General features: G+C 60.5%; 63 protein-coding genes and 1 tRNA gene (2 of these 64 cut by a window edge). 36 read left to right on the forward strand and 28 right to left on the reverse strand.

Annotated features, from left to right (window positions below; all coding sequences use genetic code 11):
• Positions 1-32, forward strand: the 3' end of a protein-coding gene (locus RAE19_RS12310) for a lysophospholipid acyltransferase family protein (RefSeq protein ID WP_313875159.1). It extends 703 nt beyond the left edge of the window; only the last 32 of its 735 coding nucleotides appear in the window; its start codon lies beyond the left edge, outside the window; the stop codon is at positions 30-32.
• Positions 33-1,178: 1,146 nt separating this feature from the next.
• Here the strand turns inward: RAE19_RS12310 and RAE19_RS12315 are convergent.
• From RAE19_RS12315 to RAE19_RS12335, 5 genes are all read right to left on the reverse strand, one after another.
• Positions 1,179-1,253, reverse strand: a tRNA-Arg gene (locus RAE19_RS12315).
• A 55-nt stretch (positions 1,254-1,308) separates the two neighbouring features.
• Positions 1,309-2,523 carry a vWA domain-containing protein gene (locus RAE19_RS12320; RefSeq protein WP_313875160.1) on the reverse strand — a complete coding sequence of 405 codons (1,215 nt, stop codon included), beginning with the start codon at positions 2,521-2,523 and terminating at the stop codon, positions 1,309-1,311.
• 10 nt (positions 2,524-2,533) lie between these two features.
• Complete coding sequence (locus RAE19_RS12325; protein WP_313875161.1) at positions 2,534-3,130, reverse strand: GNAT family N-acetyltransferase; 597 nt, start codon at positions 3,128-3,130, stop codon at positions 2,534-2,536.
• A gap of 4 nt (positions 3,131-3,134) precedes the next feature.
• Positions 3,135-3,356, reverse strand: a complete 222-nt coding sequence (locus tag RAE19_RS12330; RefSeq protein ID WP_313875162.1) for a hypothetical protein — start codon at positions 3,354-3,356, stop codon at positions 3,135-3,137.
• 10 nt (positions 3,357-3,366) lie between these two features.
• Positions 3,367-4,221 (reverse strand): AAA family ATPase, encoded by an 855-nt coding sequence (locus tag RAE19_RS12335; protein WP_313875163.1) that lies wholly within the window; start codon positions 4,219-4,221, stop codon positions 3,367-3,369.
• A 120-nt stretch (positions 4,222-4,341) separates the two neighbouring features.
• Between RAE19_RS12335 and RAE19_RS12340 the strand changes: the two genes are divergently transcribed.
• The gene (locus RAE19_RS12340; RefSeq protein WP_313875164.1) at positions 4,342-5,007 is read left to right on the forward strand and encodes a c-type cytochrome; all 666 of its coding nucleotides are present in this window, start codon (positions 4,342-4,344) and stop codon (positions 5,005-5,007) included.
• A 60-nt stretch (positions 5,008-5,067) separates the two neighbouring features.
• On the opposite strand, the gene RAE19_RS12345 is transcribed toward RAE19_RS12340, so the two are convergent.
• Positions 5,068-5,538 carry a hypothetical protein gene (locus RAE19_RS12345; protein WP_313875165.1) on the reverse strand — a complete coding sequence of 157 codons (471 nt, stop codon included), beginning with the start codon at positions 5,536-5,538 and terminating at the stop codon, positions 5,068-5,070.
• A 138-nt stretch (positions 5,539-5,676) separates the two neighbouring features.
• Between RAE19_RS12345 and lplT the strand changes: the two genes are divergently transcribed.
• Both lplT and RAE19_RS12355 read left to right on the forward strand, forming a co-directional pair.
• Positions 5,677-6,909, forward strand: coding sequence for a lysophospholipid transporter LplT (lplT, locus tag RAE19_RS12350; RefSeq protein ID WP_313875166.1), 1,233 nt, complete (start codon positions 5,677-5,679; stop codon positions 6,907-6,909).
• Between the two features lie 63 nt (positions 6,910-6,972).
• Entirely contained in the window at positions 6,973-8,256 is a 1,284-nt protein-coding gene (locus RAE19_RS12355) for a glycosyltransferase family 4 protein (protein WP_313875167.1), read from the forward strand.
• Here the strand turns inward: RAE19_RS12355 and asd are convergent.
• On the reverse strand, positions 8,200-9,081 hold the full coding sequence (asd, locus tag RAE19_RS12360; protein WP_313875168.1) for an archaetidylserine decarboxylase: 882 nt from the start codon (positions 9,079-9,081) through the stop codon (positions 8,200-8,202). The two genes, RAE19_RS12355 and asd, sit on opposite strands and share 57 nt — an antisense overlap.
• Before the next feature lie 41 nt (positions 9,082-9,122).
• Here asd and RAE19_RS12365 point away from each other — a divergent pair, with 41 nt between their 5' ends.
• Complete coding sequence (locus tag RAE19_RS12365; RefSeq protein WP_313875169.1) at positions 9,123-10,787, forward strand: aminotransferase class III-fold pyridoxal phosphate-dependent enzyme; 1,665 nt, start codon at positions 9,123-9,125, stop codon at positions 10,785-10,787.
• 35 nt (positions 10,788-10,822) lie between these two features.
• Here RAE19_RS12365 and RAE19_RS12370 read toward each other — a convergent pair whose 3' ends face one another.
• The 4 genes from RAE19_RS12370 to RAE19_RS12385 form a co-directional block, all read right to left on the reverse strand.
• The gene (locus RAE19_RS12370) at positions 10,823-11,437 is read right to left on the reverse strand and encodes a hypothetical protein (RefSeq protein WP_313875170.1); all 615 of its coding nucleotides are present in this window, start codon (positions 11,435-11,437) and stop codon (positions 10,823-10,825) included.
• 93 nt (positions 11,438-11,530) lie between these two features.
• Positions 11,531-11,965, reverse strand: coding sequence for a DUF1841 family protein (locus RAE19_RS12375; RefSeq protein WP_313875171.1), 435 nt, complete (start codon positions 11,963-11,965; stop codon positions 11,531-11,533).
• Positions 11,966-11,990: 25 nt separating this feature from the next.
• The gene (gene kefC / locus RAE19_RS12380) at positions 11,991-13,817 is read right to left on the reverse strand and encodes a glutathione-regulated potassium-efflux system protein KefC (RefSeq protein WP_313875172.1); all 1,827 of its coding nucleotides are present in this window, start codon (positions 13,815-13,817) and stop codon (positions 11,991-11,993) included.
• Position 13,818: 1 nt separating this feature from the next.
• On the reverse strand, positions 13,819-14,442 hold the full coding sequence (locus RAE19_RS12385; RefSeq protein WP_313875173.1) for an NAD(P)H-dependent oxidoreductase: 624 nt from the start codon (positions 14,440-14,442) through the stop codon (positions 13,819-13,821).
• Positions 14,443-14,482: 40 nt separating this feature from the next.
• On the opposite strand from RAE19_RS12385, the gene RAE19_RS12390 reads away from it, so the two are divergent.
• Complete coding sequence (locus RAE19_RS12390) at positions 14,483-15,100, forward strand: ParA family protein (RefSeq protein WP_313875174.1); 618 nt, start codon at positions 14,483-14,485, stop codon at positions 15,098-15,100.
• A 54-nt stretch (positions 15,101-15,154) separates the two neighbouring features.
• On the forward strand, positions 15,155-15,610 hold the full coding sequence (locus RAE19_RS12395) for a MaoC family dehydratase (protein ID WP_313875175.1): 456 nt from the start codon (positions 15,155-15,157) through the stop codon (positions 15,608-15,610).
• Positions 15,611-15,638: 28 nt separating this feature from the next.
• Here the strand turns inward: RAE19_RS12395 and trmL are convergent, their stop codons facing one another.
• Positions 15,639-16,103, reverse strand: coding sequence for a tRNA (uridine(34)/cytosine(34)/5-carboxymethylaminomethyluridine(34)-2'-O)-methyltransferase TrmL (gene trmL, locus RAE19_RS12400; RefSeq protein WP_313875176.1), 465 nt, complete (start codon positions 16,101-16,103; stop codon positions 15,639-15,641).
• A gap of 11 nt (positions 16,104-16,114) precedes the next feature.
• Positions 16,115-16,609 (reverse strand): ComF family protein, encoded by a 495-nt coding sequence (locus RAE19_RS12405; RefSeq protein WP_313875177.1) that lies wholly within the window; start codon positions 16,607-16,609, stop codon positions 16,115-16,117.
• A gap of 257 nt (positions 16,610-16,866) precedes the next feature.
• Here RAE19_RS12405 and RAE19_RS12410 point away from each other — a divergent pair, with 257 nt between their 5' ends.
• From RAE19_RS12410 to RAE19_RS12445, 8 genes are all read left to right on the forward strand, one after another.
• Positions 16,867-17,745: a biotin synthase gene (locus tag RAE19_RS12410; protein WP_313875178.1), complete on the forward strand. Its 879-nt coding sequence runs from the start codon at positions 16,867-16,869 to the stop codon at positions 17,743-17,745.
• Between the two features lie 152 nt (positions 17,746-17,897).
• Positions 17,898-18,374 (forward strand): DUF2244 domain-containing protein, encoded by a 477-nt coding sequence (locus RAE19_RS12415; protein ID WP_313875179.1) that lies wholly within the window; start codon positions 17,898-17,900, stop codon positions 18,372-18,374.
• Positions 18,375-18,430: 56 nt separating this feature from the next.
• Positions 18,431-19,615, forward strand: a complete 1,185-nt coding sequence (gene coxB, locus RAE19_RS12420) for a cytochrome c oxidase subunit II (RefSeq protein WP_313875180.1) — start codon at positions 18,431-18,433, stop codon at positions 19,613-19,615.
• A 41-nt stretch (positions 19,616-19,656) separates the two neighbouring features.
• Positions 19,657-21,273 carry a cytochrome c oxidase subunit I gene (ctaD, locus tag RAE19_RS12425; RefSeq protein ID WP_313875181.1) on the forward strand — a complete coding sequence of 539 codons (1,617 nt, stop codon included), beginning with the start codon at positions 19,657-19,659 and terminating at the stop codon, positions 21,271-21,273.
• A complete protein-coding gene (locus RAE19_RS12430) occupies positions 21,273-21,389 on the forward strand; it encodes a cytochrome oxidase small assembly protein (protein WP_313875182.1) in 117 nt (38 codons plus the stop codon). Before ctaD ends, RAE19_RS12430 begins: the two co-directional genes overlap by 1 nt.
• Before the next feature lies 1 nt (position 21,390).
• On the forward strand, positions 21,391-21,987 hold the full coding sequence (locus RAE19_RS12435) for a cytochrome c oxidase assembly protein (RefSeq protein WP_313875183.1): 597 nt from the start codon (positions 21,391-21,393) through the stop codon (positions 21,985-21,987).
• A complete protein-coding gene (locus RAE19_RS12440; RefSeq protein ID WP_313875184.1) occupies positions 21,987-22,196 on the forward strand; it encodes a DUF2970 domain-containing protein in 210 nt (69 codons plus the stop codon). Before RAE19_RS12435 ends, RAE19_RS12440 begins: the two co-directional genes overlap by 1 nt.
• Positions 22,197-22,248: 52 nt before the next feature.
• On the forward strand, positions 22,249-23,130 hold the full coding sequence (locus RAE19_RS12445) for a cytochrome c oxidase subunit 3 (protein WP_313875185.1): 882 nt from the start codon (positions 22,249-22,251) through the stop codon (positions 23,128-23,130).
• A 55-nt stretch (positions 23,131-23,185) separates the two neighbouring features.
• On the opposite strand, the gene RAE19_RS12450 is transcribed toward RAE19_RS12445, so the two are convergent.
• Complete coding sequence (locus RAE19_RS12450; protein ID WP_313875186.1) at positions 23,186-23,407, reverse strand: twin transmembrane helix small protein; 222 nt, start codon at positions 23,405-23,407, stop codon at positions 23,186-23,188.
• 42 nt (positions 23,408-23,449) lie between these two features.
• Between RAE19_RS12450 and RAE19_RS12455 the strand changes: the two genes are divergently transcribed.
• The 6 genes from RAE19_RS12455 to RAE19_RS12480 are packed head-to-tail and all read left to right on the forward strand — an operon-like array spanning position 23,450 to position 27,500.
• Positions 23,450-23,689 carry an SURF1 family cytochrome oxidase biogenesis protein gene (locus RAE19_RS12455; protein ID WP_313876231.1) on the forward strand — a complete coding sequence of 80 codons (240 nt, stop codon included), beginning with the start codon at positions 23,450-23,452 and terminating at the stop codon, positions 23,687-23,689.
• Positions 23,617-24,159 carry an SURF1 family protein gene (locus tag RAE19_RS12460; RefSeq protein ID WP_313875187.1) on the forward strand — a complete coding sequence of 181 codons (543 nt, stop codon included), beginning with the start codon at positions 23,617-23,619 and terminating at the stop codon, positions 24,157-24,159. Before RAE19_RS12455 ends, RAE19_RS12460 begins: the two co-directional genes overlap by 73 nt.
• Positions 24,152-24,844 carry an SCO family protein gene (locus RAE19_RS12465; RefSeq protein ID WP_313875188.1) on the forward strand — a complete coding sequence of 231 codons (693 nt, stop codon included), beginning with the start codon at positions 24,152-24,154 and terminating at the stop codon, positions 24,842-24,844. Before RAE19_RS12460 ends, RAE19_RS12465 begins: the two co-directional genes overlap by 8 nt.
• 8 nt (positions 24,845-24,852) lie before the next feature.
• The gene (locus tag RAE19_RS12470; protein ID WP_313875189.1) at positions 24,853-25,977 is read left to right on the forward strand and encodes a COX15/CtaA family protein; all 1,125 of its coding nucleotides are present in this window, start codon (positions 24,853-24,855) and stop codon (positions 25,975-25,977) included.
• Positions 25,978-26,001: 24 nt separating this feature from the next.
• Positions 26,002-26,898, forward strand: coding sequence for a heme o synthase (gene cyoE / locus RAE19_RS12475; RefSeq protein ID WP_313875190.1), 897 nt, complete (start codon positions 26,002-26,004; stop codon positions 26,896-26,898).
• Positions 26,895-27,500: an SCO family protein gene (locus RAE19_RS12480; RefSeq protein WP_313875191.1), complete on the forward strand. Its 606-nt coding sequence runs from the start codon at positions 26,895-26,897 to the stop codon at positions 27,498-27,500. Before cyoE ends, RAE19_RS12480 begins: the two co-directional genes overlap by 4 nt.
• 65 nt (positions 27,501-27,565) lie before the next feature.
• On the opposite strand, the gene RAE19_RS12485 is transcribed toward RAE19_RS12480, so the two are convergent.
• Positions 27,566-28,528, reverse strand: coding sequence for a Bug family tripartite tricarboxylate transporter substrate binding protein (locus RAE19_RS12485; RefSeq protein WP_313875192.1), 963 nt, complete (start codon positions 28,526-28,528; stop codon positions 27,566-27,568).
• 119 nt (positions 28,529-28,647) lie between these two features.
• Entirely contained in the window at positions 28,648-29,589 is a 942-nt protein-coding gene (gene rpoH / locus RAE19_RS12490) for an RNA polymerase sigma factor RpoH (protein ID WP_313875193.1), read from the reverse strand.
• A gap of 204 nt (positions 29,590-29,793) precedes the next feature.
• Here rpoH and RAE19_RS12495 point away from each other — a divergent pair, with 204 nt between their 5' ends.
• A complete protein-coding gene (locus RAE19_RS12495) occupies positions 29,794-30,762 on the forward strand; it encodes an MBL fold metallo-hydrolase (RefSeq protein ID WP_313875194.1) in 969 nt (322 codons plus the stop codon).
• 67 nt (positions 30,763-30,829) lie between these two features.
• Here the strand turns inward: RAE19_RS12495 and RAE19_RS12500 are convergent, their stop codons facing one another.
• Positions 30,830-32,512 carry an AMP-binding protein gene (locus RAE19_RS12500; protein WP_313875195.1) on the reverse strand — a complete coding sequence of 561 codons (1,683 nt, stop codon included), beginning with the start codon at positions 32,510-32,512 and terminating at the stop codon, positions 30,830-30,832.
• A 228-nt stretch (positions 32,513-32,740) separates the two neighbouring features.
• Here RAE19_RS12500 and RAE19_RS12505 point away from each other — a divergent pair, with 228 nt between their 5' ends.
• The 5 genes from RAE19_RS12505 to RAE19_RS12525 all read left to right on the forward strand — a co-directional run bounded on the left by RAE19_RS12505 (position 32,741) and on the right by RAE19_RS12525 (position 36,357).
• A complete protein-coding gene (locus RAE19_RS12505) occupies positions 32,741-33,313 on the forward strand; it encodes an isochorismatase family protein (protein WP_313875196.1) in 573 nt (190 codons plus the stop codon).
• Positions 33,314-33,339: 26 nt separating this feature from the next.
• Positions 33,340-33,606 carry a DUF1272 domain-containing protein gene (locus RAE19_RS12510; RefSeq protein WP_313875197.1) on the forward strand — a complete coding sequence of 89 codons (267 nt, stop codon included), beginning with the start codon at positions 33,340-33,342 and terminating at the stop codon, positions 33,604-33,606.
• A 14-nt stretch (positions 33,607-33,620) separates the two neighbouring features.
• Entirely contained in the window at positions 33,621-34,544 is a 924-nt protein-coding gene (locus RAE19_RS12515) for an EamA family transporter (RefSeq protein WP_313876232.1), read from the forward strand.
• Positions 34,545-34,554: 10 nt separating this feature from the next.
• Positions 34,555-35,514 (forward strand): GlxA family transcriptional regulator, encoded by a 960-nt coding sequence (locus RAE19_RS12520; protein ID WP_313875198.1) that lies wholly within the window; start codon positions 34,555-34,557, stop codon positions 35,512-35,514.
• A gap of 93 nt (positions 35,515-35,607) precedes the next feature.
• The gene (locus RAE19_RS12525) at positions 35,608-36,357 is read left to right on the forward strand and encodes an SDR family NAD(P)-dependent oxidoreductase (RefSeq protein WP_313875199.1); all 750 of its coding nucleotides are present in this window, start codon (positions 35,608-35,610) and stop codon (positions 36,355-36,357) included.
• A 4-nt stretch (positions 36,358-36,361) separates the two neighbouring features.
• Here RAE19_RS12525 and RAE19_RS12530 read toward each other — a convergent pair whose 3' ends face one another.
• A complete protein-coding gene (locus RAE19_RS12530) occupies positions 36,362-37,144 on the reverse strand; it encodes a substrate-binding periplasmic protein (RefSeq protein ID WP_313875200.1) in 783 nt (260 codons plus the stop codon).
• 137 nt (positions 37,145-37,281) lie between these two features.
• Here RAE19_RS12530 and RAE19_RS12535 point away from each other — a divergent pair, with 137 nt between their 5' ends.
• Both RAE19_RS12535 and RAE19_RS12540 read left to right on the forward strand, forming a co-directional pair.
• A complete protein-coding gene (locus tag RAE19_RS12535) occupies positions 37,282-38,514 on the forward strand; it encodes a multidrug effflux MFS transporter (RefSeq protein WP_313875201.1) in 1,233 nt (410 codons plus the stop codon).
• Positions 38,514-39,005, forward strand: a complete 492-nt coding sequence (locus tag RAE19_RS12540) for a C40 family peptidase (RefSeq protein WP_313875202.1) — start codon at positions 38,514-38,516, stop codon at positions 39,003-39,005. Before RAE19_RS12535 ends, RAE19_RS12540 begins: the two co-directional genes overlap by 1 nt.
• 9 nt (positions 39,006-39,014) lie before the next feature.
• Here RAE19_RS12540 and RAE19_RS12545 read toward each other — a convergent pair whose 3' ends face one another.
• From RAE19_RS12545 to RAE19_RS12555, 3 genes are all read right to left on the reverse strand, one after another.
• Entirely contained in the window at positions 39,015-39,308 is a 294-nt protein-coding gene (locus tag RAE19_RS12545) for a hypothetical protein (protein ID WP_313875203.1), read from the reverse strand.
• Positions 39,309-39,837: 529 nt separating this feature from the next.
• Positions 39,838-40,422: a flavin reductase family protein gene (locus tag RAE19_RS12550; RefSeq protein ID WP_313875204.1), complete on the reverse strand. Its 585-nt coding sequence runs from the start codon at positions 40,420-40,422 to the stop codon at positions 39,838-39,840.
• Between the two features lie 12 nt (positions 40,423-40,434).
• Entirely contained in the window at positions 40,435-41,064 is a 630-nt protein-coding gene (locus RAE19_RS12555) for an HD domain-containing protein (RefSeq protein ID WP_313875205.1), read from the reverse strand.
• A 131-nt stretch (positions 41,065-41,195) separates the two neighbouring features.
• Between RAE19_RS12555 and imuA the strand changes: the two genes are divergently transcribed.
• On the forward strand, positions 41,196-42,209 hold the full coding sequence (gene imuA / locus RAE19_RS12560) for a translesion DNA synthesis-associated protein ImuA (protein ID WP_313875206.1): 1,014 nt from the start codon (positions 41,196-41,198) through the stop codon (positions 42,207-42,209).
• Complete coding sequence (locus RAE19_RS12565) at positions 42,178-43,620, forward strand: Y-family DNA polymerase (RefSeq protein WP_313875207.1); 1,443 nt, start codon at positions 42,178-42,180, stop codon at positions 43,618-43,620. Before imuA ends, RAE19_RS12565 begins: the two co-directional genes overlap by 32 nt.
• A 9-nt stretch (positions 43,621-43,629) precedes the next feature.
• Here RAE19_RS12565 and RAE19_RS12570 read toward each other — a convergent pair whose 3' ends face one another.
• From RAE19_RS12570 to RAE19_RS12580, 3 genes are all read right to left on the reverse strand, one after another.
• Positions 43,630-43,776 (reverse strand): DUF1993 family protein, encoded by a 147-nt coding sequence (locus RAE19_RS12570; RefSeq protein WP_313875208.1) that lies wholly within the window; start codon positions 43,774-43,776, stop codon positions 43,630-43,632.
• 34 nt (positions 43,777-43,810) lie between these two features.
• A complete protein-coding gene (locus RAE19_RS12575; RefSeq protein WP_313875209.1) occupies positions 43,811-43,939 on the reverse strand; it encodes a hypothetical protein in 129 nt (42 codons plus the stop codon).
• A 76-nt stretch (positions 43,940-44,015) separates the two neighbouring features.
• On the reverse strand, positions 44,016-44,615 hold the full coding sequence (locus RAE19_RS12580; protein ID WP_313875210.1) for a PEPxxWA-CTERM sorting domain-containing protein: 600 nt from the start codon (positions 44,613-44,615) through the stop codon (positions 44,016-44,018).
• 131 nt (positions 44,616-44,746) lie between these two features.
• Between RAE19_RS12580 and RAE19_RS12585 the strand changes: the two genes are divergently transcribed.
• Positions 44,747-45,238, forward strand: a complete 492-nt coding sequence (locus RAE19_RS12585; RefSeq protein ID WP_313875211.1) for an acyl-CoA thioesterase — start codon at positions 44,747-44,749, stop codon at positions 45,236-45,238.
• Positions 45,239-45,256: 18 nt separating this feature from the next.
• Here RAE19_RS12585 and RAE19_RS12590 read toward each other — a convergent pair whose 3' ends face one another.
• Positions 45,257-46,120, reverse strand: a complete 864-nt coding sequence (locus RAE19_RS12590; protein ID WP_313875212.1) for a transglutaminase-like domain-containing protein — start codon at positions 46,118-46,120, stop codon at positions 45,257-45,259.
• Positions 46,121-46,181: 61 nt separating this feature from the next.
• Entirely contained in the window at positions 46,182-46,652 is a 471-nt protein-coding gene (locus tag RAE19_RS12595) for an Lrp/AsnC family transcriptional regulator (RefSeq protein WP_313875213.1), read from the reverse strand.
• A 65-nt stretch (positions 46,653-46,717) separates the two neighbouring features.
• Here RAE19_RS12595 and RAE19_RS12600 point away from each other — a divergent pair, with 65 nt between their 5' ends.
• Positions 46,718-46,864 carry a hypothetical protein gene (locus tag RAE19_RS12600; RefSeq protein ID WP_313875214.1) on the forward strand — a complete coding sequence of 49 codons (147 nt, stop codon included), beginning with the start codon at positions 46,718-46,720 and terminating at the stop codon, positions 46,862-46,864.
• Positions 46,861-47,652, forward strand: a complete 792-nt coding sequence (locus RAE19_RS12605) for an EamA family transporter (RefSeq protein ID WP_313875215.1) — start codon at positions 46,861-46,863, stop codon at positions 47,650-47,652. The genes RAE19_RS12600 and RAE19_RS12605 overlap by 4 nt, the downstream gene beginning before the upstream one ends.
• Positions 47,653-47,696: 44 nt before the next feature.
• On the opposite strand, the gene RAE19_RS12610 is transcribed toward RAE19_RS12605, so the two are convergent.
• Positions 47,697-48,458 (reverse strand): SDR family oxidoreductase, encoded by a 762-nt coding sequence (locus RAE19_RS12610; RefSeq protein ID WP_313875216.1) that lies wholly within the window; start codon positions 48,456-48,458, stop codon positions 47,697-47,699.
• A 142-nt stretch (positions 48,459-48,600) separates the two neighbouring features.
• Here RAE19_RS12610 and RAE19_RS12615 point away from each other — a divergent pair, with 142 nt between their 5' ends.
• Positions 48,601-49,353 carry a dienelactone hydrolase family protein gene (locus tag RAE19_RS12615; RefSeq protein ID WP_313875217.1) on the forward strand — a complete coding sequence of 251 codons (753 nt, stop codon included), beginning with the start codon at positions 48,601-48,603 and terminating at the stop codon, positions 49,351-49,353.
• Positions 49,354-49,361: 8 nt separating this feature from the next.
• On the opposite strand, the gene RAE19_RS12620 is transcribed toward RAE19_RS12615, so the two are convergent.
• Positions 49,362-49,886 carry a Rossmann fold nucleotide-binding protein gene (locus RAE19_RS12620; RefSeq protein ID WP_313875218.1) on the reverse strand — a complete coding sequence of 175 codons (525 nt, stop codon included), beginning with the start codon at positions 49,884-49,886 and terminating at the stop codon, positions 49,362-49,364.
• 143 nt (positions 49,887-50,029) lie between these two features.
• Here RAE19_RS12620 and RAE19_RS12625 point away from each other — a divergent pair, with 143 nt between their 5' ends.
• A protein-coding gene (locus RAE19_RS12625; protein WP_313875219.1) for an error-prone DNA polymerase crosses the window boundary here: on the forward strand, positions 50,030-52,842 show its 5' portion. It continues 631 nt past the right edge of the window; the window shows 2,813 of its 3,444 coding nt (coding positions 1-2,813); it begins with the start codon at positions 50,030-50,032; its stop codon lies off the right edge, out of view.

A 52,842-nucleotide genomic window follows, 5' to 3' on the forward strand; every position in this document is an offset into this window, starting at 1 on the left:
GGGAAGACATCATCGCGCTGCGCAAGCGCTGATTTACTCACTTTTTGATAGCTGCTTGCGCATATTCCATGGGCGCTAGAGGCTGATTTGATGTAAAAGTGGCTGGTGCTGTCGGCAGGAATGAAGGAACCCGCAGAGCGCATCCAAGTGCTTCATTCGTAAGGAACTGTCAACCGTGGAGGGGGTGGCGTGATCAGAGGTCTAAGCGCTTGTCCACTAGGGCGCATTCCCCAATACCTCCTGCGTTCTGCTGATTGCTAAGGCCAAGTTGAGTGCGGAGACGCGGCCAATCTACATACGAGACTTGAATGCTCGCAATACGGCTCGAAGTGATGGCGCAAATTCGGCGCTTAAAAAGGTACCAGTCTCAAATATCAGGTCCATACCGCGCCGCCACCCATTCAATGTCACCAGTTTCGTTGAGGGGTAGCTGAACGGCGAACGGGTAATGGTGGGTCAGAGGGGCCTACTGTTAGTGCAAACTTGCAGGTTTGGCACCAGTAGTGGAACTGCTGAGTGCCCAGCTTTTTCGATTGCAGGACGGTGACTTTTCCAGCGTTGTTGCAGGATGGACAGGCAAAGTGTTCCACGCAGGTTTGCTCGTCATTTGAGTACCTGTAGAGATACTTCCCAGGCTCTACCTCGTGTAGTGTGTAGGAGTCGAGTGCAGCCTTGGCCACCTCGTTCTGTCGAACCTGCTCTCGCAACACCGCAACCTGGTGTAGCAATTCAAGACGTTCTGCCTGCGCGTCACCTAGCTTGGATTGAGTATCCAGTATTGCGCCCTGAATTTCTATCAAGCGACCTTTCAGCTCATGGTCCACTGCTGCCGCAGTCGCCCCCTTAGCAAGGAGAAATAGAGCCTTAATGCTTTCCTGTGCAGCTGCGAGTGTTGTTATGTCCATCGCGTAAGTCTAATGGTGGGTTCAACTGCCCACAAGCCACTTGCTTTCGACTACGCCGCTTTGTTAAACCCCTATTTCAATTGGAAAGAGTTTTGAACAAGTCTCTCTATTTAAACGCACATTTCGCATTTCATTAACGCCCCATTTCGGCCTTCTGGCTTTGGCGAAGGGTGTTGATGGCAGGGGGGTACAAAATCTCAAGCGAAAAGCTGAATAACTTGCAAAGACAAAAGAAAAAGCCCGCAAGGCTTTGGGTGCTTGCGGGCTTTTGTTTGGTGCCCTCGACAGGAATCGAACCTGTATCTGCCCCTTAGGAGGGGGCCGTTCTATCCATTGAACTACGAAGACCGGACGCGGGATTGTATCGGGCGGCGGGGCTCCAGCGGCGGAAGTGGCGTGGGCCTTACTTGGTCAGGTGCCGCATGGCCTCTTCCAGGCCTTTGAGGGTGAGGGGGTACATCTTGTTGTGCACCAGCTGCTGGATGACCGCGATGCTCTGGCGGTACTGCCAGACGCCTTGGGGCTCGGGGTTAATCCAGGCGAATTTGGGGAACGCGCTCATCAGCCGCTGCAGCCATTCGGCGCCGGGCTCTTCGTTGTTGTATTCCACGCTGCCGCCGGGCTGCAAAATCTCGTAGGGGCTCATGGTCGCGTCGCCCACAAAGATCAGCTTATAGTCCTTGTTGTACTTGCGGATGATGTCCCAGGTGTCGAACTTCTCGGCAAAGCGTCGGCGGTTGTTCTTCCACATGAAGTCATAGACGCAGTTGTGGAAGTAATAAAACTCCAGGTGCTTGAACTCGGTCTTGGCCGCACTGAACAGCTCTTCCACCCGCTGGATGTGGTCGTCCATGGTGCCGCCCACATCCATCAGTAGCAGCACCTTGACGTTGTTGTGCCGCTCGGGGCGCATTTTGATGTCCAGAAAGCCGGCATTCGCCGCCGTCTTGCTGATGGTCTCGTCCAGGTCCAGCTCGTCTTCATGGCCTTCGCGGGCGAACTTGCGCAGGCGGCGCAGCGCCGCCTTGATGTTGCGGGTGCCGAGTTCCTGGGTGTCGTCGTAGTCTTTGTAGGCGCGCTGGTCCCAGACCTTCACGGCGCTGCGGTTGCGGCTCTTGTCCTGCCCGATGCGGATGCCCTGCGGGTTCTGTCCGTAAGCGCCAAAAGGGGATGTGCCGCCCGTGCCAATCCACTTGCTGCCACCCTCGTGGCGTTCTTTTTGTTCTTCGAGGCGCTTCTTGAGCGTCTCCATCAGCTCATTCCAGCCCATGGCCTGCAGCTTGGCTTGCTCTTCAGGTGTCAAAAACTTCTCGAGATTTTTGCGCAGCCACTCGGCTGGAATGTCTTTGGTGAAATCGCTGACGTGCTCGATGCCCTTGAAGTAAGCCCCAAAGGCCCGGTCGAACTTGTCGTAGTGCTTCTCGTCCTTGACCAGTGTGGTGCGGGCCAGAAAGTAGAAGTCGTCAATGCTGTAGCCGCTGGCCTCGCCCTCATCATCCGCCGGTTGCGTGTTGGGTCCTACCACTCCTTTTTGCAGCGCCTCGAGCAGCGTAAGGTATTCCTTGACCGAGACGGGTAGCTTGGCGGAGCGCAGGGTGTAGAAGAAGTCCAGCAGCATGGGGGTGCCCTCAGGTGCGCGGTTTGTCCAACAGGTACAAGAGCTGTGCCTTCACTTCAGGCCACTCGCCGCTGCGCAGGCTGTACATCACGGTGTCGCGGATGGTGCCGTCGCGGCGCAGGGCGTGGCCACGGATCACGCCGTCTCGTCTGGCGCCCAAGCGCTCAATAGCGGCTTGGGACGCGAAATTGAAGTTGTCGGTGCGCCAGCCCACCACATGGCAGCCCAGCGTCTCGAAAGCGTGGGTCAGCAACAGCAGCTTGGCGGTGGTGTTGACGTGGCTGCGCTGGCTGCTTTTGGCGTACCAGGTCCAGCCGATTTCCACGCGCTTCACTGCCGGCACGATATCGTGGTAGCTGCTGCAGCCCAGCACCTTGCCGGTGGCCGTTTCTGTGACGGCGAAGGCAAAGCGGTTGCCAGCCTCGCGCATGGCGAGCGCGTCTTCGATGTATTTGCGGGTGTTTTCCGGCTCGGGGACCGAGGTCACGCGGATATTCCAGAGCTCGCCGTCGGCCGCGGCAAGGCGCAAGCCCGCTTCATGCTCTAGCGCCAGTGGCAGCAAAGTGATGCCGCGGGCACTCAGGGTGACGGGTTCGACGAATGCCATGGGCTTAGTCTGCCTTGTCCTGGTTGCGATTGCGCCAGCGGCGCGCAGCCTGAAGGCCCAGTCCCCCGCCCACACCCACCAGCACAATGCCGCCGATGCTGGCGGCTCCGTAGCCCTGTGCGAATACATCAAGTCCTAACAAGCGGCCCAACCAGAAGCCTAGCAGTGCACCACCCACAAAGCCTATGGCGTCGGATAGGCCTTCAATCAACGGATTATTTTTCATCGGGTCTAGCTCAGCGGTTGTGGCGTTGCATGAACATCAGCTTTTCAAACAACGTGACGTCTTGTTCGTTTTTCAGCAGTGCACCCACCAGCGGGGGCACGGCCATTTTGTCGTCCTTGCTTTGCAGGGCTTCGGCCGGAATGTCTTCGGCCAGCAGCAGCTTGAGCCAGTCCAGCAGTTCGCTGGTGGATGGCTTCTTCTTGAGGCCCGGCAGGTTGCGCACCTCGAAGAAGGTTTTCATGGCGGCGCTGACCAGCTCTTTTTTCAGGCCGGGGAAGTGCACATCCACAATACTCTGCATGGTGGCCGCATCTGGGAACTTGATGTAGTGAAAGAAGCAGCGGCGCAAAAAGGCGTCGGGTAGCTCTTTCTCGTTGTTAGAGGTGATGAACACCAGCGGCCGGTGCTTGGCCTTGATGAGCTGGCGTGTTTCGTAGCAGTAAAACTCCATGCGGTCGATCTCGCGCAACAGGTCGTTGGGGAATTCGATGTCGGCCTTGTCGATTTCGTCAATCAGCAGCGCCACGGGCTGGTCGGCGGTGAAGGCCTGCCACAGCACGCCCTTGATGATGTAGTTGTTGATGTCTTTGACGCGCTCACCGCCATCCACATCCGAGAGCTGCGAGTCGCGCAGGCGGCTCACGGCATCGTACTCGTACAGGCCCTGCTGGGCCTTGGTGGTGGACTTGATGTGCCACTGCAGCAAGGGCATGCCCAGGGCGTCAGACACCTCTTCGGCCAGCATGGTTTTGCCGGTGCCTGGCTCGCCCTTGACGAGCAAAGGGCGCTGCAGGGTGATGGCGGCGTTGACCGACAGCATCAGGTCCTGGGTGGCAACGTAGTTGGAGGTACCGGTGAATTTCATAGCAAAAGCGTCTGTGTTGCTGCTTGATAGCGATCAAACATAGGGGTTCTACGGAGGGCCTTCTCGATATAATGGTTTCACAAAACCACCACGTCATCACTCTGTGATTGTCATCGCAAAATGAACAAACTTCTCTTGTCGCTGTCCGCCGCGCTTGTCGCTTCTGTGACCGTTTTCGCTGCTCATGCTGAGGGTGTGCAGGGTGATGTGAAGGCGGGAGCCAAAAAGAACGCCATGTGTATTGGCTGCCATGGCATCGTGGGTTACCAGTCCAGCTTCCCTGAAATCCACAAGGTCCCCAAGATTTCCGGGCAAACTGGCCAGTACATTGCGGCCTCGTTGAATGCCTATAAGAAAGGCGAGCGCAAGCACCCCTCCATGAAAGGTATCGCTGCCTCCTTGACCGACCAAGACATTGCTGACTTGGCGGCTTATTACGAAGCCAGCGGTGTGGTGGCCGGTACCCCTGCATTGGGCAAAGCGCCGGCAGCCTCTGAAAAGGTCAACGCACTGCTGACCAAAGGCAACTGCGCTTCCTGCCACGGCGAGTCTTTGAGCAAGCCTATCGACCCGACTTACCCCAAAATTGCCGGCCAGCACAGCGACTACCTGTTTGTTGCGCTCAAGGCTTACAAAGTCGAAGGTAACGCCAACATCGGTCGTGGCAACGCCATCATGGGTGGTATCGCCAAGCAGTTCAGCAACGCTGAACTCAAAGAGCTGGCGAATTACGTGGGCTCCTTGCCCTCCGATTTGCAAGTGGTGCCGCAAAACCGATTCAAGTAATCGTCACTACCTCCCTCACCTCAAAGCCGCTGTTTCAGCGGCTTTTTGTTTGGGGGCGCGTTAAACCCGTACCGGGTGGATCGGGATGACAGGCTTGCCTTGCCCGCCCGCGACGTAGTAGCTGGGGCATTGGTATCGGGCAATGTCATGGCCGTGGAGCGGAAACGAGCCGCAGTTGGACCAACGGCGCAGCGGGGAGTGGTAAATGCCGCACTGGAATTTTTCTGCGCCTGCAGGCTCCAGAAACATGCACTGGTGGTTCATGCAGCAGTTGCCGCACTGCACGCATTCACCTTCAATGTGCTCCGGCACTTGTTTCACCTGGCCGGCCACGTCCCGGAAGTAATGTAGTGCAGGGCCTTGCCGCAGCGCCTGAATATGGGTCAGCGTTTTGCGCATGGTGGTCCGGTAGCGGAGCAGGTATCGCCGCCGCCAAAACACCAGGCTGGCCACGGCCGGAGCCACCGGAACGCTGAGATACGCGCAGCCAATCAACGCATGGGTGGCCCAGTGGGCAAGTCGGTGTCGCACGGCAGGCTCCGGTAGCAAGTTTCGCAGCATGCTAGGGACGGATTGCGGCAAATCCATGACACGGCTGCGTCACGAGGGCGTGTCACGCAGGCTTCATAACCCACGGGCAGCATGCGCAGCTTTACTTTCCGCAACGCTATGCCGAACTCCAGTCGCCCCATGCCCCGAGCGTTCTACTTGTTGTTGGGTGTTCAATTTCTCTCCACGCTTGCGGACAACGCGTTCTTGATTGTGGCGATCGCCCGGGTGATGGAGTTGGCAGAGGCGGATTGGCGGATACCGATGCTCAAAATCGGCTTCACCGTGTTCTATGTGGTGTTGGCGCCGTTTGTGGGGCCCGCGTCAGATGCATTCCGCAAGGGGCGGGTGATGGTGTTATCCAACGCATTCAAGGTGATTGCCATGTTGCTATTGCTGCAGGGGGTGGACCCTCTGCTGGCCATTGCAGTTGCAGGGTGGGGCGCCGCGCTCTACGCGCCGGCGAAATACGGGTTGATGACCGAGTTGCTGCCGCCTGCAGCATTGGTGCGGGCGAATGGATTTTTTGAAGGGGCCACGGTGTGTGCCGTTATCTTGGGCACGGTTCTGGGGGGGCTCTTGATCAGCCCTTTATTGCTGACCTGGCAGCCCGCTGAGGGCAGTGCTTATGCGGGTGGCATGTGGGTCTTGCTGCTGTTGAACAGTATTGCGATGGTGGTGTGCCTCTGGATCCCCGATAGCGGTGCCCGCTACGACGCCCATTCGATTCACCCGCGTACGTTGGTGTTGCGGTTTTGGCGCGAAAACCTGGTGCTCTGGCGCGACAAGGTCGGGGGCATGTCCATGGCGGTTACCACCTTGTTGTGGGGGGTAGGCGCGACGCTGCAACTCGTGGTGTTGCGTTGGGCGCACGAGGCGTTTGGCCTGCCGTTGGATCAAGCGGCCTACCTGCAGGGGGTAACCGCTCTGGGTGTCGTGGTCGGGGCCATGGCTGCGAGCCGATTTGTGGTGCTGGAGCGTGCTGTCCATCTGCTACCACTAGGGCTGTTACTGGGTGTCGTGATACCGATGATGTTGTGGGTGCAGTCGATTTATGCCGCCGCGGTGCTGATGATTGTGGTGGGTGCCATGGCGGGTTTTTTTGTGGTCCCCATGAATGCGCTGCTGCAGCATCGGGGTTACACCTTGCTCACAGCGGGGCGCTCGATTGCGGTGCAGGGTTTTAATGAAAACGCAGGCATGTTGGTCATGCTGATGGTCTACGCCGGTGTCACGGCGCTCAACCTGCCTTTGCACACCTTGATATGGGGCTTTGGCGTCATGGTGGTTGTGGGGATGGCGCTGGTGTGTGGGCTCTACCGCGGGCAATGGTGGCCACTGCGGGTGGCGTGAGCGACGCCAAACTGTCAAAAAAGCATCATCAAGTTGTTATGTGGGGTACCTAGTCTCGGGTGTGTGAAAACCTCCGACGACCTCCTCATCGAGTCCTTCGCTCCGCAGCTCTCCAGTTTGCGGATTGCCGTCGTGACAGAAACCTTCCCCCCTGAAGTCAATGGCGTGGCCATGACGCTGGGGTGGCTCGTCAACGGCATGCTGCAAAAGGGCCATTCGGTGCAAGTGGTGCGACCGCGCCAATCGCGCGAGCAGACCACCTTGCAGCACGAGGGCCTGGACGAAGTGCTATCCAAAGGCGTGCCATTGCCCGCCTACGGTGAGCTGCGATTCGGCATGCCCTCCAAAAGCCGCCTGATCAAACTCTGGGGGGAGCGCCGGCCCGACATCGTGCATGTGGTCACCGAGGGCCCGCTGGGCTGGTCCGCGGTAGCGGCAGCGCGCAAGTTGCAGCTCCCCATCACCAGCTCGTTTCACACCAATTTTCAGAGCTATTCGCAGCACTATGGCATTGGCCTTTTGAAGACGCCTATCGAGTCTTACCTGCGCAAACTGCACAACCGCACCCAAGCCACCATGGTGCCCACCCGCAGCCTCGTGCAGGACCTCACCGCACGCGGCTACGAGAACGTGACCTTGCTCTCGCGTGGTGTGGCGCTGGAGCAGTTCGGCCCGCAACACCGCTCGGATGCGCTGCGCCGCCAATGGGGCGTGCAGGGCGATGAGCCGGTCATCCTGCTGGTGGGGCGCTTGGCCAAAGAGAAAAACGTGGGGCTGGTGCTGGCCGCGTTCCGCGCCATCAAGGCCCGTGTGCCGGATGTGAAGCTGGTGTTTGTGGGCGATGGCCCCCTGCGCAAGGCGCTGACCGAGGCGTGCCCGGAAGCCACCTTTGCCGGTGTGCAAAAAGGCGGCGACCTCGCGGCGCACTATGCCTCGGCCGACCTGTTTTTGTTCCCCAGCATGACGGAGACCTACGGCAACGTGGTGCCCGAAGCATTGGCCAGCGGGCTGGCGGTGGTGTCGTACGACTGTGCCGCAGCGTTGGAGCTGATTGAAAGCGGTAACAACGGGGTGTTGGTGCCTACAGGCGACGACGTGTCTTTCGTCAATGCCGCAGTGCAACTGGCGGTGGATCCTGAACGCATCGCACGTTTCCGCGCGGCGGCTGCCAAAGCCGTGGCCGACCGCAGCTGGGATGCGGTGGCCGATACGTTTTTGCACACTTTGCGCTCGGTGCTGGAGCGCCATGGACGGCCGTTTGCTTCCGTCCCCGCGAGCAGGGCGAACGCCTCAGGCCTGCCAGCGAAGGAGCGGCTGGCCCATTCGCACGCGCGACCCCTGCTCTAAGCCTGCGTCGAGCGCAAAGCCTTTGGGCGCCAGCACGATCACGGTGGAGCCATGCTGAAACCAGCCCATTTCCTGCCCGCGCTCGAAGCTCGCGTTACAGGCAATCTTTTTGGGGCCGGTGTATTTCAGGTGAAACAACACATCCAGAAAGTGCAGCCGGATGCTGGCTACCAGCACTGCAGCCACCGGAACCAACGCCACCCGTTGTCCCTGCAATGGGCCGGGTCCATTCAGCCGGGTGCCGATGAAGGCGCGCTCGTTTTTGCAGAACAGTTTTTCCACCCGCTTGAGGGCAATCGGGTTCACGTTCCAGGTGTCGCCCGAGAAGTAGCGCACTTCGTCCACGGTGCAGTCGTGGGGCGCGTGGAAGCGGTGGTACATGCTGGATGTCAGTCGCAAGGTCACAAAGCTACCGTCACGCCATTCGCTGACGTCGGCGTCCGGGCCCAGCAGGTCTTCCAGGGTGTACGGAAAGCCTTTGGCCTGGAACACGCGGGTGCCTTCGATGGGGCCGCTCGCGCCAATGATGGCGTCGACCGGGCTGGTCATGGCATCCACATCTTGCGATACGGGACGGGCGCCGTCTTTGAGTTCGCGGGTGAAGCAGTCATGCATGCTGGAAAAGCGCTGCTTTTTGGCTTCGCTCAAGTCCAGGTCGCTAAAGAACTTCCAGATGCCGATAGAGGCATCACGCACCAGCGGCTGCTCGATCTTGCTGAACCACCCCAGAAAGCGGGTGAGCGCCTGGCGCGGAATGCGGTTGGTCAGTAGGAAGTTCATGTCTTCCTGGCTGAGGATTTTTTGAATCTGTGCACGTAGTTGCATGGTGATTGTTGATAGTGAAGTTGGATTGAAAGGTGAATGTCGTGAATGAATCTCTAGAACTCCAAACCCTGCTGCTGGCTGGCGTGGGCACGGCGGCAGCCATAGCGGCTTTGCGCAAACTGAAGGCGCGCGCCGAGCTGTCGCTGGCCAAGCACCGCTCGCTGGCAGGCCATCCGCGTAATGCGCGTTTGTTGGCTTCTTTGCTGCCCAACTACAGCTATGACGAGCACCAGGTTTTCGCCGTAGACGGCGCGCCAGTCGATGTGGTGGCACGCCGCAAAGCGGCATTTGCCGCACTGGTACAAGGCATTGCGCAGCGTTACCCCAAGACCCTGGAGGCGGGCGCCTCGGTGATCGATGGCTTGTCGGACATGCAGTTCGTCAGTGCCTACCGCGTGCCTTACCAGTTCAAGTCCATGGTTAAGCAGGGCTTGAAGATTGGCTCGTTTTTGCAGTCGTCTTCCGGCGTCACCGTGACCGATCTGGACGGCAATGTGTTCATCGACCTGACCGGTTCCTATGGCGTGAACCTGATGGGCAATGACTTTTACAAGGAGTGCATTGACGAGGGTGCTGCCATTGCCCGCGACCTCGGCCCTGTGCTGGGCGCATATCACCCGATCATGGTGGACAACGTGCAGCGCCTGCGCAAAGCCTCGGGCATGGATGAGATGTCTTTCCACATGTCCGGCACCGAAGCGGTGATGCAAGCGGTGCGCCTGGCCCGCTACCACACCGGCCGCAAGAAGCTCGTGCGTTTTTGCGGGTCTTACCATGGCTGGTGGGGCGATGTGCAGCCCGGCATCGGCAACCCGATGACGGCCAAAGACACCTTCACCTTGTCCGAGATGGGCGAGGGCACTCTGCGGGTGCTGCGCAAGCGCCGTGACATTGCCTGCATCTTGATCAATCCCTTGCAGGCCCTGCACCCCAACATGCCGGCGCCGAGCGACGGCTCCTTGCTGGACGGTTCGCGCAAAGCCGGGTTCGACAAAGCGGCCTACGCCGCGTGGCTGCAAACTCTGCGCACGATTTGCGATGAGCGCGGTATTGCGCTCATCTTTGACGAGGTGTTTGTCGGCTTCCGCCTGGCGCCCGGTGGCGCTCAGGAATACTTCGGCGTGCGTGCCGATATGGTGACCTACGGCAAGACACTGGGCGGCGGGCTGCCCATCGGCGTGTTGTGCGGCAAGCGCGAATGGATGCGCCGCTTCCGTGAAGACGCTCCTGCCGATATTTGCTTTGCCCGCGGTACGTTCAATTCGCACCCCTATGTGATGGGCGCCATGAATGCCTTTATGCGCAGGCTCGAAACACCCGAGGTACAAGCGCTCTACACCGATCTGGACGGTGTTTGGAACCGCCGCGCATCGCAGCTCAACCATGCCATGGAGAAGGCGGGCTTCCCGGTCCGTGCGGCCAACCTGTCGACCATCTGGACCGTGACCTACACGCAGCCCGGCTGCTACCACTGGTTGTTTCAGCACTATTTGCGTTTGCAAGGGCTGGCCTTGAGCTGGGTGGGAACCGGTCGCATGATCTTCAGCCTGAATTTCAGCGATCCGGACTTTGAGGAGGTAACCCGCCGGTTTGTGGCGGCGGGTCAGGCGATGCAGCAGGATGGCTGGTGGTGGACCGATGGCGCCCAGACGCACAAGGCCATCAAGCGCCGCATCCTGCGGGAGATGCTGGCCGCCAAGTTCTGAGCCGCAGAGGGCCGGAACCTGGCGACGGGTTCCGGTCAGGTGGGTGCGTGGTCCATATTGCCGCGGGGCTCAATGAGTTCGCCGCGCATCAGGGCCAGAGGTGCCTTGTAGTAAAGCTTGATGTCGTGGAAAGGGTCGGTGATGATTTTGGTCATCCACACCAGACCGGACATCACGTCCTTGATGAAGAAGAGGTGCACGGTGCGGAAAATCAATCCGCCCACGCCCACGGCCAGCCAAAGTTCGCCGGTGTGACGGGCAAATGCTTCAAAGCCGGTGGTGGCCTCGTAGTAGCCGAACAGGGTCGGGTCGATCCAGAGCATCACCGGGGCTGCGGCCCAGATGGCCATGAGCACCACTTTGCGCTGCAGGTTGTAGCCGACTTTGATCTCTTCTTTGTATTCGTGGGTGGCCTTGTTGACTTCGTCGTAGCCCCGCGGTTCAAAGAAAAAGTGGCCGGATTGGCGTGCCGTCATCGAGATCAGCCAGGCGACCAAAGCCGCTACGGCGGGGTCTTTGAAGAGCAGCGCATAGGCCACCACAAAGCTGATCGCGCTGACCAAGTGCAAAGACTGGTTGATGCGGCTGTGGTGGTAATAGCGGTGGTCATCCCAGCGCTGGATTTTGAGTTGCTTGAAAAATTCCTGCATGGACAGAGTCTCCTGAAAACAGAAGATTCATGCTATCGCCGCATGATGGCAGCGGCGTGACAAGGTCCGTGACAGTTGCGTGAAAGCGCTGGCTCAGTCTTTGGTGGCGTGGCGCTGCACGCAGTCAATATAGGCATTACCGTCGGGTGGCCGGCCGGCCCGCTGGCTTTCCCAGAGCATGGTGCCCAAGCACTCCATGGTTTCGTGGTGGGCCTGGTGCAAAGAGTTCCGTTTGTGGGTCAGCAGCTCCACCGCCTGCCGGATGCCCCGCGGCTGGTCGATGCTGCACTGCTCGCTGATCGACAAATGCATGCTCAAGTGCAAAAAAGGGTTGGTGCGCCCTTCGGTCGCCTCGTACACCGTGGCCAGTGCGGTGTCCAGGTTGGCAAAGTCTTCGCGGTACTCGGGGTGCTCGTCCATCCATTGCGACGCTATGATTTCGATAGCTTCAAGTGATTGACCCGCCTTGGCTTTGGCGTAGGTGGAGCAGAAAAATCGACGTACGTCTTCTTGGGATGGATTGAACATGGGCTCAAGGTTAGCACGGTGAGAATTAGTCTACCCACCGGGTGGTATCTCGTTTTTCCTGGTCTGCCCGCTCTTGGGCCATTTGCTCTTCGAGTTGCTGGCGGCCTTGTTTGATGGTGGCAATCAGCTTGCTGCGGTCTTTAAAGTGAGGGCGCATTTTTTCAAACAAGGCAAGGTTGTGGTGCCGAAAGCGCATGGCGGTCTGGCGTGCCACATGGGCAGGTTGCCCTAGCAGCTGTAGCACGCTACGGGCGCTGCGCAGGCTCGACTCAAACAACTCCCGCTCTACCAAGGTGACACCGCGTTCGCGCAGCTGGTTCCAGTGGGTGACGTCCCGGGCACGGGCCACGATGTGCAGCCCGGGGAAATGGGCCCGCACCAGATCGACCACCGCTAGCGATTGCTCCACATCATCTACAGCGACAACCAGTACTTTCGCCTGCTCCGCGCCTGAGATGCGCAGCAAATCCAGCCGGGTTGCATCGCCGTAAAACACGCGGTAGCCCAGCTTGCGGGCGACTTCTACCATTTCGGCATCATGGTCCAGCACGGTCGTGGAGATGCCCTCTGCCAACATGACCCGACCGACAATTTGCCCGTAGCGCCCGAAGCCGGCAATGATGACAGGTGCATCCTGCTGCTCTGCGATTTCCTCAAGGGGCGTACCGCCAGAACCGGCAAAACGCGGCAGCAACAGGCGGTCCACCGCAACCAGCACCAAGGGGCTCAGCAGCATGGAAACAGCGACCGCGCCAATCAGCAGCGACGCAGTCTCAGCCGGAAACACGTGGGCTCCGGCCGCGGCCTGAAACACGACAAATGCGAACTCTCCCCCTTGGGCTAGCAGCAAGGTGAACACCGGGCGCTCGGCCAATGGAAGTTGGATATGGCGTGCCAGGGTGTAGATCACGGCGCCCTTCACCGCCAGAAAGCCGAACACGACGAGAGCCATCGCACCCGGGGATTCGCGCAGAACGCCAAAGTCGATGCTCATGCCCACTGCAATAAAAAACAGCCCGAGCAGCAGACCCTTGAAGGGCTCCAGGTCGGTCTCCAGCTCGCGCCGGTACTCGCTGTCTGCGAGCAGCACACCCGCCAGAAAGGCCCCCAAGGCCATGCTCAAGCCGACCAATAGCATCAGGGCGGAGATGCCGACCACCAGCAGCAAGGCGGCTGCGGTGAATATCTCTGGCGTGTTGGAGCGCGCAATCCAGCGAAAAACAGGGCGCAACAACAAGCGCCCACCCAAGATGATGCTGGCGATAACCGCTATGATTTTAATAGCTGCTTGCGCATATTCAACGGGGGCTAGATCGCTGTTTTGTCCTGAAGCAGCGCCGAGCAACGGCAGTAGCGCCAGGATCGGGATGGCCGCCACATCCTGAAACAACAAAATGGAGAAGGCCGCCTGGCCGCTGGGCGTGGGGAGCAGGTTGCGCTCTTCCATCACTTGCAGGGCGATGGCGGTGCTCGACAGTGCCAAGCCGAGCGCGCCCACCAGGCTCAAGCGCCAGCCCACACCACAGGCCATGGCAACGAGCATCAAAAGCGCGGTGCAGCCCAGCACTTGCATCGCCCCCCAGCCGAAGATGGATCGGCGCAGGCTCCAGAGCCGGCGCGGCTCCAGCTCCAGGCCCACCAGAAACAGCATCAGCACCACGCCGAATTCGGCAAAGTGGAGAATGTCTTCCACATTGGTGACGAGGCCTGCGCCCCAGGGGCCGATGGCGATACCGGCGGCCAAGTAGCCAATGATGGCGCCCAGCCCCATGGCCTTGGAGATCGGGACCGCGATCACTGCGGCGCTCAGGTAAATCAGGCTGTTGAGCAGCCAGGCGGGTGCGTGTTCCATCTCAGTGCTCCCCTGCAGGGCGGTCCTGCTCCGGCACTTCGCAGGCGACACAGTCCGCCAGGTCGTCTAGCTCCGGCCAGTGCGGGTAGGTCTGCAGCCGCTCACGGAAGGTGCTGACGTGCTCGGCTACCAACGCTGCAGGCGCGCTATGGGCGCCATGCAACACCATCGGCGGGAGAAAGCGCATGCCGCACAGCGCCGCGGTCTGTTCGTAGGGGGGCAAGAAGGCGTCAAAAAAGTAGCGGTTGTAGCCCTGTGGGTGGTGCGACGATTCCGCCCCGCCCGTGCTGGCCACCAGCCAAAGGTCTTTGCCTTTGAGGGCACTCGCGCCCTGTCCATACGCCCAGCCATAGCTGAGCACTTCGTCTACCCAGAGCTTGAGCAGTGCAGGCATGGAGTACCACTGGACCGGATGCATCAGCACCACCAGTTGGGCCGCTTCGAGCTTGGCTTGCTCGGCCTGTATCTCGATGGCGTAATCGGGATAGGTTTCATACAGGTCGCACACGCTTACGCCTGCGGTGGTGGTTGCGGCGGTGTGCAGCTGGCGATTGACCCGCGAGTCGCGCCAGTTCGGGTGCGCCGCGATCACGTAAATAGGGGAAGGTTGGTTTTCATTGACCATGCCGATAACATAGCGCAGTTATTTGCAGGAGACTTTGTTTATGCCCGTGGTTGTTGTTGCGAACCCCAAAGGCGGGGTGGGGAAGTCCACGCTGTCCACCCAAATTGCCGGGTATTTCGCGTCCCAAGGGCACGCCGTCATGCTGGGGGACGCCGATCGTCAGCAATCCTCGCAGCTCTGGTTGAGTTTGCGCCCGGCCGCGGCCAAGCCGATTGCCGGTTGGGCCCTGAGCGACGATGGCGTCGCCAAGCCGCCCAAAGGCACCAGCCATGTGGTGCTGGATACCCCCGCCGGCTTGCACGGCAAGCGCCTGAAAGAAATTTTGAAGATCGCGACCCATGTGGTCGTGCCCTTGCAGCCCAGTATTTTTGACATTTTTGCGACCAAGCCTTTTTTGGATGAGCTGGCTGCCAGCTCGCGCGCCGACAAATTCAAGGTGGGCATTGTCGGGATGCGGGTCGACGAGCGGACACTGGCTGCCGAGCAGCTCCAACACTTTGTCACCGGCTTGGGCTTGCCGGTGCTGGGCTCGGTGCGCGATACCCAGAACTACATCCAGACTACAGCGCGAGGGCTCACCAGATTTGACGTGGCGCCAGGCAAGGTCGAGCGCGACTTGCAGCAGTGGCAGCCGATTTGCGACTGGTTGAGTAACTGACCCGCTGTCACCCGGGCTACATGCGCCCCGGTCACCACTGGCTAGAGTTTGCGCATGAAAATCTTTGACACACTGGCGGAGTTGTCCGCCCAAGTCGGCACCACGGTCGCAGTCAGCGACTGGCTCACTATTAGCCAGTCCCAGATTGATTTGTTTGCCCAAGCGACGGGAGACCACCAGTGGATCCATGTGGACCCGGTGCGCGCGGCGCTAGGGCCCTTTGGCACCCCGATTGCGCATGGCTTTTTGACCTTGTCTTTGATTCCGCGGTTTATGGAGGCCAGCTTGGCGGTGACCGAGGCCCGCATGGGGGTCAATTACGGGCTCAACAAGGTCCGCTTTGTGTCACCGGTGCCGGTAAACAGCCGGCTGCGTGCCCATTTGAAGCTGTTGTCAGCCGAGCCGATTGATAACGGGGGTGTTCAGCAAAGCTGGGAAGTCACGATCGAGCGCGAAGGGGCTGCCAAGCCTGCTTGTGTGGCAGAGGCCTTGGTCCGCCAGTACCCCTGAGCCGCCCGGTGGGGTGCGCCGCCTGGCGTCAGCTGCCGAAACCGTTTTGGCGCCAAGCCTCGAACACGGTGACCGCCACCGCATTCGACAGGTTGAGGCTGCGTTGCTCTGGCCGCATGGGCAGGCGCAAACTGCGCTCGGGGCTGAACGAAGTCCGCACAAAGTCAGAAATTCCCTTGGTTTCTGAGCCGAAGACCAGCCAATCCCCCGCTTGAAACGCGACCTCAAAGGGGCTGCGTGTTCCTCGGGTGGTGAGCGTGAAGAGGCGCTCAGGATCAGGTTTCTCATCCTCCAGAAACTGCTGCCAGCTGGCATGCCGCTTGAGTTGAGCGTACTCATGGTAGTCCAGGCCTGCGCGCCGCATGTGCTTGTCGTCCATCGAAAAGCCCAATGGTTCCACCAAGTGCAATTGGCAGCCGGTGTTGGCCGCCAGTCGGATCACGTTGCCGGTGTTGGGCGGAATTTCTGGTTCAACTAAAACAATATGAAACATACCCTGATTGTCTACGCTCCGGCATCCCCCCGGGCCGTGCGCGCAAACACCAATGCTGTGATGTGCTGAGCGCCGGCACGCTGCAAGACGACGCTTGCGGCGGCCATGGTGGCGCCACTGGTCATGACGTCGTCCACCAATATGATGTTTTGGCCTTGCAAGCGCGCGCCGCTGTGCGGTTCCATGGCAAAAGCGTGCTGCAGGTTGTGTTGTCGCTGTTCGCGTGACAGCCCACTTTGCGGCGGGGTGTGAAAAAGGCGCAATAGCCAATCCTCCCGCACTTTGGCAGGGCTCAGGTGGCGGGCTATTAGCGCGGATTGGTTAAAGCCCCGCTCCAGCAGACGTTCCCGGGCCAATGGCATCGGGATGACCCAGTCAGCCGCTTCCAAGGCGGGCTCTACCCATGGCGCACTCCGCATGACGGTGGCGAAGTGGCGCGCCCAAGCCGGGTTACCTTGGAATTTGAAGTCCGCAATCAGCCGGTCCCATGGGTAGCCATAGTCCACGGCCGCAAGCGCTGCATTCCATACGGGCGGTGTGTCAGTGCAGGCTCTACAGTGATGCAAGGTAGTCGGGATGGCGAGCGCGCATAACGCGCAGCGGTGTACCGGCTGGGCAAATGCGTGCACACATTCTTCGCACACCGGGTGCGAGGGCCATGCTCTGCAAACCCGGCATACGCTGGGTACTTGGCGGCTTAACCCTTGGAGCAAGGCGCTGAACATGGGGCCAATATACTCGCGGACCGACGATTTTCCTGGCCATGACTGATCACAAGCCCCCCACCATAGACCCGGTTGCCGCAGCCCGTTGGGCGCACGCGCCGGTGGAGTCCGCCCCTTGGCTGCATGAGGAGATCGCCCGCCGCATGGAGGACCGGTTGCAGTGGATCGTGCAAAAACCGGCAACGTGGTTGGATTGGGAGCCCTCGCGAGGTGGCTATGAAGGGCATTTGCTGGTGCAAAAGCGCTATCCCAAAGCACAAAGTTACGTATGCGAAAGCACCTCTGCCAGGCAACTGCATTCGCGGAAGATCCTGACACCGGCGTGGTGGAGTCCCGGGCGGTGGACGGGCGCCACGCCCCGGTTTGAAAAAGTGGCGGATCCGGTGCAAATGTTGTGGGCCAATATGGCGCTGCACATGGCCGCGGACCCACAAGCGTTGATCCGCGAGTGGCACTCCAACTTGGCTGTCGACGGGTTTGTGATGTTTTCTTGCTTCGGCCCCGATACCTTGCGGGAGTTGCGTCGTGTTTTTGACGTGGCGGGTTGGCCGCAGCCGCATCACCAGTTCACTGACATGCACGACTGGGGTGACATGCTGGTGCATGCCGGCTTTGCGGAGCCTGTGATGGACATGGAGCGCATTACCCTTAGCTACTCGTCAGCGGAGCGTCTATTGGAAGAGTTGCGTGGTTTGGGGCGTAATTTGCATACGAACCGCTTTGCCGGCACCAGAACCAAAGCGTGGCGTAAAGAATTGTTAGAGCGCCTCACCCGCGAGCTGGGCGGAGAGGATGGTCGCTTGACGATCACTTTTGAAGTGGTTTACGGACATGCCTTCAAGCCTAAGCCTCGTTTGAAGGTCGCGCCAGAGACGCGTGTTTCCTTGGGTGACATGCGCGCTGCCTTGAAAAACTAGGCAAAACCCCTACGGATTCCCCTTTGCGTGGCGCCGGGCTGACGCCTGTCAAGTTCGTTACTGTCATACAATGTTAGGAACGAGGTGATGGCATATTCCCCCTCCAGTTTGGACTGAGTTTTTATCGACCCAGTTCATTTCGGGTGACACGCATGACGAATCCGGGTTTTCGCTTTGCGACAGTAGAAGGGCAACAGGTCCACTGGCTTCTCCGGCGGAATTGTTCCGTAACGCCCCTGCAGTTGGTATGGACTTATGTGGCGCTATGCGTAGTTTCCATTGGAATCGGGCTTTTCTTCTGGTTCCAGGGTGCAACGTTGGTGATTCCATTCGCCTCCTTGGAGTTGATCGCAGTCGGGCTGGCCTTTTACGTGTACGCGAGGCATTCGACCGACGGAGAGCACATTGCATTGCTGGACAACCGGCTAGTTGTTGAGCTGGAGTGTGGCGGCAAGTTGGAAAAAGCAGAGTTTCAAAGAGGCTGGGTGAGAGTTGAGCCGCGCGCAAGTGATACTTCGCTGATTGAGTTGTCAGAGCGTGGGCGAACCATTCAGGTCGGGCGGTACATACGCCCGGAGTTGCGACCGCAACTGGCTAGAGAGATTCGTTCGGCTTTGCGTGCTGCCTGAGGGCAGGCGTGAATCCGGTGCGGTGAATTATTTTGGGGCATCTAAAAGTGAACGAGATGAAGAACACAACGAACAAACTGGCTTCAATGCTGTGGACTGCCGGTGCTTTTGCCGGGACATCCCTCTTGACGCAAGCACATGCTGTGAATGATTTGCCGGGCGGCCCAGCTGTTAATCAGCTGAATCTCGCTCCCGCGGTCACCAAAATTGCCCAAGAGCAGCAATGGCTTCACTGGTTCATGTTGATCGTGTGTTCTGTGATCTTCGTGGCGGTTTTTGCCGTCATGTTCTATTCCATCTGGAAGCACCGCAAGTCGGTGGGTTACAAACCCGCTACCTTCCATGAGTCGGTCACAGTTGAAATCATCTGGACGATCGTTCCCTTCGTCATTGTGATTTTGATGGCGCTTCCTGCTACCAAAGTGGTAGTCGCCATGAAAGACACCACAAATGCTGACTTGACGATCAAAGCCACAGGCATGCAGTGGAAATGGGGTTACGACTACATCAAGGGCGAGGGTGAGGGAATCGGCTTCGTGTCCACCTTGGACAGCGACCAGCGCGCCTTGTCAGATGCTGGTGGCCCCAAGAAAGGCGAGTCCATCGATAACTATTTGTTGAAGGTGGACAACCCATTGGTGGTGCCTGTTGACAAGAAGGTCCGCATCATCACCACAGCCAATGACGTGATTCACGCCTTCATGGTTCCTGCATTCGGTATCAAGCAAGACGCGATCCCTGGGTTTGTGCGTGACACTTGGTTCCGTGCTGAGAAAACAGGCGACTTCTACGGCCAGTGCGCTGAGCTGTGCGGAAAAGAGCACGCCTACATGCCCATCCATGTGAAAGTGCTTTCTGCAGAGGACTACTCCGCTTGGGTTGCCGGCGAGAAGAAGAAGCTTGCTGCGAAAGCAGATGATCCATCTAAAGTCTGGGCTCTGGATGACATCTCCAGGCGCGGTGAAAAGGTTTATGCCCAGAACTGTGCAGCCTGCCACCAAGCTAATGGCAAAGGCGCTGGCCCCATCAAGGCTCTGGACGGCGCTGCCGTAGTCCTTGACGCTGACAAGAGTAAACAAATCGCCATTTTGTTGAATGGTCAGAACAACGGCTCAATGCCCGCATGGAAAACATTGAGCGACACAGACATCGCTGCTGTGATCACTTACACGAAGAACAACTGGTCTAACAAAACCGGTCAGGTTGTGCAGCCCGCCGAAGTGCTGGCTTTGCGCAAATAAAGTCTTCAGGCAGAACGTAGAAATTTGAGAAGGACCTCACCATGAGCGCCGTACTAGACCATCACGATCACGCCCACGACGATCACCACCATGCCCCTACGGGTTGGCAGCGTTGGGTGTTTGCGACTAACCACAAAGACATTGGTACTTTGTACCTGTTGTTCAGCTTCACAATGCTGATCATCGGCGGCGTTTTGGCGCTACTGATTCGCGCTGAGTTGTTCCAACCCGGCTTGCAATTGGTCAATCCCGAGTTGTTCAACTCGTTGACAACGATGCACGGCTTGATCATGGTGTTCGGCGCCATCATGCCGGGCTTTGTGGGCTTTGCGAACTGGATGATCCCGCTGCAAATCGGTGCATCCGATATGGCCTTTGCCCGCATGAATAACTTCAGCTTCTGGCTGATGATTCCTGCCGCGCTGATGCTGGTGTCTTCGTTCTTTATGCCTGGTGGCGCACCTGCTGCTGGCTGGACTTTGTACGCGCCTTTGACCCTGCAAATGGGACCTTCGATGGATGCCGGTATTTTTGCGATGCACATCCTGGGTGCTTCGTCCATCATGGGCTCGATCAACATCATCGTCACCATTTTGAACATGCGCGCTCCTGGCATGACCCTGATGAAGATGCCAATGTTCTGCTGGACATGGTTGATCACTGCCTACTTGCTGATCGCTGTGATGCCAGTGCTGGCGGGCGCCATCACCATGACATTGACAGACCGTCATTTCGGTACGAGTTTCTTTAACCCCGCCGGTGGTGGTGACCCGGTGATGTACCAGCATATTTTCTGGTTCTTTGGTCACCCTGAGGTGTACATCATGATCTTGCCGGCCTTCGGCATCGTGAGTCAGATCGTTCCTGCTTTTGCACGCAAGAAGCTGTTTGGTTACGCCTCCATGGTGTACGCCACTTCTTCCATTGCAATCTTGTCGTTCATCGTGTGGGCCCACCACATGTTCACAACCGGCATGCCAGTTACGGGTCAGCTGTTCTTCATGTATGCGACCATGCTGATCGCCGTCCCTACGGCTGTGAAGATCTTCAACTGGATCGCCACCATGTGGCAGGGTTCGATGACCTTCGAAACTCCCATGTTGTTTGCTGTGGGCTTCATTTTCGTGTTCACCATGGGCGGATTCACCGGCCTGATTTTGGCCATGGCCCCCATCGACATCCAATTGCAAGACACTTACTACGTGGTGGCTCACTTCCACTATGTATTGGTGGCGGGCTCTTTGTATGCGATGTTTGCTGGGTTCTACTACTGGGCACCTAAGTGGACCGGTGTGATGATCCCTGAGTGGAAAGGCCGTTTGCACTTCTGGTGGTCGCTGATCGCGTTCAACGTGACTTTCTTCCCGATGCACTTCTTGGGTCTTGCAGGTATGCCACGCCGCTATGCGGACTACCCGATGCAGTTCGCTGATTTCAACATGATTGCGTCCATTGGCTCCTTTGCCTTCGGTTTGGCGCAGGTGTACTTCTTCTTTGGTATCGTGCTGCCTGCCATGTTGGGCAAAGGCGAAAAAGCGCCCCAGAAACCTTGGGAAGCTGCCGAAGGACTGGAGTGGGAAGTACCTTCTCCTGCTCCATTCCACACTTTTGAAAACCCACCCAAATTGGACGCTACTGCGACCAAGGTGATCGGCTAATGTCTGAGCCTACCAATCAGAAGAAGGCGAACGCACGATTGGGGCTGATTCTGGCCTCTGTGGCGGCCGTTTTCTTCCTCGGGTTCATGGCCAAAATGATCTTGTTGGGGAAGTAGCATGGCCAATGTCCGCGCAAACCGGAAAATGATGGGCAAGCTGGCGGTGATCACTGTCAGCATGTTCGCCTTCGGTTATGCGTTGGTGCCTTTGTATCAAGCCATTTGTGAGATGACCGGGATCAATATCTTGGCCCTCGGTGAACAAGTGATCATGGGTAAAAAGGCCCCGCCGGTGAATTCGCAGGTGGACACCTCCAGGAGCATCACCGTCGAGTTCGACGCCAACTCCCGTGGGCCGTGGGAGTTTCGCCCAGCTCAGCGATCCATGGTCGTTCACCCCGGCGAAATGACCACCGTGGTCTATGAATTCCAGAACGTGCAAAACCGCCGGATGTCAGCACAAGCTATCCCCAGCTACGCACCGATGCAAGCCTCTGCGCATTTCAACAAGCTGGAGTGCTTCTGCTTCAGTCAGTACACCCTGGAGCCAGGTGAGAAGAAGTCGTGGCCGGTAGTTTTTGTCATTGATCCCAAACTGTCGAAAGACGTGACGACGATTACTCTGTCGTATACCTTTTTTGAAGTCGGTGGAAAGACGCCCCCGGCACCCGTGGCGGTGGTGAAGCCTTCGCTTGATGAGTCTGCAGGTTCCTGATGGCACAAGAAGCCACATCAGGGAAGGTGTCGTTTCTAACCAGTGTGAAGCTGGTGGCTTGGTCTTTTTTGGGGATTCGCAGTAGCAAAGGTTATCGCGATGATCTGTCCAAGGTGAACCCTTTGCATGTGGTGCTCGTGGGTTTGATAGCCGCCGTGTTTTTGGTGGTAGGGCTGATCAGTCTAGCGAAGTGGGTGGTGGGAGCTTAAGCGTGCACCACCTCAGTGTAAAGATTCGGATTTGAGAAGAAATGGAGAAGAAATGAGCTCAGCGACACACGGCACAACGCCTTATTACTTTGTGCCCGGCCCCTCCCGTCACCCTGTGATGGCGTCGGCCGGTTTGTTCTTCGTGATTCTCGGCGCTGGTCAGTGGATCAACGGTTCTGCTTGGGGCAAATACTCGTTGATGCTGGGTATGGTCTGGTGGCTGTTCGTTCTGTACCAATGGTTCCGTGATGCCGTCATGGAGAGTGAAGGCGGCCAATACGGCCGGAAGATTGACATCTCTTACCGCTGGAGTATGAGCTGGTTCATTTTTTCCGAAGTCATGTTCTTCGGCGCCTTCTTTACTGCACTCTGGTGGGCACGTTCACATTCGGTGCCTGCGCTTGGTAGCTTGGAAAATTCCTTGCTTTGGCCCGATTTCAAGGCTGTCTGGCCTAGTGTCGCTGCTGGCATGACCGCTTCTCCCGGCGGCATCGTCGAACCGTTTACCACCATGGGTCCTTTCTGGCTGCCTACGATCAACACGGCACTGTTGTTGACATCGGGCGTCACTTTGACGATCGCTCACCACGCCTTGATTGACGGTAACCGTTCTAAAACAATTGGCTTCATGTGGGCCACTGTTTTGTTGGGTGTGACCTTCTTGTTCGTTCAAGGCTACGAGTATTACCACGCATACACCGCTTACAACTTGAAGCTTAATTCTGGGGTGTTCGGTTCGACTTTCTACATGCTGACCGGCTTCCACGGTTTCCACGTGCTCGTGGGCATGTTGATGTTGCTGTTCATCACATTGCGTTTGCAAAAGGGCCACTTCACCCCCGAGCGCCACTTCGGCTTTGAAGGCGCTGCTTGGTACTGGCACTTTGTGGACGTGGTCTGGTTGGGACTCTACGTGCTGGTTTACTGGTTCTGATCGTGCACACCAACAAAAAAGGCACCCTCGGGTGCCTTTTTTGTTTCAGTCACAATCAGCGGCCTTCAGGAATACCTGTCGGATGGATGTAGCCCAGCTTCCAAGCCACCAAAATACAAAGAAATAAGAATACGGATACACCGACACGCAAGCCCAAGGCGCGGGCCATATTTTTCGATTTTGCGTGCTGGGAATTTCCGCCGCGCAACATGAAATAGAGGGCGGCTCCCAAGCTACCCAGAATTGCAACAAAGGCCAAAATTGCGAGATAGGTCATGAAAGGCATTATTACGTGAATAGGAATACGCGCTGGTGGACGATGGCAATAGCCGCTTTTCTGTCTGCTGCGCTGACACTATCGCTTGGCTTTTGGCAGTTGCGTCGTGCGGCCGAGAAGCAGGATTTTGTCCGTGCAATGCAAGTCGCCCAAAACGCCCCCCCCTTGTCGGTGACGATTGGATCAAGGACAAAGGCCCCTCGTCTGTATTGCATCGATCGGTTCAGCTACGCGGGCAATGGATCGCTGACCGTACCGTTTTTTTGGATAACCGGCAGATGAATGCCAAGGTCGGGTTTTATGTCCTTACGCCTTTGCGTATACAGAACACCGACACGGTGGTTATGGTCCAGCGTGGCTGGGTCCTGCGTAATTTTGTGGATCGTAGCCAACTCCCGGTGGTCGAGTCACCTGTGGGGTCGGTAGATGTCACCGGCCGAATTGCCTTGCCGCCATCCAAGCTTTATGAGATGGGCGACCCAAGTGTTGGGGCGATACGGCAAAATCTGGACTTGCCGAAATTTCGCTTAGAGACCGGGCTCGCACTTGCGACCCATGTGACGGTAGTTCAAACCGGAGCAGCCTCTGAGGGGCTCTTGCGAGATTGGCCTGTCGTCAACGCCGGGGTCGAAAAACACCATGGTTATGCAGCGCAGTGGTTTGCACTCACCGCGCTGATTGTCGGACTGTTTGCCTGGTTTCAATTGCGACGACGCACTTCACTTCCCAAGGATCCTGATTTCCATGTCTAGCCCGCAGATTCCTGATGACCGCCCGCTGGGACTGACCGTTCACTCCTTGCCAGAGCCTTCCGGCGAGCTTCAGACCCGTGCCGTCAATACGCGTGCCGGGCGCTGGCGCATGTTGGCTGTCATGTTGGTATGTGCCGCGCCAGTGATTGCCTCGTATTTCACTTACTACGTCATCCGGCCCGAAGGGCGTCGCAATTTCGGCGAGTTGATTCAACCGCAGCGACCTTTGCCGGCTGTTGCTGCTGCCGACTTGCAAGGTGCTCCGGTGCAACTTCCGGCGCTCAAGGGGCAGTGGCTCTTTGTGAGTGTGGCCAGCGGTGCGTGTGAGTCCGCATGCCAACAGCATCTCTACCTGCAACGCCAACTGCGCGAGGGTCTGGGGAAAGAGAAAGACCGCCTCGATTGGGTCTGGCTGGTGAAGGATGAGGTGCCAGTATCTGCCGAATTGCAGCCTGCACTAAAAGACGCCACCGTACTTCGGGTGCCCAGGGAGGCATTGGCCCAGTGGCTGCAGGCAGAGCCGGGCCGCCAGCTGGAAGATCATTTGTATCTGGTGGACCCTTTAGGCAACTGGATGATGCGTTTCCCTGCGGGCTTGAACGCGGAAACAGCGCTCAAGGTCAAGCGTGATTTAGACCGTTTGATGCGCGCCGCCCAGTTCTGGGATCGTGCAGGGCGCGAATAGGTATTACCATGGAAACAAGCTTGTACGACTTGAGCCCGCTCTTGCGGGTACTGGTGATCGGCGCCTTGATAGCCAGCGTGCCCGCACTATGGGTCTATCTGCGCCACCGGGGTGGCACCGGCCCGAGCCGCTACCAGGCGTTGGTCGCGGTGACTCTGTTCCTCACCTTCGACCTGGTGCTATTTGGCGCATTTACGCGGCTGACGGACAGCGGACTCGGGTGCCCTGACTGGCCCGGTTGCTACGGCAATGCCAGCCCCCTGGGCGCCAAACATGACATCGCCATGGCGCAGTCCCTATTGCCCGAGGGCCCTGTGACACACGGAAAAGCCTGGATCGAAATGGTCCACCGCTATATGGCAACCGGCGTGGGCGCTTTGATTACGCTGATGACTGTCTGGGCCTGGCGGAGCTATAAGCGTTCGCCGTCGACCTCCTTGAACCCATGGTGGCCGACGGTTACGCTGGTGTGGGTCTGTGTGCAGGGCGCTTTTGGTGCCTTGACGGTCACCATGAAGCTTTTTCCTGCGATCGTCAGTTTGCACTTGCTGGGGGGTTACACCTTGCTGGCACTGCTCGTGGCGCAAGTGGCCATGGGGCAGCCCAAGAGTGTGCTGTTCACCCGCAGCCGGAAGTTGCCGCGTTCTTATGTGGTCTGGACCGTAGCTGGCCTTGCCCTGTTGGTGCTTCAGGCGGCATCGGGTGCATGGGTCAGCACCAACTACGCGGTTTTGGCCTGTACCGAATTCCCGGGGTGCCAAGGCACGATGTGGCCGCCTATGGACTGGGCTGCCGCCCTCGAGTTTTGGCGCCCCTTGGGGTTGACCGCCGCTGGGGAGTCGCTGAGCTTCCAAGCTCTCACCGCAATACACATGGGACACCGCATGATGGCGATGCTCACCTTTGCCTTGTTGGGTGCCTTGGCTTGGTATTGGTACCGGCAGCCGGTGCTGAAACGGCCGACGCTTTGGTTGTGCGCCTTGTTGCTGCTGCAACTAGCCACTGGCTTGAGCAACGTGGTACTCGGCTGGCCCTTGCTGGCCGCCGTCATGCACACAGGCGGCGCAGGCGCGCTGGTCATGGTGTTAGTGTGGGCGTGGGTCCGGAGCCGCAATGCGGATGCCGCCGGCTGATAGAACAAAAACCAGAGAATCCGAATGACTGTTGATATGGCCGCTCCCAAGCCCTCTGTGCTGGCGCAATTCCACGCCCTGACGAAGCCCCGTGTGATTCAGCTGATAGTTTTTTGTGCGCTCATCGGCATGGTGTTGGCTGTGCCGGGCGCGCCGACGGCAGCGCAAGTACTCCATGCCGCGGTAGCTTGCTTTGGTATTTACCTCGTCGCCGGCGCGGCGGCGGCGTTTAATTGCATCGTGGAAAAAGGCATCGACGCCAAAATGAAGCGCACTGCGTGGCGTCCCACCGCGAGAGGCGAGTTGAGCGACACCCAGACGCTGATCTTCTCAGCCATGTTGTGTGCAGCCGGCTCTGCCATCTTGTATCTCTGGGTCAACCCGCTCACCATGTGGCTTACTTTCGCCACCTTTGTCGGCTACGCGGTGATCTATACCGTGATCCTCAAGCCGCTGACTCCTCAGAACATCGTGATCGGCGGCGCATCGGGGGCCATGCCACCCGTGTTGGGTTGGTCGGCCATGACCGGGGATGTCGGCCCTGAAGCCCTGATTCTGTTTTTGATCATCTTCTTGTGGACACCTCCGCACTTTTGGGCCTTGGCCTTGTACCGGGTCGAGGACTACCGCAAGTCGGGGCTGCCGATGTTGCCCGTCACCCATGGCAGCGAGTTCACCCGCCTGCAAATCCTGCTCTACACCTTCATGCTGCTGGCTGCGTGCTTGTTGCCTTTTGTGTACGGCATGAGCAGCTGGTTGTATCTGGTGGTGGCGGTGGGCCTGAGTCTGGGTTTTTGCTGGTACGCGGTGCGACTGCTGCGCAATTACTCGGATGAGCTGGCGCGTGCCACCTTTCGCTTTTCGCTCATTCACCTGAGTGTGTTGTTTGCGGCCTTGCTGCTGGATCATTACTTACTATGAAAAAACGTTCTGCTATCCGTTTGATAGCTACCGGCGCACTATTTGCGGGCGTTGGTGGCTTGTTGAGTGCTTGCACTGAGTCCAAGCCCCAGTTTTCGTCGGTGGATGTGACCGGCGTGACCTACGCCAAAGACTTTGAGCTCACCGACCACAATGGGCAGGTACGCCGCCTCGGAGACTTCAAAGGCAAGATCGTGGTGATGTTTTTTGGCTTCACCCAGTGCCCTGACGTGTGCCCGACCTCCATGACGGAGTTGGCCGAAGTCAAAAAAGCGCTGGGGGCCGATGGGGACAAGTTGCAAGGCCTCTTTGTGACCGTGGACCCCGCGCGCGATACGCCCGAGGTGCTCAAGGGCTACATGGAGAACTTTGACCCCACCTTCCTTGCGCTCTACACCACGCCCGATAAGCTGGCCGCATTGGCGAAAGATTTCAAGGTGTATTACAAGCGTGTCGATGGGCAAACCCCGACCAGCTACACCATGGACCACTCCGCCGGTAGCTACATCTATGACACCAAAGGCAACCTCCGCTTGTTCACCCGCTATGGCAGCGGGGCGAAGGTGCTCGCAGCCGATATTCAGCAGTTGCTGAAGTCCTGAGCTGCTTATTTAGGCGAGCGCCACATGCCCGCCTTGGAGGCGCTCAGGCGGGCGGTGCTAGCCGCTTAATCGGTTTTGATGCTCTGCTGCGCGATGATGCCGCCCAGCAGGGCGGTGTCTGCTTTAACCCGGTTGGCCAGTCCCTCGGCCGAGGTGCCCTGCACCGTCCAGCCCTGCTGGAACATTTTTTGACGCATCTCCGGGGTGCGGGCAATCTCACTGAACAAGCTGGACAAACGCGCCACCACCGGCTTGGGCATGCTGTTGGGTGCGGCCACGGCGTTCCAGATCTCCAGGTTCAGGTCCTTCACCCCGGCTTCTGACAGGCTGGGAATCTCCGGAACCAAGGCACTGCGCACACTGGCGGTGATGCCGATGGCTTTGAGCTTGCCGGCCTTGATTTGCGCAGATGCCAGGGCAGGGGGCAGCAGGCTGAGCTGCAAATCACCCGCGATCATGGCAGTAGCCACTTGCGGGTAACCGGCGTAGGGCACATGCAGGGGCGCGATGCGTGCCTTGGCTTTGAGCAGTTCCATGCCGATATGACCCACGGTGCCCACGCCCGGTGTGCCGTAATTCCACTTGTCGCCGGAGGCCCGCGCTGCGGCCAGAAACTCGGTGGCATTGTTGCCCGGAGCACCAGCAGGCGCTGTAAGCACCAGCGGCGACACGCCCAGCAGGCTCACTGGTGTCAGGTCTTTGAGCGGGTCATAGCTCAGCTTGGGGTTGAGCAACTTGGCAATCGTCATGTTGCCGTTGATCATCAGCCCGATGGTGTGGTCATCCGTGGCTTTGGCGACCGCGTCGGCGGCGATGTTGCCCGCGGCACCCACCTTGTTTTCCACAATCACCGGCTGCCCCAAGGCTTTGGACAAGGGTTCGGCAAACGCCCGCGCCGTCAGGTCTGGCGATGACCCGCCCGGAAAACCGACGATGATGCGGACCGGTTTGGTCGGCCATGCAGCTGTTTGGGTGTTGTTTTGGGCGTAGGCGCCCGTAGATATTGCGCAGGCAGCTATGGAAAGCATAGCAACTGCAGCGGTGCGGCGTGTAGGTGTCATTAACTCTGTGTCCAAGAAAAAGCCCCTGCAGGCGGGGCCGGCAGGGGCATTGTGCGTGAAGTTGTGCGACCTGTGCCGCTGCAGCGTCAGGCGTAAGCGGCGAGCGCCGTTTTCATCTTCTTCATGGCGGCCACTTCGATCTGGCGAATGCGCTCAGCGCTCACGCCGTATTCGGCGGCCAGGTCGTGCAGCGTCATGCCGCCGGAGTTGTCGTCGTTCACCTTGAGCCAGCGCTCTTCCACGATGCGGCGGCTGCGGTCGTCCAAGCTGTTCAGCGCAGTGGCGATGCCGTCTGTGGCCAACACGTCGCGTTGGCGTGCCTCAATCATGGCTACCGGCTCGTGGTTGGTGTCCGTAAGATAGGTGATCGGGCCGAAGGCATCTTCGCCATCGTCCGAAGGGCTGGGGTCCAGCAGCACGTCGCCACCGGCCAGGCGTGCTTCCATTTCCAGCACCTCTTCGGGCTTCACGTTCAGTTCCCGCGCCATGGTGCGGACTTGGTCGGGGTTCAGGGTGTCGCGGTGGGTGTCGAGGTCGGCAGCAGCGTCTTCGCCCTTGAAGCGTTGCTTCATCGAGCGCAGGTTGAAAAACAGTTTGCGCTGGGCCTTGGTGGTGGCCACCTTCACCATGCGCCAGTTTTTCAGGATGTATTCGTGAATTTCGGCCTTGATCCAGTGTAGCGCGTAGCTCACCAAGCGCACCCCTTGTTCGGGGTCGAAGCGTTTGACTGCTTTCATCAGGCCCACATTGCCTTCCTGAATCAGGTCGCCGTGGGGCAAGCCATAACCCAGGTATTGGCGGGCGACCGACACTACCAAACGCAAGTGAGAGAGCACTAACTTACCGGCAGCCTCAAGATCGTTGTCGTTCTTGAATTTGCGGGCGTACTCCTGCTCTTCTTCCAGCGTGAGCATAGGCAGGCGGTTAGCGGCGGAAATATAGGCGTCCAAGTTCCCCAACGGCGGCACCAATGACCACGGGTTGGCCGTGGCCAGGGCGGTGCGGGGGGCAGCGATCAATGCGGACATAGGGAACTCCTTCTCTTCAAACTTTATATTAGCACTCGTTGGAGGTGAGTGCTAACGAAGAAGTTCAATCCACCAATCAGAGTAGGGGTGAGGCCCTCGGTATAGCGCGAAATCAAAAACCTTGTGCCAACGCTCCGCGCTGAAAGCGGCGCACCATAGGTCAGAAATTTCATTTCGCCCCGATTCATTAAAGGACACTTTGACATGCAACGCACGCTTTCCCGTATCGCCTTGGCCGTTGGCCTGCTCGCCGGCGCCATTGCCGCGCCCCACGCTATGGCGGATGCGCCTATGGTCAAGACCCAGGCGCCGGGTTTTTACCGGATGATGGTCGGTGACTTTGAAGTTACCGCCATTTCCGACGGCACCGTCAAGCTGCCCATGCTCAAGCTGATGAACAACCAGCCGGCCGAGAAAATTGCAGAGGCGCTCAAGCGCGGCTTCCTCAAAGAGATGGTGGAAACCTCGGTCAACACCTACCTGATCAACACCGGCAGCAAGCTGGTGCTGGTGGACACCGGCGCAGCGGGCTTGTTCGGCCCCACCTTGGGTAATTTGCTTGCGAATTTGAAGGCTGCAGGCTACCAGCCCGAGCAGGTGGACGAGATCTACATCACCCACATGCACCCCGATCACGTGGGCGGACTCATGGCGCAAGGCAGCATTGCGTTTCCGAACGCCACCTTGCGTATCGACAAACGCGATGTGGACTTCTGGCTGAGCGACGCCAATCTGGCCGCCGCGCCAGAAGGCAACAAGGGCTTTTTCCAAGGCGCCATGGCCTCGGTCAAGCCCTATGTGGCGGCCGGCAAGCTCAAGCCGTTTGAGGGCAACACTGAGCTGGTGCCCGGCATCCGCGCGGTGTCTACCTATGGCCACACCCCCGGTCACGCTAGCTATGTGGTCGAAAGCAAGGGCGAAAAGCTCATGCTCTGGGGCGACTTGATGCACTTGGCCGCGGTGCAGTTTGATGATCCGAGTGCCACCATCGCTTTCGACACAGACAACAGCGCAGCCCAGCAGCAGCGCGCCAAGGCGTTTGAAGAGGCAGCCAAAGGCGGCTACATGGTGGGTGTGACCCACGTGGCTTTCCCCGGCTTGGGCAACCTGCGGCCCGCGGCCAATGGCAAGGGTTATGTCTGGGTGCCCTTGAACTACTCCTCCTTAAAGTAATCAAACATCTCGGTAATGAAAAAGGGGCCCCACGGGGCCCCTTTTGTTTGGTAACGCAGCTGTGCGCTTATGCCCAGCGCACCTTGTCCTTGCCGGAATACCAGTTGGAGAGCTGTGGCTCGACCGCGGACTCGATACGAGCGCGCTTGATTTTCATGGTGGGTGTCAGCATGCCGTTTTCAATCGACCATGGCTCTGGTGCCACCACCAGCATTTGCAGCTTCTCGTAGTCCGGCAGTTCCGCGTTGACGCTGTCGAGCAGTTGCTCGAGTTCGGCGTGGACAGCGGCTTTGAACGCGGGGTCTGCCTTTACCTGGGGGCGCACGGTTTCCGCCAGCACCACAATGGCATAGGCCGATGGCTGGCCCACGCCGGACACCATGCTGGTCTCGATGCGGTTGCAGGCGTTCAGGCGGTTTTCAATCGGCGCAGGCGCCACGTATTTGCCCTTGGAGGTTTTGAACAGCTCTTTCACCCGGCCGGTGAGCTTGAGCAAGCCATCGGCACGGCGCTCGCCCTTGTCGCCGGTGCGGAAGAAGCCGTCTTCGGTGAATACCTCAGCATCCAGGTCTGGGCGCTTGTAGTAGCCCACAAACTGGCCTGGCGACTTGATCAGCACTTCGCCTTCTTCGCTGATGCGCACTTCAACACCTTTGAGTGGCACGCCCACGCACCCGGGGGCGTTGATCTTGTCGGTGGAGTTGTGCGAGTACGCAAAGTCTTCCGTCATGGCGTAACCCTCGATCAGGTTCAGGCCCAAGCGGCGGTACCAAGCAATCAGCTCTGCCGGAATGGGCGCAGAGCCGCTACCAGCCAGCAAAGCATGGTCCAGGCCCAAGCCCTTGAGCACCTTGCGGCCCACGATCTTGCCCAGAATCGGGATGCTCAGCAGCCGATCCAGCTTTTTGGGCTGCATCTTGGCGAACACGCCTTGCTGGAACTTCAGCCAGAGGCGGGGTACGGAGATGAACGTGACGGGCTTGGCGCGGTTCAAGTCCTGAATGAAGGTGTCCAGCGACTCGGCAAAAAACAGCTGGGTGTTGCCGTTCACCAGCGTGGCGGACTCGACCCACGCGCGCTCGAACACGTGCGCCAAGGGCAGGTAAGACAACATGCGGTTGCGGGTGTTGGTGCCAATGCGCGCCTGGGTGTCGTTGTTGATGCCTTCAGCCGCGGCGGTGATGCGCTCAAAGCTGTGCATCACGCCCTTGGGCTGTCCGGTCGAGCCGGAGGTGTACATCAAGATGGCGATGTCCTTACCGCCACGGGCGGGTTGGCCGGTCAGGGGTTTGGTGCGGCCGGTGATGGCATCCCACGCCTCATAGGTGTTCTTCGGGGCCAGCGGGAAAGCAATGATCGGCATGCCAGCAGGAATGCCGGGCTGCTGCTGGTCAAAGGTGTCGAGCTTGCCGACGAACAGCAGGCTGGCCTCGCTGTGCTCCAGCACATAGCGCACGGTGTCCGCGGTCTCGGTCGGGAAAATGGCAACCGTGGTGCAACCGGCCATCCAGATGGCGAGCTCCGCCATGATGAAATGGGCACAGTTCTTGGACAGGATGGCGACGCGTGCACCGGGCTCCAGGTTCTGCGCCTTCAAGTGCGCGGCCATGCGGCGTGCCTGGTCGAGGGTTTGTTTCCAGGTGTAGTCCACCACCTGCCCGCCACCGACCGGTTGGGTCATGAAGATCTGATCGGCGTGCGTGGTTTCGTGGCTGTAAACGTAGTCCAGCATGAGTTTGGCTTGGGCCATTTTTGTCTCCTCGTTATGGTTTGTTCGCACCATTGTCTGGTCTTTTGAGTGCAAAAGAGAGCTTTATGTGACCAAGTCCCCCTGGAATAGAGGGGGGCTACTATTTGTGGGTCAATTTAGTCGAGCATTGGTTGGCGCTTTTTGTCCTCTGCTTGTCGTGTATCGTGGTTTCGCGCATATTTAACGGCGGGTAGCATTGGATTACTGTTCAACCAAAGGTGTCCTTCCATGTCCTCCGTATCTACCCTGAAGCCCGCGCTCATCATCATTGATGTGCAGCAATCTTTCACCCAAATGCCCTTTTGGCAGCAGGGCATTCCGGGCCCCTTTGAGGCTGCTTTGCTGCGTCTGGAAGCCGGTTGCCGCGCGGCGGGTGCGCCGGTGGTACACATCTTTCATGTGGGGCTGGCCGGACCATTCCGCGAAGACTCCGGGTTTGTGAAGCCCTTGCCCTGGTTGCCCGGCAACCCGGATGTGCGGTTTGACAAACACACCCACAACGCCTTTACCGATACCGGGCTGGACTTGTGGCTGCGCCGCCAAGGGGTGGGCAAGCTCCTCATCTCCGGCATCCGGACCGAGCAATGTTGCGAAACCACGGCCCGTGTGGGCTCGGACCTGGGCTACGCCGTGGACTTTGTGTCTGAAGCCACCTTGACCTTCCCCATGACCCACGCCCGCAGTGGGCGCACCTTTAGCGCTGAAGACATCACCACCCGCACCGAGTTGGTTTTGCAAGACCGGTTTGCGCGTATCGTGGATGTCGATACCTGTCTCGCCGGTCTGCCATCTGCCCACTAAATCGTCGCCCTGAGGTCGAACCCGCCATGCTCCAACTCCGCCCCAACTGCGAATGCTGCAACACCGATTTGCTGCCCGCCGCCCTGAATGCCCGGATCTGCTCGTTTGAATGCACATTTTGTGCGGACTGTACAGACACCAAGCTGCAAGGCATCTGCCCCAATTGCGGGGGCGAGCTGGTGCGCCGCCCGGTGCGCCCGGCCGCCAAACTGGCCAATAACCCGCCCTCCGCTGAGCGGGTGTTCAAGCCGCAGGGATGCGCGTCCCAAGCGGACTCGGCGGCATCCGCATGAGCGCGGCCTTGCCCATGCGCCCCAAAGACTTGGGGCTGGCGTTGTTGGTCATTCTGGTGTGGGGGGTGAACTTTGCCGTCATCAAGGTGGGGGTGGTCGGGGTGCCGCCCTTGTTGCTGGGGGCCTTGCGCTTTGCGCTGGCCGCGTTCCCGGCGCTGCTGTTTGTGAAGCCGCCCAAGGTGCCCCTGCGCTGGTACCTGGCCTATGGCCTCACCATTTCGGTGGGGCAGTTTGCATTTCTGTTCACCGCGATTCATGTGGGCATGCCATCGGGCTTGGCGTCGCTGGTGCTGCAGTCGCAATCGTTTTTCACCCTGTTGCTGGCGGCCTGGTGGCTCAAAGAACGTTGGCAGGCCAACCAAATGGCCGGGCTGTTACTGGCCGCCTGCGGCTTGGTGCTGATTGGCAGCGCAGCAGGGCCGGTAGGGGCTGGCGTGTCCATGCCGCTGTTGGGCTTTTTGCTCACGGTGGCAGCAGCTGTCATGTGGGCCTGCGGCAATATCGTGACCCGCACCGTCAGCCGCTACGGCCCGATGAACCAGCTGGCTTTTGTGGTGTGGGCGAGCCTGGTGCCGACGCTGCCGTTTCTGGCGCTCTCCTTGGTGATGGAAGGGCCTGACGCCATCGCCACGGCCTTGCAGAATATCGGCTGGAGCACCTTCGCGGCCATCGCCTATTTGGCTTGGGCGGCCACTTTGCTGGGCTACGGTTTGTGGACGCACCTGATGTCCCGCTACGCCACCAACCGGGTGGCGCCGTTTACCTTGCTGGTGCCGGTGGTTGGCTTGACCACGGGTTGGGTGGTGTTCGGCGAGGCCCTGCGGCCGGTGCACTTTGCCGGTGGTGCGCTGTTGATGGCGGGGCTGCTGCTCAATGTGTTCGGCGCGCCGCTCTTGGCGCCGTGGGTGGCGCGTTGGCAGCGCAGCCGGTCTGAGTGATGCACGCCCCATGACAGCTGTCACACCGCTCCACATTTACCTGGTGCTCACGCCCAATGTGCTGATGCTGGACTACGCCGGTCCGGCCGAGGCGCTGCGCATGGCGCGTGACATGGGTGCACCGATCGCGCTGCACGCGTGCGGCCCGCAGGGCGATATTCCTACGTCCCTGAACACCGGCCTGACCGGCCTGGAGGCACTACCGAGCGCCTTGCCCGAGCGCAGCCTGGTGCTGGTGGTGGGCAACAGCAACGAGGCGGTGGACTACGCCACCGACGCCGCACGCACCGTAGTGCACTGGCTGCAGGCCTTGCCGCTGGGCACCCGCTTGGCGAGCATTTGCTCCGGAGCGTTGTTACTGGCGCAAGCCGGCTGCCTGGACGGCCGGCACTGCACCACCCACCACACCCTGATTGCCGACTTGCAGGCCCTGGCCCCGCGCGCGCAGGTGGTGTCAGACCGTATTTTTGTGGACGACGGCGAGGTGTTGACCAGTGCGGGCATTACCACCGGCATAGACCTCGCGCTGTACTTGATCGAGCAAGAGGCAGGGGCTGAACTGGCCGCTCGCGTAGCACGTCGTTTGGTGATGTACCAGCGCCGCGGCACCCACGACCCGCAGGTTTCACCTTGGCTGGCGCACCGCAACCACATGCACCCTGCAGTGCACCGCGCGCAAGACGCGGTGGCCCGCGAGCCGCAGCGCAACTGGACCCTGGCAGGGCTGGCGGATGTGGCTTGCGTGAGCCCGCGCCATTTGACCCGCTTGTTTGCGCAGCATGCCGGCATCAGCGTGGTGGTGTACCAGCAGCAGTTGCGTATTGCCCGCGCCAAACAACTGCTTGCCCAGCATGGTTGGCCGGTCGAGCGGGTGGCCGAGGCGTGTGGCTTTGCCTCCGCGCGCGACCTGCGCCGGGTGTGGCGCAAATACGAGCCCGGTTCGCCGGCCAGCGCCCGCGCGACCGATTGAAGACCGTTCGGCAGCGAACCGACATGCCACACCGCACCTTCTAACCTGCCTCGATGCGGTGTCTTGCCGCACGTCCATGGCAGGAGAAATGCAATGTTGAAACACAAAGTGGCGCTGGTAACCGGTGCTGCGTCTGGCATAGGCCGTTCGGTGGCCTTGTTGTTGGCGCGTGAGGGTGCCCGTGTCGTGGTGTCTGATGTGCAGTTGGACGCAGGTGCCGACACCGTAGCCTTGGTCCGCGCGCAAGGTGGCGAGGCCATTTTTGTGGCCGCCGATGTAGGCAAGCCCGCCGAGGCGCAGGCCTTGGTTGGGCGTGCGGTGGTGCATTACGGCCGGCTGGATATTGCGGTCAACAATGCCGGCATTGCCGGCCCCACCGCGCCCACGGCCGACTACCCGCTGGACGGCTGGGCCCGCGTGCTCAACATCAACCTCAGTGGCGTGTTTTACGGCATGCAGGCCCAGATTGAAGCCATGCTCAAGCATGGTGGCGGCTCCATCGTCAACATGGCCTCGGTGCTGGGCGCGGTGGGCTTTAGCGGCTCGGTAGCCTACACCGCCGCCAAGCACGGCGTGGTGGGGCTGACCCAGGTAGCTGCATTGGAGTACAGCGCGCAAGGTGTGCGAGTGAATGCGGTGGGCCCGGGCTTCATTGAAACGCCCATGGTCAGCAAGCTCTCCGAAGACCCCGCCACCCGCGCCATGCTGGTGGCGGCCCACGCTGCCGGCCGTTTGGGGCGGCCTGCCGAGGTGGCCGAGCTGGTGGTGTGGCTGGCCTCAGACCGCGCCTCGTTCGTCACCGGGGCGTATTACCCGGTGGATGGCGGCTATCTCGCCCGGTAGTCGGTTATTGGCTGGCGAAGAGGTTGCGCTCGATGATCTTTTGGATATCGCCGCGCGCATAGCCCTGCCGGATGACTTCGTTAAACCCTCGTAGCCACTCGCCCATTTGCATGGTTTTGGGGAAGGCCAGGTAGTTCGGGTCGCGGCGCAGTGGCACCGGCAGCACCACAAAGTTCTTCCACTGGCTTTTTGGTATTTTGTGGAGGCGCAGGGTTTCTTGAAACCCGGCCTTGCCCACATTGAAGAGTGCGCAGTCAATCCGCCCGGCGGCAAGTTTGCTCAGGCGGTTGCGCGCGCCGTTGTCCCCCTCGATTGAGAACACGCCGTCTTGGTGCGCGCGGTCAAAGGCACTGCCAAAACTGGCGCCCCGCACCGTGCCCAAAGTTTTGCCCTGCAGATCGCTCAGGCTCTGGTAGTTGAACTCGTGGCCCTTGCGCACCACGATCACTACCTCGTCATAAAACAAAGGCTCGGAGTAATCAAACACCTCATCGCGCCGCCATGTCCAGGAAATGCCCAGCAAGCCCCCCTGGCCTGATGCCGACGCCATATAAGCCCTGGCCCACGGGTACAAACTCAGCTCGAAGCGGTGTTGCGTCATCTGCTTGTCCACGTAGTTCAAGATGTCAATCAGCACGCCGCGCTGCTCACCCTCGTGCACAAACATCTTGGGGGGCGAGCCATCGCCACTGAAGACCGGAATCACAGGCGCTGTCGCATGGGCACTGCCGGCCAGGCTGAGCGCCAGCATGCAAAGCCTCACCATGAATGCGAACCAGCGTTTCAAAGCAATCCTTTTTTGCGATTTTGTCTAGTAAGTGAACTAATGTTGCGGCCGCAAGTATGCAGGTTTTTGAAAACGCTTTCCACGTCGTCGCCTTGCCCCGTGTTTCAATAGCGAGCTGTACCTGTTTGCTGCACTCCATGACCCCCGAAGCCCAAAAACTCTGGCGCGCCCCGCAATGGGCGTTTTCCATCCTGCTCGCCTTGCTGGGCATGTTGGGGCCGTTCTCCATTGATACGTATCTGCCTGCATTTGCCGGCATCAGCCAGTCGCTGGGGGCCACGCCGGTGCAGATGCAGCAAACGCTGTCGGCCTATCTGTTCGGCTTTGCCTTCATGGCGCTGTTCCACGGCTCCATTTCAGACAGCTTCGGCCGGCGCCCGGTGGTGCTGTGGGGGCTGGCAGCGTTCACTATTGCCTCGGTCGGGTGTGCGCTGTCGCAAACCATCGGCCAGCTCATCTTCTTCAGGGCCATGCAGGGCTTGTGCACCGGCGCGGGCATTGTGATTTCACGCGCGGTCATTCGTGATGTGTATCCACCCTCGCAGGCGCAAAAGGTCATGAGCCAGGTCACCATCTTCTTCGGGGTGGCGCCTGCCATTGCTCCGATGGTGGGGGGCTGGCTGCTGATTCATGCCAGCTGGCACGGCATCTTCTGGTTCCTGGCCGCGGTGGGCGTGGCGCTGTGGATGTCTAACTACTTTTTGTTGCCCGAGACCTTGCCACCCGCGCAGCGCCAGCACTTTCATGTCAAAAACCTGTTGGCCGGGTATTGGAAGCTGGGCTCCGACCCGCGCTTCTTGTTGCTGGCGCTGGCCAGCGGCATTCCGTTCAACGGCATGTTTTTGTATGTGCTGAGTGCGCCGGTGTTTCTGGGTGAGCACCTGGGGTTGCAGCCCCAGCAGTTTTTCTGGTTTTTTGTGCTCACCATCAGCGGCATCATGGGCGGCGCGTTTGTCAGCGGCCGGGTGGCCGGCAAGATTGCGCCCAAGCGCCAGATCCGCAACGGCTTTCTCATCATGCTCGCCATCGGGGTGATCAACCTTGTTGCCAACCTGCTGTTCAAGGCACATGTGAGCTGGGCGCTGTTCCCCATCGCCATTTTTGCTTTCGGCTGGGCGCTCATGGTGCCGGTGGTGACCTTGCTGGTGCTGGACTTGCACCCGGACCGTCGGGGCATGGCGTCTAGCCTGCAGATGTTTGTGGGCTCTACGGCCAATGGCATCGTGGCCGGGGTGGTGTCGCCGCTGGTCATGCACTCCACCATCGGCTTGGCTACTGCCTCGGTGCTGATGATGTGTGTGGGCCTGTGCTCTTGGGTGTTCATTCGCAGCCGCTGGCCCGAGATCGGACGGCGCGTGGAGGAGTTGTGATGCGAGCGCTGTGTGGTTTGCTGCTTGCCAGCGCAGTGCTGGTGTTGGCGGGCTGTTCGAGTGCGCCTACGACCCCTTCATCGCCCGCAGCAGTACCCCAGCCGGCTGCCCGCTTGACGTTGGATCAGGCCAACGACGTTACCGTCATGGCCATAGGCTTGGTGGGCACGCCCTATCGCTACGGCGGCAACACGCCCGCTAGCGGGTTTGATTGCAGCGGCCTGATTGGCTATGTGTACCAACAGCGCGCCGGTGTCGTAGCGCCTCGCACTACCGGCGGCCTGATCGATTGGGGCACCAGCATCCCCGCACCCAGCTTGCGCACCGGTGACCTGGTGGTATTTGCCCAAAACGGCCGCGCAAACCATGCCGGCATCTACGTGGGCGAAGGCCGCTTTGTGCACGCGCCGTCTACCGGTGGCACCGTGCGGCTGGATCGGTTGAATTCGTCGTACTGGGCTAAGCAGCAGGTGAGTTACCGGCGGCCTTGAGCGGCGTGACTAATCTTTGAGTTGTGCTCCAACCCATCTTTGCCCCAAAAAGCCTTGGTCTGTCAGGTTGCAAACCTGGGCTATTGCGCGTCTGAGCTGGGTTGATTTTGGGTTTTCGATATCGGTAGGAATCGATAAGAAAGAGTTTGCGAGACTTGCTGGTTCAAATGAGGCAACAAATAGCGCTTCACCTCCGGCGTTTGTGACGAGCTCAACGACATTTTTAGGAAACTTTCCTGGTTCGATGTAAGCACGTACAGAACTAAAACGCTCGAGCGCATATACGGTGCGCTTGGTAGTCAAGAAGGCGGACACCGTTTAGACCGCTATCTCACCCGTGCTCACACTTATTTTTAGCCGACGTTGGCTCTGAACGAACTTTGACCAGAAGGCTATGAATGGGGGACTGGAGGCCGCAGCGAGGACCGCCAGTTCTTTAAGGCCAACGCTTTGTACGGCAAATATGGAAAAAAACGTCAACAACGGGAGCGTCAAGAGCACGTATGCCGAGGTGTACGAAACATCGCCTTGAACGTCTATTTCAGACATCAAACTTCCTGTTGCTGCGCATGCCTTTTTTCAAAAGCCCCGCCATGAAAAGCAATGCAAGGGCAAAGCAAGCTGTGAAAATTCCGAGAATCTGTGCCTGCCATGTCGGAGGAAATGCACGCTACATCCAATCTCCCATTTCGTAGAGCCAAGGAGCAGTAGTGCTCCTGTGATTCGGAGTGAGGGGCGTATGGATGAGTCGGGTGGATATATCGATGGCATGTGCTCATGATTTTGGACGACATCGCAGGGTACGCATATCCCTCAAACGGGTGAATTGATTTCACTCCCCCACCTTCATCCCTTCCCCAATCACAAAAAACTGCCCACCTGCCACGTAGTGCAGCGTGCGCAAATCATCGGGTGCCTTGTCGAATTCCCAGTGTCCGTTGTTGAACACGCGGCTGTCCGCCCAGGCGTGGGTTACTTCGCCGATGAACAGGTCGTAGGTTTGCTGGTTGTGTGGCTCGGGCAGCACTTTGCACAGCAACCAGCCCACGCAGCCCTGCACCAGTGGCACGTCACTATCCGGTGGCGCAAATGTGTGAATGCCGTGGCGTTGCAGTTTGTCAGGCATGGTGCGTGCGCTGTCGGTGCCCACCCCTAGTGTGGCTTGCGCCAGAGTGCGGGCCGGGATGTTGAGTGCAAACCAGCCGCTACCGTCCACCAGCGCACGGGTGCGGGTGGCCTTGTCGATGGCCACTGTCACCTTGGGCGGTTGGAAGTCCAGCGGCATGGACCAAGCGGCGGCCATCACGTTGTGTTCGCCTGCGTGCGCGGATGACACCAACACCGTGGGGCCATGGTTGAGCAGGCGGTACGCCTTGTCCAGCGGGACGGGGGAGCAGAAGTCGGGCAGGGTGTTCATAGGGGTGTGTGGTTACGCCAATGCCTGCGCTAGATTCACCCGCGCACGGGCCTCTAGCGTGGCGTGGAAGTGGTCAGTGCCGTAGATGCGTGGGCGGGCTGCGAAGGAAAGCAGCACCTCTTTGCGCTTGGTGCGGAACAGGTCCTCGGGTACGAAGGCGTATTCCTTGCGGATCTGTTGCTCATATTGCGCAAAGCGCTGCGCGTCGGCACCGAGGATGGATAGGTCTATATCCACCAGCAACTGCGCATCGCCTGCGGCGGGCGCGCTGGTGTGGCGGGTGGCCATAACCAACTCGTAGACGCGCTCTGCCACTTCTGCCTGCACACCAGCGGTGGTGAGCGCCTGCCGTGCCCAAGCGGCACTTTGTTCCTCGTTGTCACTGCCATGCACGTCATACACCGCGTCGTGAAACCAGAGTGCCAGCGCCACCTCAGCAGGCCGCTGCGCCAGATGCCGCACCACTTCAAACCCGTGTAAGCACTCGGCCAGATGCTGGGTGCTGTGGTAATGCCGCTGCGGCTCGGCGTAGGCGGCCAGCAGTGCGCCGCATAGCTCGGTGCCGTCGGTGCGCGCGCCGGCATCGTGCCAGGCAGATGCAAACAGGGGTTTCAGGGCGGCCAAAGACGGTGCGGTGTTCATGGCAGGCACTCTAGCAAAACCGGCCACCCCGCCAGCGCCCGCCGGGCCTGCAAACCCTGTTCTTGATTTTGATAGCAGAGGGCTTTTCCATATACTGTTTAAAAATACAGTAAATTATTGAAGCCCTTGCCATGACTAGCGCTGCGCGCCATTCCCATCTTGCTGACACGGCCTTGGCCTCCGGTGTGCCGGACCCGCAGGACATCCACGCCGGTGTCTGGCACGCGCACACCTTGGCCACGCCCACAGAGGCGGTGCAGGCCACGGGCGATGCGCTCTTGGACGCACATTTGCCCGGCGGCGGCTGGCCGGTGGGCGCCTTGGTGGAGTTGCTGCAGCCTGCCGGCGCGCACAGCGAGTGGCGCCTGCTGCTGCCCGCGCTGGCAGCGTGCGGGCGCGGCCCGGTGGTGATGGTGGGGCCGCCGCAGCTGCCGTTTGCACCGGCGCTCTCTCGGCTGGGCCTGCGCTCAGGGCGGCTGCTGTCGGTGCTGGCGTCTACCACTGCAGGAGAGGGCGCGCGCGTCAAAGATGAAGCGAGCGGACGTCTCTGGGCTACCGAGCAGGTGCTGCGCTGCGCCGAGGTGGATGCTGTGCTGGCCTGGTTGCCGCAGGCCCGGGGCGACCAGCTCCGTCGCCTGCACTTGGCAGCTGCCGAGCACCACAAGCTGCTCTTTGTGATGCGGCCAGACCGGGCGCGCAGTGACGCGTCGCCCGCCGTGCTGCGCCTCCTCGTGCAGCCGATGGCCAGCGCCCGGCATCCGCTGCAAGGGTTGTTGCTGGACGGGTTGGAGGTCGACATCCTCAAGCGGCGCGGACCGCCCTTGGCCGAGCCCTTGCACTTGCAGGCCCGCAGCCAGCAATTAGGCCTGCTGCTGGCCGCCAGCCGTGCCTTGACACAGGGCATGGAGCAAGAGCGCGCTTCAGTGTGGGGCATGTTGTCTGACACGCCGCTGGATGCACAGGCCACGCGCGCCGCTTTTCAGCAGCAGGCGCTGGGGGGCGCGCAGAGCCAAGCACTGCCGTGGCCACCGCTGCCTCCCGCGCAGGGCGAGTTGGCTGTGGCGGCGCACGGAGCGGCCGATGCGGTTGGGTATGTGGATGTGGAGACAGGCCATGCACTGGATCGCGCTGCGGCCGTCGCCTGATGCAGCGGCCGCCCCGACCGAGCCTGCGCTGGTGGATACCCCCACCGCGCTGGCATGGTGGGCGCTGCGCTTCACGCCGCTGGTGGCCCGCGTGGGCGATGTACTGGTGCTGGAGGTATCGGCCAGCGAGCGCCTGTTCGGCGGGCGCACAGCGTTGCTGCGGCAACTTTTAGAGCCAAATAAGCCTGTAGCGCTCGCGGAATATGCGCAAGGTGCTACATCTTTAATAGCGCTGGCGGCGCTGCAGGTGCACGCCTGTCGGGTGGGGCAGGCCGCGCCGGTGCGTGCGGTGCTGCCCGATGCCCTGCCGGTGCACACCCTAGCCGCGGCCCACGCGCACCTGCCCACGCTGGCCCGCCTGGGCGTGCGCACCTGGGGGCAGCTGCGGGCCTTGCCGCGCGGCGGTGTGGTGCGGCGCTTTGGTGCCGAGGTGGTGGATGCGCTGGACCGCGCCTACGGCCAGCGCCCTGAGGTCTACCCTTGGCTCACGCTGCCCGATGTGTTTGATGCCCCCCTGGAGCTGGCGGCGAGTGTGGATTCGGCGCCGGCCTTGCTGTTCGGCGCGCGCCGCCTGCTGGCGCAACTGCTGGTGTGGCTGCGCGCCCGCCAGGCCGGGGTGCTGGCGCTGGAGCTGCTGTGGGAGCTAGACGTGCGCCGCGCCAACACCCGCCATGTGGACGCCCACCACCAGGGCGGCCAGCAAGGTCGCCTGGAGTTGCGCACCGCCGAGGCCACGCAGGACATGAGCCACCTGCAACGCATTCTGGGTGAGCAGCTGGCCCGCGTGACGTTGCCCGCGCCGGTGTTGTACCTGCGCCTGCGCAGCCTGCAGACCCAGCCGCTGGGCGGCGAGAGCCACAGCCTGCTGCCCGAAGACGTGCGCAAGGGCGACAGCCTGCACCAGACCTTGGAGCGCCTGGCCGCCCGGCTGGGCGCGCACAGCGTGCAGTGCGCCACCCCGCAGGCCGACCACCGGCCCGAGCGCATGCAACGCTGGCAGCCGTGGCGGGCAGATATGGCGCGCAAAGAAAACCCATCTGCTATGAAATCAGGAGCTGCTCGCGCACATTCCATGAGCGCTAGAGGCCTAAAAGACTCTGAACTAGAGAGCGCGGTGCTGCCCACTGCCGACCTGTACCCCACTTGGCTGCTGCCGGTGCCGCAGCGCTTGGTGGTGCGCCAAAGCGTTCCCCACTATCACGGCGAACTCACGCTACTGGCCGGCCCGCAGCGCCTGGAAACGGGTTGGCTCGAAGGCGAGCCCGCTTTGCGCGACTACTACATGGCCCGCAGCCCGCAGGCGGGGCTGGTGTGGGTGTACCGCGAGCGGCTGGCGGCGCACACTGAGGCTGCCTCTGGGCCTTCAGACCCGGACGCGCTGGCGTGGTTTCTGCACGGCCTGTTTGCCTGAGCGCGCGGCTCAGCCCCGGTACACATGCCAGCCATCAAAGTCGCCTTTGCTGAGTGGCAGGCCGTGCTGGCGCAGCAGCGCATAGACCATGCTGAGGTGGAAAAAGAAGTTGGGCAGCGCGTACTGCTGCAAAAAGGTGCTGTCATCCAGCGCCACGGTCGTCTCGCCGGCCGGGTCGTGAATGGTACGTTCAGCGGCAGTAGCTCCGCTTCCGGGGTACCTCGCAGTGTGCGGCGGCCTTGGCTAACAAGCCTTGCAGCTGATCCAAGTAGCGGGCGAATACCGGCACGCTGGCGTCAAATAAAAAATGGGGCGACATGCGCGGAATCCTACTCTCGGCTCCGGGAATGAAAAAGGGCCCCTCAGGGCCCTTGTTTTTAGCGTATCAACCGTTTTCAGGCTTTGCGCTTGCGCATTGCGGCACCGACCAGTCCCAAGCCCGCCAAGAGCAGGGCATAAGTTTCTGGCTCCGGAACAGCACTTACGGGCAAGCTTTGGGAGAGCAAGTCGCCCATTTTCTTCTTGTCGCCCAAGCTGTCCAGGAATTGGACCTTGATGTGTGGTGTGTCAAACACCAAAGGTGCAGCAGCGGCGGCGGTGAAGTCGATGCGCCATGTCATGTTGCTTGTCAGCGCCAAGGGGGTCGCAAAAGAAAAACAGGCGCCCTTAGTGCCGCCGGTTGTACAGCCCAAGTTGGCCGCTACACCAGCAGTTACGGAGCCGAAGCTCGGTGCAGTGACACCGGGGCCGCTGATGAGTTTGCCGGAAAGGACTTCGGTGCCCAAGCCCTTGATTTCAAACGCCTTCAAGAAGCTCGCGCCGCTCCAGTCGCCAGTGGCGTGATTGGAATTGAGGATAGAGAACTCCAGCGTATCGGCATCAACCGCCTGAGACGCGAAGGTCACGCCTTGGAAAGTCAAAGAGCTGGCGGCTTGTGCGCCGAACGACAGCAAGCCGAAAACGACGGCGATTGCTTTGGTGTGGATGTTCTTCATAAAAAGATCTTAACAATTTGTAACTGCCTGTATTTTTACAAATTACGCCATTTGGCGCACTAGTCCGAATGGATGCGTGGCGGAAAGTGTGAACAATCGCATGATTCGCGTTTTTCACTACTTTCTGGCCCATGAACTTGCCCACCCACCAACTCACCATGACCGTGCTCATGTCGCCTGACATGGCCAACTTCTCCGGCAATGTGCACGGCGGCGCCATCCTCAAGCTGCTCGACCAGGTGGCCTATGCCTGTGCCAGCCGCTATGCCTCGCGCTATGTGGTGACGCTGAGTGTGGACCGGGTGCTGTTTTTGCAGGCCATCCATGTGGGGGAGCTGGTGACCTTTCTGGCCAGCGTGAACTACACCGGCAAGTCGTCCATGGAAGTGGGCATCAAGGTGATTGCCGAGAATATCCGCACCCAGGAGGTGCGCCATGTGAACAGCTGTTTCTTCACCATGGTGGCGGTGGACGACCACGGCAAGGCCGCGCCGGTGCCTGCGCTGCAGCCCGAAACTGACGACGAAAAGCGCCGCTTCGAGGCAGCCCAGATGCGCAAAGCCCTGCGCCAAGAACTCGAAGAAAAATTCCGCAAGACCACCCGCCAGCCCGGCACGGTCTAAGTCTTTTGTAGCCTGGGCTCAGCCGTCCGTACTGAGCGCATCCGCGCTGTGGTGCGGCACCCGCAGCAGGCCGTCCGCCCCTGGAATGGCTTCAATGCTGATCACCGGCGTGCTGCTTTGCACCGTGCCGAAGATGGTGGCAAAAGCCACGTCGGCCGCATCGCGCCCGGTGGCAAAGCGCACCAGGCCCATGGGGATGGCGGTGCCTGAGGGGTCAAACAAATACCAACGGTCGCCCACATAGGCTTCCACATAGGCATGGAAGTCGGTCGGCCCCAGCGCGGGGTCGGCCCCGTAGTCGATGCCGGTCGTAAACCGGGCCGGCACATTGGCTGCGCGGCACAGTGCAATCATCAGGTGCGCAAAGTCGCGGCACACCCCCACATGGCTTTGCAAGGTGTCCAGCGCCGAGGTGTTGCTGTTGGAGGTGTTGGGGCTGAAGGCGGTGTGTTGCAGCACCCAGTCGCGAATGGCCTGCACCCGGCTGTAGCCCTGCCAGCGCTGGCCGAACTCCTGCTGGGCAAACTGCAGCAGCAAATCCGACTGGCAGTAGCGGCTGGGGTACAGGTAGGGCAGCACGTTGGTAGGCAGGCGGCTCACCGGCACTTCTGCGATGGTGGCGGGTGCAGCCACCCAATGGTCCAGATCCACCGTAGCCGCATAGGCCACTTGCAGCATGCCGGGCAGGGCGCTGGTACGCAGGACGCGGTTGGTGGAGGGCGGGCTGCTCTCCAGGGTGTAGGCCAGGGGCTGGCTGAAGTGCAGCGACTCGGACACCACCCGCTGGCGCGGCGTGAAGGCCGCGTGCAGGTGGAATACAAAGTCGCCACCCGGGGGCTGCACTTGGTAGTGCAGCTGGATGGCAAGGCGGAGGCGGATCATCCCCCCTTCTACAGGTTTGGCGCGCTTTTGTCTGTGCGCCGCCCTGCAAGGGGGTGTGCTTTCAGGTGCCGGGCAGGCGCAGGGGCTGGTCTTCGAACTCGGTGTTCAGCACCACGGTGCTGGTGGTGCGCGCCACGCCTGGGATGGCTTTGATCTGTAGCAGCACCGCCTCCAGGTCGCGGGCATGCGGGGTACGCACCTTGGCCAGCAGGTCGTATTCACCTGCCACACTGTGCAGCTCCTGCACCGAGGGCAGCTCGCGCAGGCGGGGTGCAATGTCGCGGCAGTGGGCACCGCCATCGTTGCGAATCGCCACAAACGCGGTGAAGTTCAGCCCCACGGTGTGCGGATCCACGCTGATCGAGAAGCGGCGGATCACACCGCGCTCCAGCATCTTCTTGACCCGCTCATGCACCGCGGCGGTAGACAGCCCCACCTCGGCACCCACCTCGGCGTAAGAACGTCGGCCGTCTTCGCCCAAGGCCGTAAGAATTTTTGCGTCGATGGCGTCTGTCTGAATATTTGCTTGCATTGGGCTGGTTTTTCGATAATATCACGCCCAACGGCGCTGGTTGCCGTAAATTTTACGGACTATTCATGATTTCGGCACTCAATATTCAGCAAGGCTGGCGTTTATCCCCGTTCTGGCGCCTCATGGTGGCGCTCTGGCTGGTGTACATCGTCTGGGGCACCACTTACTTTGCCATCGGCGTGGCGGTGCACAGCTTTCCCCGCTGTGGATGAATGCCACCCGCTTCACGCTGGCCGGCGTGATCATGCTGGCCTGGGCCTTGTGGCGCGGCGAAAAGCTGCCCAGCTGGCGCCAGTGGCGCAATGCCGCGCTGGTGGGCGGGCTGATGGTGTTTGTGTCCATGAACCTGGTGGTGTTCGCGCAAAAGCAGGGCATTGGCTCCGGGCTCATGGCCACGGTCATCACCACCATGCCCATGTGGCTGGCACTGTGGACGCGACTGGGCGGCGAGCGCGTGCCCACTACCAGCTGGATCGGGCTGGTGTTGGGTGTGGCGGGTGCTTTGCTTCTTGCCATGGAGGGCGACTTTTCTGCCAGCTGGCTGGGTGCCCTGGCCGCCTTTGGCGCACCGCTGTGCTGGAGCGTGGGTTCCTACGCATCCCGCAAACTGGACTTGCCGGGCCCTGCCATGGCATCGGCCACCGAGTGGCTGGCCGGCGGGCTCATGGGTGTGGTGGCGGCTTCGCTCATCGAGCCCCAAGGGTCGCTGGGGAACGTGACCCATGAGGGCTGGCTGGCCTGGTGGTACCTGCTGGTGTTCGGCACGCTCGTGGCACTCAATGCCTACCTCTGGCTGCTGCAAAACACCACGGCTGCGGTGGCCGGCAGCTATTCGTTTGTGAACCCTGCTGTGGCCCTGGTGGTGGGTGTGGTGATTGGCAAGGAAGTGCTCACCGGCTGGGTGTTCCTGGCCCTGCCGCTGATTGCCGGTGCGCTCGCCATGATCATGTACGGCCCGGCCATTGTGGGCTGGCTGCGCAGCCGCACCGCCCGGTCATGAAAAGCCGGGCGTGAATGTCGGGGGCTAGCCCTCGAACAAGCGCTTTACACCGAGGTCAGCCCGCCGTCCACCGTGTGGGCCAGGCCGGTCACAAAGCTGGACGCATCCGAGCTGAGCCACAGCACCGCAGCGGCCACTTCGTCGGGCTCGCCAATGCGGCCAATCGGGTGGGCGCCTGCCACCGTGGCGGCGACCTTGGGGTCGGCTTGCACGGCGCGCTCCAGCATCACCGTGCGGATCACGCCGGGGCACACCGCGTTCACGCGAATGCCTTTGCGCCCGTACTCCACCGCGGCGGATTTGGTGAGGCCAATCACCGCATGCTTGCTCGCGCTGTAGGTCGACATCTTGGGCGCGCCCACCAGCCCGGCCACCGATGCAGTGTTCACGATGGCGCCGCCACCTTGGGCGAGCATCTGCGCAATCTGGTACTTCATGCACAGCCACACGCCCTTGACGTTCACGCCCATGATGCGGTCGAAGGTGGCTTCTTCGCAGTCGGCCAGGCGCATGTGTTCTTCTTCAATGCCGGCGTTGTTGAAGGCGCAGTCCAGCCGCCCGAAGTGCGCCACCACTTGAGTCACCATGGCTTGCACCTGCGCGGCCTGCATCACATCCGCCGCAATGAACAGCGCCTCGGCCCCCAGCGCTTTGACCTGCGCCGTGGTTTCTTCACCTGCTGCCACGTCGCGGTCGGTTACCGCTACCTTGGCGCCTGCACGCGCAAACGCCAGCGCACTGGCCCGCCCAATGCCACCGCCACCGCCGGTGACTAGCACTACTTTGTTGTCAAACCGAATGTCCATGGAATGCCCCTTGCCGCAAAAAAAGGCATCTTAGGCCGCGGTATGGCGCCGTGCCGCCGCTGGCGTAACCCGCGCGACAGTGCGCGGACCGAACCCGCCAGTGCCGGATACTCGGGGCACGTTTTTCACCGGAGTTATTGCTGTGCAAATCCAGTCCCATGAAGTCGACCTCTCCACCCCCACCGGCGTGATGCGCTGCTATGTGTACCGCCCCAAGGAGGCTGAGGGCGCAGCGCCCAAGCAGTACGCGGCCATCATTCTCTATTCCGAGATTTTTCAGCAGACCGGCCCCATTCGCCGCAGCGCGCAGATCATGGCCGGGCACGGCTTTGTGGTGGTGGTGCCCGAGGTGTTTCATGAGCTCAACCCCATCGGCACCGTGCTGGGCTATGACGACGCAGGGCGCGACAAGGGCAACGCCGACAAAGTAGCCAAGACACTGGAAGCGCACGACGGTGATGCGCAAGCCATCATCGACCACCTGCAGACGCTGCCGTATTGCTCGGGTCGCGTGGGCGCCATGGGCTTTTGCTTAGGGGGCGGCCTGGCCTATCGCGCGGCTATGCACCCGGCCATCAGCGCCACGTCCTGCTTTTATGCCACCGACATCCATTCCGGCATGGTGCCCTCCAGCGCAGGCAATGACAGCCTGACCCGCACGCCCGAAATCAAAGGTGAGCTGCAAATGATCTGGGGCAAGCAAGACCCCCACATCCCGCCCGAAGGCCGTGCGCTGGTCTACAGCACTTTGGTGAAAGCCGGTGTGAACTTCACATGGCACGAGTTCAACGGCGTGCACGCCTTCATGCGAGACGAAGGCGAGCGCTATGACGCGGAGCTGCAGCTGCTGGGTTACCAGATGGCGATTGGCATGTTCAGGCGGGTGCTGTACTAAGCGGGGAATCAGGCAGAAGGGATGAGCTTCAACCCGCGCAGTTGCTGCTCCAGTTCCGCCATGCTGCCCCACGGCAAGATGGGGGAGTTCTGACGCTCATCCGGTGGATTGGCGGGCAAGGACTCTGACCATCCACCGCAGCCCATCAAGGGCAGAAGCGGCCTCTTGTGCAGCCAGGCCAGGCAGACTTCAGAGATCGTGCCGGCACGGCCGCCGATGACCAGACAGGCATCGCCCGCCAGCGCCATGAGGAGGTTTCGCGCATCCCCCATGCCGCACGGCACGACGACTGTCGCTGGCCAGTCGGGTGGCGGCATTTCGTCGGGCGGCACGATGCTGAGCACAAGCCCTCCCGCGGCGATGGCGCGTTCAGCTGCCACACGGGTAGCAGGGCTGCCGCAGCCGCTGACCAGCGTAATACCGTGACGCGCCAGCAGGGCACCGGCCTGGCCGGCTAGCTCATAAGCGGCGGAGCCGGGTTCGGCACTACCGAGAATGCAGACTTGTGGTTTGCGGATGGACGTGGTTTGCAATCGGAACTCCTTGAGAGTGAGGTGCGTTGCTTGTTTCGCAGCGTCACCTAACCATTATGTAAGTGCAGTGCCTGGGTGCATGGCTGACGTCTGCTTTGCAGAATTTGTATCTCTTTTATATACTGTATTTTTGTACAGTTTAAATGCTAGCCCCCAAGCCCAAAAAGCCCCAGCCGCCGGTAGCCGCCCCAGCGCCCGCCTACGCCGAGCTGCATTGCCTGTCCAATTTCAGCTTCCAGCGCGGTGCCTCGCAGCCGGAAGAGTTGGTGGAGCGGGCGCACCGGCTCGGGTATGCGGCGCTGGCCATCACGGACGAGTGTTCGGTGGCAGGGGTGGTACGTGCGCATGGCGAGGCGCAGCGCTTGGGGCTGCAGCTGCTGCCGGGGGCAGAGTTTGCGGTGCCTTACCCGGCTGCGCCGGGTGGTGTGGCCGCGGGCGCCAGCTTCACCGTGGTGGTGTTGCCGCACAACCTGCAGGGCTGGGGCAACCTGTGCGAGTTCATCACCCGCGCGCGCAGGGCGGCGCCCAAGGGCGACTACCGGGTCGCCTGGTTGGGGCAGCCGGATGCCTCGCCCTGGCACACGCTGCGGCATTGCGAGGTGCTGCTGCATCTGCCCCTTGCTATCAAAACAGAAGCTGCTTGCGCAATAGCGATGAGCGCTAGAGGCCTTTTTGGTACTCATTGTTGGTTGGCGGTCACTGCGGATCTGGGCGGCATGCAGGCTTTGGAGCGGTCACATTGGCAGCAGATTGCGGCGGTGAGCGGGCTGGCCCCTATTGCCACCGGGCAGGTGCGCATGCACACCCGCTCGCGTAAGCCGCTGCACGATGTGCTGACCGCCGTGCGCTGCGGCCTGCCGGTGGCGCAGTGCGGCTTTGCGCTGCAGGCCAATGCCGAGCACCACCTGCGCAGTCGTGCCCGGCTAGCGGCCTTGTTCACGCCCGACGAGTTGGCTCACACGCTAGTGGTGGCGGGGCGCTGCAGCTTCACGCTGGATGCGCTGCGCTACCAGTACCCCATGGAGGCGGTGCTGCCCGGCCACACCCCGGCGCAGACCTTGCGCCAATACACCGAAGCCGGCGCCTTGGAGCGTTACCCGGCAGGTATGCCACCCAACGTGCGCACGCAGGTGGAGCATGAGCTGACGCTGATTGCCGACATGAAGTACGAGATGTACTTCCTCACCGTGCACGACCTAGTGCGCTTTGCGCGAGGGCGCGGCATCTTGTGCCAAGGGCGGGGCTCGGCGGCGAACTCGGCGGTCTGCTACTGCCTGGGCGTGACCGAGGTAGACCCCAGCCGCATGAACGTGCTGTTTGAGCGCTTCATCTCCAAGGAGCGCGACGAGCCACCCGATATTGATGTGGACTTTGAGCACCAGCGGCGCGAAGAAGTCATCCAGTACATCTACGCCAAATATGGCCGCGAGCGTGCCGCGATCACCGCTGTGGTGGCCAGCTATCGCCCGCGCAGCGCCTTGCGCGATGTGGGCCGGGCGCTGGAGATTCCCGAGGTGCTGATTACGGCCATGGCCAAGGAACACCCGGGCATGTACAGCCGTGCGGTGTTGGTGGAGCGGCTGCAGGTTGCTATCGAAAAAGTAGCTGCTTGCGCATATTCTGCGGGCACTAGAGGTGGTTTTGATTCAAAAGTGCAGGCTTGTGGTGCGGTAGGACAGAGCCAGAGCGGCAGGGCGCACAGCGCAGGTCAAGGAGGAGCCCGCAACGCGGGCGGGGGACACGGAGCTGGGCGCCCTGCCGCTCTGGCTCCCGCGGGTGGCGCTGCTGAGCATGGCCTGTTGGTGGACGGTTCACCTTTGCCGCCTTTGCGCCGCTTGCAACTCTGGCTGGACCTCGCCACGCAACTGCAAAATTTCCCCCGCCACCTGAGCCAGCACGTGGGCGGCTTTGTGCTCACGCAAGGCCCGTTGACGCGGCTGGTGCCGGTGGAGAACGCGTCCATGCCCGACCGCTCCGTCATTCAGTGGGACAAGGACGACCTGGACGCGGTGGGCCTGTTGAAGGTCGATGTGCTGGCCCTGGGCATGCTCAGCGCCATACGCCGCTGCCTGCACATGATCGGCCAGTGGCGTGGTGCGCCCTTGCGCATGCAGGACGTGCCTGCCGAAGACCCTGCCACCTACGCGATGATCTGCCAGGCCGATACGGTGGGTGTGTTCCAGATCGAAAGCCGGGCGCAGATGAGTATGCTGCCGCGCCTGAAGCCGCAGTGTTTTTACGACCTCGTGGTAGAGGTTGCTATCGTCCGACCAGGGCCGATTCAGGGCGGCATGGTGCACCCCTACCTGAAGGCTCGGGCTAATCCGCAAGCGGTGTCATATGAGTCGCCGGCCCTGAAGGAGGCTTTGAAGCGCACCTTGGGTGTGCCGATTTTTCAGGAGCAGGTGATGCAAATCGCCATGGCGGCTGCCGACTTCACCGCGGGCGAGGCCGACCAGCTGCGCCGCTCCATGGCGGCCTGGAAGCGCAAGGGCGGTGTGGGCAAGTTTTACGAACGGCTGGTGGGTGGCATGCTCAAGAACGGCTACACGCAGGAGTTTGCCGACACACTGTTCAAGCAGATTGAGGGCTTTGGCGAATACGGCTTCCCCGAGAGCCACGCGGCCAGTTTTGCGCTGCTGGTGTATGTGAGCTGCTGGCTCAAGCGGCATGAGCCAGCTTGCTTTCTGGCAGCCATGCTCAACAGCCAGCCGCTGGGCTTTTACGGCCCGGCACAGCTGGTGCAAGACGCCCGCCGCCATGGCGTGGAAGTGCGTGCGGTCGATGTGCTGCACAGCGCATGGGACTGCTCGCTGGAGCAGCCGAAAGTGCAGCACCCCGCTGCAAATGGATGGGCGCTGCAAACCCAACCCGCTATCCGCCTGGGGCTGCGCATGGTCAGCGGTTTACAGCAAGTGGTGGCAGAGCGCATCTGCGCTGCACGCGAAAAAGGTTC

It is taken from the genome of Rhodoferax potami (genome assembly GCF_032193805.1).
Lineage (GTDB): Bacteria > Pseudomonadota > Gammaproteobacteria > Burkholderiales > Burkholderiaceae_C > Allorhodoferax > Allorhodoferax potami_A.

What these genes read in the sequence shown, in the direction of transcription:
- RAE19_RS12535 (WP_313875201.1), top strand. Translation starts at nt 37,282, where the DNA reads ATGACCCCCGAAGCCCAAAAACTCTGGCGCGCCCCGCAATGGGCGTTT.
- RAE19_RS12385 (WP_313875173.1), bottom strand. Translation starts at nt 14,442, where the DNA reads ATGGTCAATGAAAACCAACCTTCCCCTATTTACGTGATCGCGGCGCAC.
- cyoE (WP_313875190.1), top strand. Translation starts at nt 26,002, where the DNA reads ATGACTGTTGATATGGCCGCTCCCAAGCCCTCTGTGCTGGCGCAATTC.
- RAE19_RS12595 (WP_313875213.1), bottom strand. Translation starts at nt 46,652, where the DNA reads ATGCAAGCAAATATTCAGACAGACGCCATCGACGCAAAAATTCTTACG.
- kefC (WP_313875172.1), bottom strand. Translation starts at nt 13,817, where the DNA reads ATGGAACACGCACCCGCCTGGCTGCTCAACAGCCTGATTTACCTGAGC.
- RAE19_RS12520 (WP_313875198.1), top strand. Translation starts at nt 34,555, where the DNA reads ATGACAGCTGTCACACCGCTCCACATTTACCTGGTGCTCACGCCCAAT.
- RAE19_RS12445 (WP_313875185.1), top strand. Translation starts at nt 22,249, where the DNA reads ATGAGCTCAGCGACACACGGCACAACGCCTTATTACTTTGTGCCCGGC.
- RAE19_RS12415 (WP_313875179.1), top strand. Translation starts at nt 17,898, where the DNA reads ATGACGAATCCGGGTTTTCGCTTTGCGACAGTAGAAGGGCAACAGGTC.
- RAE19_RS12330 (WP_313875162.1), bottom strand. Translation starts at nt 3,356, where the DNA reads ATGAAAAATAATCCGTTGATTGAAGGCCTATCCGACGCCATAGGCTTT.
- RAE19_RS12495 (WP_313875194.1), top strand. Translation starts at nt 29,794, where the DNA reads ATGCAACGCACGCTTTCCCGTATCGCCTTGGCCGTTGGCCTGCTCGCC.
- RAE19_RS12550 (WP_313875204.1), bottom strand. Translation starts at nt 40,422, where the DNA reads ATGAACACCCTGCCCGACTTCTGCTCCCCCGTCCCGCTGGACAAGGCG.
- RAE19_RS12395 (WP_313875175.1), top strand. Translation starts at nt 15,155, where the DNA reads ATGAAAATCTTTGACACACTGGCGGAGTTGTCCGCCCAAGTCGGCACC.
- RAE19_RS12610 (WP_313875216.1), bottom strand. Translation starts at nt 48,458, where the DNA reads ATGGACATTCGGTTTGACAACAAAGTAGTGCTAGTCACCGGCGGTGGC.
- RAE19_RS12455 (WP_313876231.1), top strand. Translation starts at nt 23,450, where the DNA reads ATGGCAATAGCCGCTTTTCTGTCTGCTGCGCTGACACTATCGCTTGGC.
- RAE19_RS12485 (WP_313875192.1), bottom strand. Translation starts at nt 28,528, where the DNA reads ATGCTTTCCATAGCTGCCTGCGCAATATCTACGGGCGCCTACGCCCAA.
- RAE19_RS12325 (WP_313875161.1), bottom strand. Translation starts at nt 3,130, where the DNA reads ATGGCATTCGTCGAACCCGTCACCCTGAGTGCCCGCGGCATCACTTTG.
- rpoH (WP_313875193.1), bottom strand. Translation starts at nt 29,589, where the DNA reads ATGTCCGCATTGATCGCTGCCCCCCGCACCGCCCTGGCCACGGCCAAC.
- RAE19_RS12440 (WP_313875184.1), top strand. Translation starts at nt 21,987, where the DNA reads ATGGCACAAGAAGCCACATCAGGGAAGGTGTCGTTTCTAACCAGTGTG.
- RAE19_RS12590 (WP_313875212.1), bottom strand. Translation starts at nt 46,120, where the DNA reads ATGATCCGCCTCCGCCTTGCCATCCAGCTGCACTACCAAGTGCAGCCC.
- RAE19_RS12340 (WP_313875164.1), top strand. Translation starts at nt 4,342, where the DNA reads ATGAACAAACTTCTCTTGTCGCTGTCCGCCGCGCTTGTCGCTTCTGTG.
- RAE19_RS12565 (WP_313875207.1), top strand. Translation starts at nt 42,178, where the DNA reads ATGCACTGGATCGCGCTGCGGCCGTCGCCTGATGCAGCGGCCGCCCCG.
- RAE19_RS12335 (WP_313875163.1), bottom strand. Translation starts at nt 4,221, where the DNA reads ATGAAATTCACCGGTACCTCCAACTACGTTGCCACCCAGGACCTGATG.
- lplT (WP_313875166.1), top strand. Translation starts at nt 5,677, where the DNA reads ATGCCGAACTCCAGTCGCCCCATGCCCCGAGCGTTCTACTTGTTGTTG.
- RAE19_RS12320 (WP_313875160.1), bottom strand. Translation starts at nt 2,523, where the DNA reads ATGCTGCTGGACTTCTTCTACACCCTGCGCTCCGCCAAGCTACCCGTC.
- RAE19_RS12430 (WP_313875182.1), top strand. Translation starts at nt 21,273, where the DNA reads ATGTCTGAGCCTACCAATCAGAAGAAGGCGAACGCACGATTGGGGCTG.
- RAE19_RS12500 (WP_313875195.1), bottom strand. Translation starts at nt 32,512, where the DNA reads ATGGCCCAAGCCAAACTCATGCTGGACTACGTTTACAGCCACGAAACC.
- RAE19_RS12580 (WP_313875210.1), bottom strand. Translation starts at nt 44,615, where the DNA reads ATGAAGAACATCCACACCAAAGCAATCGCCGTCGTTTTCGGCTTGCTG.
- RAE19_RS12450 (WP_313875186.1), bottom strand. Translation starts at nt 23,407, where the DNA reads ATGACCTATCTCGCAATTTTGGCCTTTGTTGCAATTCTGGGTAGCTTG.
- asd (WP_313875168.1), bottom strand. Translation starts at nt 9,081, where the DNA reads ATGCAACTACGTGCACAGATTCAAAAAATCCTCAGCCAGGAAGACATG.
- RAE19_RS12375 (WP_313875171.1), bottom strand. Translation starts at nt 11,965, where the DNA reads ATGTTCAATCCATCCCAAGAAGACGTACGTCGATTTTTCTGCTCCACC.
- RAE19_RS12480 (WP_313875191.1), top strand. Translation starts at nt 26,895, where the DNA reads ATGAAAAAACGTTCTGCTATCCGTTTGATAGCTACCGGCGCACTATTT.
- RAE19_RS12505 (WP_313875196.1), top strand. Translation starts at nt 32,741, where the DNA reads ATGTCCTCCGTATCTACCCTGAAGCCCGCGCTCATCATCATTGATGTG.
- RAE19_RS12510 (WP_313875197.1), top strand. Translation starts at nt 33,340, where the DNA reads ATGCTCCAACTCCGCCCCAACTGCGAATGCTGCAACACCGATTTGCTG.
- RAE19_RS12585 (WP_313875211.1), top strand. Translation starts at nt 44,747, where the DNA reads ATGAACTTGCCCACCCACCAACTCACCATGACCGTGCTCATGTCGCCT.
- RAE19_RS12605 (WP_313875215.1), top strand. Translation starts at nt 46,861, where the DNA reads ATGAATGCCACCCGCTTCACGCTGGCCGGCGTGATCATGCTGGCCTGG.
- RAE19_RS12555 (WP_313875205.1), bottom strand. Translation starts at nt 41,064, where the DNA reads ATGAACACCGCACCGTCTTTGGCCGCCCTGAAACCCCTGTTTGCATCT.
- RAE19_RS12370 (WP_313875170.1), bottom strand. Translation starts at nt 11,437, where the DNA reads ATGCAGGAATTTTTCAAGCAACTCAAAATCCAGCGCTGGGATGACCAC.
- trmL (WP_313875176.1), bottom strand. Translation starts at nt 16,103, where the DNA reads ATGTTTCATATTGTTTTAGTTGAACCAGAAATTCCGCCCAACACCGGC.
- RAE19_RS12515 (WP_313876232.1), top strand. Translation starts at nt 33,621, where the DNA reads ATGCGCCCCAAAGACTTGGGGCTGGCGTTGTTGGTCATTCTGGTGTGG.
- RAE19_RS12575 (WP_313875209.1), bottom strand. Translation starts at nt 43,939, where the DNA reads ATGTCGCCCCATTTTTTATTTGACGCCAGCGTGCCGGTATTCGCCCGC.
- RAE19_RS12525 (WP_313875199.1), top strand. Translation starts at nt 35,608, where the DNA reads ATGTTGAAACACAAAGTGGCGCTGGTAACCGGTGCTGCGTCTGGCATA.
- imuA (WP_313875206.1), top strand. Translation starts at nt 41,196, where the DNA reads ATGACTAGCGCTGCGCGCCATTCCCATCTTGCTGACACGGCCTTGGCC.
- RAE19_RS12600 (WP_313875214.1), top strand. Translation starts at nt 46,718, where the DNA reads ATGATTTCGGCACTCAATATTCAGCAAGGCTGGCGTTTATCCCCGTTC.
- RAE19_RS12465 (WP_313875188.1), top strand. Translation starts at nt 24,152, where the DNA reads ATGTCTAGCCCGCAGATTCCTGATGACCGCCCGCTGGGACTGACCGTT.
- RAE19_RS12435 (WP_313875183.1), top strand. Translation starts at nt 21,391, where the DNA reads ATGGCCAATGTCCGCGCAAACCGGAAAATGATGGGCAAGCTGGCGGTG.
- RAE19_RS12540 (WP_313875202.1), top strand. Translation starts at nt 38,514, where the DNA reads ATGCGAGCGCTGTGTGGTTTGCTGCTTGCCAGCGCAGTGCTGGTGTTG.
- RAE19_RS12470 (WP_313875189.1), top strand. Translation starts at nt 24,853, where the DNA reads ATGGAAACAAGCTTGTACGACTTGAGCCCGCTCTTGCGGGTACTGGTG.
- coxB (WP_313875180.1), top strand. Translation starts at nt 18,431, where the DNA reads ATGAAGAACACAACGAACAAACTGGCTTCAATGCTGTGGACTGCCGGT.
- ctaD (WP_313875181.1), top strand. Translation starts at nt 19,657, where the DNA reads ATGAGCGCCGTACTAGACCATCACGATCACGCCCACGACGATCACCAC.
- RAE19_RS12410 (WP_313875178.1), top strand. Translation starts at nt 16,867, where the DNA reads ATGACTGATCACAAGCCCCCCACCATAGACCCGGTTGCCGCAGCCCGT.
- RAE19_RS12390 (WP_313875174.1), top strand. Translation starts at nt 14,483, where the DNA reads ATGCCCGTGGTTGTTGTTGCGAACCCCAAAGGCGGGGTGGGGAAGTCC.